We start from the raw sequence: 57,671 nt of genomic DNA, 5'->3' as shown, positions 1-57,671 counted from the left end.
TATCTAGAACGCTATGGAATTTTTGGCCCAACCAAAGTTATGTGGGGTGTGGACGACAGCATTCGTGCCGCTATTAAGGAGGCAAAGAGTCTGCTCACCGAATATAACGGAGATCGTGAACAGATTGGGAAGGCACTTGCCCATATCATGAGCGAAGTGAATGAAATGATATTCAAAGAAGAAAATATTTTGCTACCGATGGCACTCAGTAAGCTGACAGAGGATGAGTGGCTGAAAATAGCCCGGGAAAGCGAAGAAATCGGGTTCTGCTTGACCGCTCCCGAACGTGAATGGATACCTGAACGGGCAGAGGAACCGGCAGAAGCCCTTGAGCAAACGGAAGGCACATCTGGAACACCTCAGGGCTTCGTGCGATTCGAGACGGGGATTATATCTGTACAACAATTGGAACTACTGTTGAATCATCTACCCGTTGACCTGACTTTTATTGATGAAAATGATGTTGTTCGCTATTTTTCCCATGGTAAGGAACGAATCTTCGCGCGCACGAAAGCCGTCATTGGTCGTACCGTACAGAATTGCCACCCACCCCAAAGCGTGCATGTCGTTGAGAAGCTGCTGGAAGATTTTAAGGCAGGTCGCAAGGATGTTGAAGATTTTTGGATTCCAATCAAGGACAAATTTGTCTATATCCGTTATTTTGCCATCCGTGATGCAGAGGGCCGCTATCTGGGAACGTTGGAATTTACGCAAAATATCGCACCGATTCGTGCTTTGGAAGGACAAAAGCGTATTCTATCCGAATAGTATCCAACCGTAAGCCACCATGTTCAGATTTTTGCCACCCATATTTATAATATGTTGTTCTACTATAAGTTTGGCCCCCAGCCTTTCATAAAAAGTACATGCTGGATTATCTGCTAGCACCCATACGATTACAGAGTGAATATCCATACTATTAAAATGTTGAAGCAGACGTAAAAATAGTCTCTTCCCCAAGCCTAAACTATGGTATTCACTCAAAACGTAAATAGCCGTTATTTCTCCCCCATACGGGGGATATTCACTTGACTTTTCCGGCCCCCCACTCACAAATCCGATAATTTCCCCCTTCTCATTTTCAGCAACATATACCCGATGACCGTCTTCACTGGATAGATTCGCATTCCACAGTTCTGTTCTTTGCTCATAGGAAAGCTGTTCCAGAACCTGGGCAGGCATTATATCTTTGTACGTCGTCTTCCAGCAATCTACGTGCACCTTGGCGATGCCCTCGGCATCTGATATCGTTGCTTCCCTGATGTTCATGTAAGTTCCACTCCTAGTTTCCAATATTATGCACTCTATTATATCGACGATCCAAATCTTGATCTATAATAAGGATATTCATTGTTTAGTGAAGTTGGATAGGATAACCCGTTCACTACACTACTCGTTTACTGGGGGATTCGACTTGAATAAAATTGTTTCATTTTATGTGCCGCTTGGCATTTCGTCATTAATTGCTGCACTAACGCATGTCATCGTCAATGCCGTGCTTGCTCGTTCGGAACATCCTTCGTTTACATTAAGCAGCTATGCGGTCGCCGTCAGCTTGTGCCTACTGTTGGAAACTCCGTTAACCGCTGTACGGCAAATGACCACGAAATTTGGTTATGATCGCAAGTCCGTTCATTCTATCGGTATTTTATGTACGTTTGTGGCTGTGGCTGTATTGATCATCGGCTGGAGCATCGGGTTGACGCCCGTAGGCAATCTGGTCTTTCAATATGTATTTGGTGTGTCCCCAGTATTGATCGAACCCACCAAGAACGTATTTCAGGTTCTTACTTTACTATACATATTGGTAGCTGTCCGTAACATATATCAGGGACTTATTATTAACAAGCACCGAACGGCATGGATGACATTCAGCTCGTCCATACGTATTATCGTGATGCTAATTGCTTCCTGGTTTTTGATCCGTGCTGGCTGGACGAATGACGGACGAGTCGGTGCCGCCATTTTTATTGCAGGTATTCTCATAGAGCTGGTCGTTACTTTTTTAGAAGGCCGGGTTCTCAAAAGAAAGCTGCCTCCTGACAACGGGGAGCAAACCATCCATCACGCGAAGCATCTCCTACCTTTTTACCTTCCTTTGCTATATTCGGCGCTGGTGCTGGTTATCCTGAATCCTTCCATCCAAGCAGCGCTGAACAATACAACTGATCCACTGTTGGCCGTGGCATCCTTTTCTGTAGCACTGCAAATCCTGAATCTATTTGTCTGGTTTTGCAGCTCTTTGCATCAAATTGTGATTCAATTTTATACGACTAAGCGCAGGGAAGTGCTGATATTTTTAGGCTTATTGTCTATCCTGTCGCCAATGCTACTCCTGTTACTCTCCTTCGGATTTGCTGGTGATCCTGTGTTACGGAATGTATTGGGATTGGAAGGAGAACTGTTGCTAGAAACCAGAGGACTGCTTCGCATACTGGCTGTCTATGTTGCATTTTATCCTTGGGTGGAATATTTTATAGGACGGTCGATATTAATCGGTAATACTAAACCTATCTTTATTGGTAGGCTGTTTTCTGTGAGCTTTGCGATTCTCGCGCTTATTCTGTGTATCTGCTTTTTTCCAGGACTGGACGGCAAAGTGGCAGGAATTGTGATGGCTGTTTCCTCGCCTGTCGAGCTGGGGATTTATCTGTTGCTTTATCGAAAAATCTCTACAAGCACGATGAATGTGTCATCCTGAAAAAACTTACCTAGAGAGCCTTATGCTAACGCCCCGCACATTGACTCCCTATGGCACATCTCTCTTTTACGAGGTCAAAATATAAGGACCGTTCTTTGTAATCGCAATCGTGTGCTCGTATTGAGCTCCCCAACTGCCGTCTGCTGTGCTGATGGTCCAGCCATCGTCCCCCCAGAGCACCGCGCCCTCGGTTCCGAGGGTAAATACCGGCTCAATGGTTATCACCATCCCTTCGCGCAGCGGTAATCCCGTTTTGGGACGACCATAGTGCAGAACCTCTGGCGGCTCATGCATTTGGCGGCCAATGCCATGCCCGATCAGAGGCTTGACGTTGCCGAACCGCCGCCAGCCTGCCGCTTTTTCCACAGCATGCCCGATATCCCCCAACGTCTTCCCCGGGCGGGCAACCTCGATACCGCGCATCAGTGCCTTATGGGTCTGCCGCAACAGTCGTGCTACCGGGCGGCTAATGTTACCTACCGCATAGGTCCATCCTCGGTCAGCCAGCCAACCGTCCTTGTTAACCACAATGTCGATGGTCACAATATCCCCATCATGAAGCACCCGCTCCGAGGGAAAACCATGACATACCACCTCGTTGACCGAAGCGCAGGTGGCATAAGGGAAACCTTTATAGCCCTTTTGTTCAGGCGTAGCTCCGCGCTTGCTTAAAAACTGCTCTACCCAAGCATCGATTTCAAGCGTTGTGATTCCCGGAAGAATACGACTTTCCAGCGCACGATGGCAATCTGCCAAAATACGTCCGGCCTCCCTCATGTAGCCGATTTCCTCCGGTGTTCGTATTGCTATCTCTATTGGAATCCGCCTCCTTTGAGCATACAAATTCACTAAACCTATCCCATTGTATGCAAGGCGGACACAAAAAAACCGTCTCCTCTGTGGATAGACGGTTTATAAAAGTCGTATTTCTAGTTTTTCGGGTAATCGAACCCTTTAAGATACTGAAGAATTTATGCGACCGAGTTCGTTTTCCACCACCATGGTCAACTCTTCCTCATACCCTCCTGTAATCCGGTATTTTCGCACATATTCCTTTACAAATTTTTTGGGATCCTTAGGCCGGAAAATTCGAGTCATTTCCCGCAGACTTTCCTTAACTTCATTGTGACCTTTCGTTGCCATGTAACTCCCTCCCAAAACGTTGAAAATAAGTGCTCCGTTGAAGAGAATGCCGAAAAGTATTGATGTCCTTATGCAGTGAAGTAGTATGTCTAATTGCAGCTTAGGTCGGGAACACCTTATACAAGGCATGTACCTGACACTATTATTAACCGATTTTCTTTTGGCTGAATCACTACCCCATTATAACATATTCAGATACAGCTTTCAGCTTTCCAGTAAATTTACATTGATTTTACCTATCTTTTACCCATCATGTCATTTGGGGTACTCAATCAGCTGTTGCACAGGGGGTATACCTTATTTATCGGTTTTTGGAGTGTATGTGTTTGGGGTAAAATAAATAAACATAACAAGGAGGGAAAAGGATGAGCCGCTTTGCTCCGCTGTTCACTGCACCTGTTGCCCGTATGTCTGCCCTGAACTTAGGAACTTGTGAAGAGGAGGGCGTCAATGTCTCCCTACTTGATCAGGCAGACCGTGAAATCCAAGCCAAGTTTCCTAAAATGCACAGCTTCCTGCTACTACGCCACGGCAAACTGATCTGGGAACGCTATTATAACGGGCATGAAGTAAGCTCTCTGAACGATTTGCGATCAGCGACCAAAAGCTTCACTTCCACGCTCATCGGCATAGCTATGGCTCGAGGTGATATGCCCGGGCCAGAGACGGCTGTGCATAAGCTGTTGCCTGAGTATTTACCTAGGCGGAAGGAAACACTGCTAGAGCAGATTACGATTCGCCATCTGTTGACCATGACATCCGGCTTGTATTGGCAGACGGGTAAAAAGCTCGGAGAAGCTTTTATCCACCGTTTTCATCGCAGCAAAAGCTGGCCGTCCTTTGCCCTGCGCTTACCTGTACAGGAGGATCAACTCGGTGTATTCCAATATCGTAGTGTTGATTCGCACCTGTTGTCCGTGCTGCTGACTCATTGTTGTGGGATTGACGCCTATACGTACGCTCTCCAGTATCTGTTCGAACCCTTAGGCTTCGGAAGAAGTGGTTGGGCACAAGATCCAGAGGGCTACACCATGGGACACATCGGGCTATATCTGACATCACGTGACATGGCTAAATTCGGCGATTGCTGCCTTCATCAAGGTAACTGGAACGGAACAGAATTGATTCCGGCCGATTGGCTGCATCAGGCGACACAGCGACAGGTTGAAGGGTATCCAGAATTCGGAGATTACGGATTCCAATGGTGGACAGGACGACTCCACGGCATCAACTATGCGTGTGCGCACGGACATGGAGGACAGCAAATTTATCTAGTGCCAGAAGCAAACGCAGTCGCAGTATTTACAGCAGATAGCAAGGTGAGCCGTTGGAAAAATCCGCGAACACTGCTGGAGCGCTACGTTTTGCCAGCCGTATCCTCCCTCAACTTGGAACGTTCCTGAAATGAGCTTTAATGTGCTTATGAATATAGGAGGCTAAACAATCATGGAATTCTCAGCACCAAAAATTCTAATATTGTACGCCAGTTACGGGGAAGGCCATGTGCAGGCCGCTCGGGCGATTATGGACAGTTTGCGAAGACTCGGACGCTGCGAGGTACAACTTCTCGACCTGATGGCTGAATCTCATCCCTGGTTGAACGGTCTGACCAAATTTGTATATATGCAAAGCTTCAAAACCATTCCTCAGCTTTACGGCTGGGTCTATAACATCACGCGCGGTATGCAGGCTAAATCGGCCTTTGGCCATGTGCTGCATTCATTCGGAATGCGTCAACTTACGCTCACACTGAAAAAGGAGTTGCCGGATCTCGTGATACATACGTTCCCGCAGCTCGCGCTCCCGGCGTTACGCCGCAAAATGGGAATGAATTTGCCTATTGTCAACGTGGTTACAGATTTCGATCTGCATGGGCGCTGGCTGCATCCTGATATTGACCGCTACTATGTAGCCACTGAGGATATCCAGCAGGAAGCCGCCCAGCGGGGGATACCTATCGAACGTATTATCGCTACGGGTATTCCGATTCACGCTTCTTTTTATAACATGTCTGCCAACGAAATTCCTGTTCAGGAACAGGTAATTCCATCACCACAGTCTGAGACTACTACGCTACTCATTATGGCAGGCGCCTATGGTGTGCTATCCGGCATACTGGATATCTGTCAGCAATTAAGCCAGCTTCCTCAGTTGCGGCTACTCATCGTCTGCGGACGAAACCAGCAACTGAAAGCAGAATTGGATGCGCTATATGCAGACCACCCGGACATTTACACCTATGGATTCGTGGACTTTGTTCCAGCACTTATGCGTGCGAGCAATCTGGTGATTACAAAGCCCGGCGGCATTACACTCTCGGAAAGCATTGCATCCGGTTTGCCTATTCTTGTGTTCAAGCCCGTGCCCGGTCAGGAGCTAAATAATGCTCTGTATTTGCAGCAAAAAGGAGCTGCCCGTATTGCGCGCACGACGGAGGAGCTGATTCAGCATTGTCTCGACCTGATTTCCATCCCCTCTCTTGCCGAAGAGATGACGCAGGCGATTGAGTTGCTTCGCAAGCCTCATCCCGCAGACCAGATTGCCGAGGATATTTTGCATCAGCTTGTGGATAAAAGACCTTCCGTACGGACAAATTAACGAAGAATAAGCAGACGGAGGGGATACCAATGGAACGTAAAGGAAAGGATTTACTCCCGCTAACGGGTGAAAAGGTAGAAGTGGACGGTGTTTATATTGATGAGGATGGACATGAGCAGCATTTGCACAGAGGCCAGCATTTTCCCGCTGATGTTGTTCTGGGTACTTCCGAGTGGAAAATGACCGAATATGCCTTTGATAATCATCACGAAGGACGTACCGATGAACGACTTATCCCCAAAGAGGATGACAAGAATAAAATGGGTAAAATCACACACCCACGCCGCCATTTAAAAACTGGTGACCGATAATTATGGAAGTATATCCACAATTACACCAAATATGTTGATAGTTTGTGGACAAACTGTGTGCAAAGTATGAATCATCGTAATATTATCTACAGATTGTGCACATTTTGTGTATAAACCATGTTATTTCTGTGGATAAACATTAATATGCGGTGGATAAAGTGTATACAACATGTGCAAAACATGTGCATAACCGTTTAAAAGGCTGAACGAATCCTTTTCGTTCAGCCTTTTTCGTATTTTTATACACATTCTCTAATTCATTTTTTTACCGAGATCGGGTATGTTTGAACGAGAACATCGCTCCCAGAACGATGAGTTGCCCAAAAAGGACTCTATCCCATTAACGGAGACTAATCGAAAATTCGCAAATAGCGCATAGAGGAGTGTAAAATGGAAACGGGGACGAACAGAGTCAAAAGAGGAATTACCGAAATGTAAAAAGGCGTAGTCATCATAGAAATTCTCGCTTCAGTCGGGCGAACATATGCAGGAACGCGGTATATAGAAGCATCTAGCAAAACTCGTTGACCAAAATTTGGAGTAGGGGTGACCCGAATGGCATCTATTAAAATCCTTTCACTTAATGTCGGCATGCCCAAACAGATCCAGTTTAATCAGAAGGACGTTTCTACGGGGATATTCAAGTCGGCCACAGATGAATATTTGTATTTATCTTATCTAAACTTCGAAGGGGATGGGCAGGGCGATCTAGTTCATCACGGGGGTAAAGAGAAAGCTGTATGCGTATATCCCTACGAGCACTATCCGTTCTGGGAAAATGAATTGCGGAGACCGCTCGATTACGGCGCGTTCGGGGAAAATTTAACGATAAAGGGTTTGCTAGAATCCGACGTTTGCATTGGAGACGTCTTTAAGCTTGGCAAAGCTATCGTTCAAGTTAGCCAGCCGAGACAGCCTTGCTACAAGTTGTCCATCAAGTACGGCGTACCGGACATGCCCTTGAAGGTACAGCAAACAGGCCACACGGGATTCTACTTCCGCGTTCTGGAAGAGGGAGTTGCCTCTAAAGCCGACGGACTATCCCTCCTTCATCGCCATCCGAAAGCAATTACGGTTTCATTTGCCAATCGAATTATGCATCAAGAGAAGAATCATATCGAGGGTATTAAGCAAATTCTCGAAGTGGAAGAATTGTCCTTAAACTGGAGAAATACGTTACTAAAACGTTTGGCGGGAACCGAAACGGATTCTCGGGAAAGACTATCAGGCAATTCGTAAGGTGGAAGTGGTTCAATGAATTTGCAAGCTCGTCTGGCTGCAGTCGAACATCGAATCTGCGAAGCTTGTGGGCGATGCGACAGAAGCGCAGTCCAAATGGGAGGCCTTTCAACCACGGAAGGTGGCACTTTATCGGTCATTTGCAAACCAATAAATTAAAAAAAGGTTATCGCCAAATTCGAGTATATCCATTCGCTTGACCGCTTATCCTTTGTGTAGAGTCAACTTTTTTACCGAGATCGGGCATATCCTTCAATCCTGTCCTCATAGTTTGTATAGTACGGAGACTTAGCTTGAATCTTTTATAAAGGAGGATATGCCTGACATGTCAGTCTATAAGTCTTCCACAGGATTGGATGAAAATATAGCAGCTGTCCTGTGCTATTTGTTCGCCTTTATTGGCGCGCTGGCCTTTGTCATGCTGGAAAAGAAAAGCCGATTCGTATTATTTCACGCACTGCAATCCATACTTCTTTTTGTAGCCCTTATGATCGGACATGTGCTGGTCGGATTCATTCCGCTACTCGGTCCTTTCCTCGCTTCCCTGCTAACGCTGGCAAGCCTTGCCTTGTGGATTATCTTGTTAATTCGTGCGGGACAAGGAAAGTGGCTCAAGCTTCCCTGGATAGGCGATCTGGCTCTTCATCAAGCCCGGCAGTTGTGAAAACAACAAAAAAACCTTGATCCTTAGCAGGATTCAAGGTTTTTGCTGTTTCGATGATTACTTTTTATCGCATGTTTGCTTCTTCTGTCCTATATGAATGTATCCCAACTTATCTGGATTAACCATTAAATAAAAATTCTGAATATGCTCCCCGTCCGGTGTCAGTATGAGGCATAAGGTTTCTCTCACTTCACCGTCTTTCAAAAATGCCAGCTGGACCTCGCCATTGATGACGGTGTGGAACACATCTCTTTCTCTTAAAACGGTTAATACCCGACGAGAAGTCAACAGGGCAAGAACACCTTTGCGTACAACCATCGGTCTCATCACCGTATGCACATTACCTCCGCCATCTGACACGAATACAGGTTGTTCAGCCAATAGTTCCAGCATAGCAGTCACATCGTAGGCAAGAAAGGCGGTTGTAAAACGTTCTAGTAGTTTTATTCGGGAAGAGTTATTCACATTGCGACTGGACTGAGCCTCAAGAGCAGATTCTCCCGAAGATAAAATACGACGGGAGCGACTGAACAACTGACGACAGTTGCTCTCGGTCTTCCCCAGTAATTCCGCAATATCTTTATAATCATATTGAAAAGCTTCCCTCAGCACAAAAACAGCCCGCTCTATCGGCTTTAGCTGCTCCAGTAACACCAGAAAAGCGTAAGATATCATGTCTTTACGCTCTAACCAATCCGCAGGGAGATCTGCGCTTTCACCCAACGGCTCCGGCAGCCACTGTCCTACATATGTCTCTCTTTGCTTGCGCGCAGAGTTCAACAGATTCAGACACCGATTCATCGTCATTTTGGCTACATAGGCTTTGGGATTCTGTATTTCATTCAGGGGCTTATTCTCCAGCTCGACAAAGCAGTCTTGAACGACATCCTCGGCATCCGTAACCGTTCCAAGCATGCGATAAGCAATGGCAAAAGAATATTTGCGATATCTTTGATACAGCTCCTCCAGATTTAAATCCACCGATTGTTGTTCAATTCTATGTTCTTTGCCAGACAAAGCATAGCCCCCTGTTCATTAAAGAATGCCCGGATACATCCCCGTTGCAATCGCAATCCGGTTCCAACTGTTAATCACGTTAACCGCGGTTATCAAGTCTACGTATTCTTCCTCTGTAAACTGTTCTCTGACCCTATTGTACAAATCCGTAGGTACCCCTTGTTCAGAGATACGGGTGACCGATTCAGCTAATTCAAGCATAACACGTTCTTTTTCCGTGAACAAAGGAACCTCCCGCCATAAGGCTAGCTGCAAAATGTGGTCAGCATAATCCCCCAGCTTGAGCAAATCCTTCGCATGCATATCCAGACAATAGGAACATCCATTGATTTGGGATACTCTAATTTTCAGTAGTTCATACAATACTTTGTCTGTAAAACGACCGGAAATATATTTTTCCATCTCCATCATTGCCTTGAACGTGCTAGGACTCACTGCTCTGTGATTGAATCTTAAACTCACGATACATCGCCTCCATTATTGGTTTACATATAGAAGACAAATGAACATGTGATTTTGTGACAAAGTGCAATACATCAATTTGGAATTGCCCTCAAGTGGCATAGCATGTATTATAGATAAATGATTTTATGTAAAGAAGGTGAGCACTCACATGAGCGGAAAAGGTATTATAAAAGAATTTAAAGAATTCGCTGTACGGGGTAACGTGATTGACCTCGCGGTCGGTGTTATCATCGGTGGAGCGTTTGGCAAGATTGTCACTTCTGTGGTAAACGATATTATCATGCCTCCGATTGGTAAACTTCTGGGCGGCGTTGATTTTGCTGATTTGTATTATGCTATAGGCGCGAATCCATATAACGGAGATAACACTCGCATGACTCTGGCACAGGCCAAGGAAGCCGGCATTGCGGTTATGGCGTTCGGGCAATTTTTCAACGTCCTGCTGGACTTCCTGATCGTGGCCTTCTGTGTGTTCCTGATGGTCAAAGGGATTAACATGCTGAAACGCAAAGAGGAAGAAAAACCTCCTCAGGAAAAAACGATTAAGGAATGTCCACATTGCCTATCCGAAATTCCTGTAGCCGCAACCCGTTGCGCACATTGCACTTCCAAGCTGGAAGGGTACGTCGAAGCACGCTGACTCAACCACACCTATATGACTACAACAAAACGGCTTAAGACGGTATACCGTCTTAAGCCGTTTTGGTATGGTGTAGGAGATCTGATTAGTTGAAATTGGTGATAATGCCACGGGGTCTGACGGGCAAGCCCTCAGCGTACAGATGGGAAACATCACCGAAGCCGATGCAACGGGGAACTGCCCATTCCTGGGAGCGCTCATCAAACAAGATCGTGGTTACGGAACTAGGCGGCATCCAAAAACCGGACCAGACCAAGGCCAATGGCAGCTCCAACAGATGAGCAAGCCAGGTCAGCCCGAAGCCGCCATGACAAAATACGGCCACCTGATCTTCGGTGTGCTTCAGAATCCGGTACCTGCCCTCCACCCGCTCAAAGCCTTGCCGTTTCAGGAATTCATCAGAATGAAGCTTCAGCTGTTCGAAGATTTCGGGACTCTTCGTTCCCTGATAATAGGAAATCTCCTGCCAAGAGTCATGAGTCGGCAGGGGTAACTCGGAACGGATCACTTCACCAGGCAAATCCCAATGGGAAAGACGGCCGTATGGAGTTTCCTCCAGCTTTAGGGCCAGCTCCTGCGTCCAGTGTTCCACTTCATGAGTCATACCCAAAGACTCGGCAGTATAGCACATCGTATCCAAAGCCCGCCCCAAAGGAGAGGCATAAATTCGATCCAGTCCGTGACTGGAAAGCCGTTTGGCCAATGCCTGGGCTTCCAAATGCCCCTCCGGCGTGATGGTGTTGTTGGGGTAATCGGGGTCTGCGTGTCGGATAATATACAATCTCATCATTGGTTCTCCGTTCCTATGAATGGCGACAGGATCGCTTTATCTCATTCCATCGATTAGTTCTCCTGATCTTTAACGTTTAATGTTTATTCAGCAAATTTTCCAAAATCGCGCGCAAATCCCTGTCTTCCTGGTAGACTTCCTCACCCGTATCCAGCTCAATAACCCGGATATATGTATAATTGGCTCTGACATCGACTGGTTTAAAAATCAATTCCTCCGGATTGTCTGGACGGACATCATAGCCCATATTTTTGAACATATCCGTGATTTGATCAATCCCCGGCTTGCCCCCACTTTCCAGCATAATTAACCCACGAAGTTCCTTAGGTTCCTCTGGATGCATGACTCGAAAATGTACTATACATTCCATGTAAAATCGCTCCTTTCAATCGTAAACCTGTGTGATGTTGCAAATCCTCATGTTCCCAGCATACCCCAAATGCCACTCCACATTCCACACCCGCCTTCATATCGTCAGGAAGGAAAACACGTTATACTGTAAAGTAGACCTTTGATTTCTGCTTACTATAGGAGGAACCACAATGACTAGCGAGCTTCTAGATATCTACGATGATGAAGACAACTCTCTTGGCACAGCTTCTCGACAAGACGCACATGCCAAGGGATATTGGCACCATACCTTTCACTGCTGGCTAGCACGAGACACTTCGACAGGCCGTCGCTTACTGTTCCAACAGCGTCAGGATACGAAGGACACCTTCCCCGGATGCTACGATATTACAGCAGCCGGTCACTTGACGGCAGGCGAAGATATGTCTCAGGCGGCTCGTGAGCTGGAGGAAGAACTGGGTATTCATGTGCCCTTTGCCTCATTAACACCGCTGATGACCGTTCGGTATGAAAGCAAAGGTACCGCACAGGGTACCTCTTTTTGGGACCGGGAGGTTAGCTCGGTGTTTGGACTGCTATCGAACCAGCCATTGGAAGCTTATCACCTCCAGCAAGAAGAAGTAGCCGGACTGTACGAAGCAGATCTTAACCAAGCACTGGCCCTTTTTGAAGGTCATATTCCCTTTATCGAAGCCCAAGGCATTACGTCAGGGCCGAACCCAGAAAAAACTCGCCGCCTGATTACATCGGATCAATTCGTGCCTCATAAGGCGGGCTATATTACATCTATATGCCGGGCACTGATGGAACTTCCTACCCGGTAATCTTTAGCTATTCTCCAGCTGACATATATTTGCCGATAATGCCTTCATACCGCCAGCCATACCGGGTCGACAGCTCTCTGCCCATATCATGCTCCAGCTCATACAGAATAAGATCCTGAGCAAAATGATTAAGCAGCAGACCTGTCATTACCGGATGCTCGGTAATAAGCGCCTGTGTCGGGCAATTCTCTCCCCGCATACCCAGCATGCACCAACGCCGATCAATAACAAAAGAAAACTTGCGCCCTGCTGGTTCCTGTCCTTCTGTACCAGACCTAAGCGGTAACCACGGTCCCATCATGCTTTCTCCGTTATCGCAGGACCAGAGCAGACGCACACCTCGACTCTCAGCTTTCTCCAACTCTGTCCGCAGCAGTTCGGCTTCCTCACGCCACAAATCCAACACAATCTCATGCTCTGCCCGTTCCAACTCACGCGTCAGACTTTCCAGTACCTTCCGGTCACCTTCCGCGTTATAAAAGGTCGGCTTGGTTGGTTCTGTTCGTGGCATTTCCTTCTCCACCGCACGCAGGGACTCCTGCATCTGCCCTTCGATCATCCGGGTCAATTCACCCGGTGGCAGCATGCTGTAACGAACAGGCTCTCCAGCACTGGTTCTGAGGTATCCCTGCCCGGCCAAACGCTGTAAAGCCGCGTACACGTTGGAGCGCGATGCGCCCAGACGTTTAGCCACTTCATAGCCGGAAGCCGCATTTTGCCTCGAAAGCTCGACCATAACCTTGGCTTCCATTTCCGTAAAACCCAGATTCCGCAGATGATGCAGCAAACGCTCCATGTATTCTGTTCCCCCTATGCTGCCCGGCGTTATGTCTGTGTCCTGCAGCAGCCTGTTCGGCTGCATCAAATCTGTTCAGCTCCGCAGCGCGGGCACCACTTGGACCCTTTGGGTAGTTCTGCAGTACAGATTTGGCATTTTACATTTTCACGTACTTGTGCAGACGGCATTGCTGGCTTCTCGGCCCCGGAGTTGTTGGCCTTCCAATATCGAATCCGCTCGTCCAGCTCCTCCTGACGCTCCCGCTCGCGTTCCAGTTCTTCAAGGCGACGGTGTTCTTTCTCCAGCTCTTCCTGACGGCGGCGCTCCCACTCTTCGTCGAATGCCGCTTTTTCTTCTGGTGTAAAATCAGCCACTGTGTAATTGCGGTCTAATCCCGCTGGTTCGTGCGTTTCATATGGTTCATCCTGCTCCTGTTCATGCCGATCCACTACTTCATGTTCTGCATACTCCGTGTAAACAGGAGCGGGCTCCTTCGCTTCCTCTGGCTTGCGCAGATCAAAAGAATAGGCGTTCGTTGGCACCTCTTCACGCACAGCAGCCACCTGCTTGGAGGCAGCCTGCCCTTCATTCAGCTTGCGTCCGCATTTGGGGCAAAAGTTGGCATCCAGTGGCACAACTGCTCCACAGGTGCATAAATGAGCGTTTTTTAATTCTGCAATTCTACTGCGCAGCTCGTCAATTTCATCCTGAAGCTCATCACATGCGGTGGATAGCTGTGTCATCTCGGTTTCTGCCACCGACATGTCGGATGCGCGGTAACCTTCGTAAAAGATCTGACCCATTCGCAAGAAATGAACATCCATTTCCTGCTGAATCGTTGTAATTTGTGAATTGATCTTACTAATCTCGACAGCATGCTGCGCCTTTTCTGTTGCGCGATTAGCGCCTTCCTTTATACGTTGAATCAGCTTCATCGTTATTTCCTCCCCATATCCAGCCGGATTTCACTGTACCGTCCGTATATCCCAAAGTTTTTTTCTGTTGGCAAACCTCGAACTCCTGTATAATGGAATGCGGTCATATCGCCTGTTTGAAGGCTATAGGCATTAGCGTCAACGTATTAACGTTCTGTCGCTCCGGCAAGATCCGCATGAATTTCAGCATTATTTTTAGTCCATCGCCTTGTTCTTATCGTCAGCTAAAGCTGACTAGAACTCTATCATACCAAAAACTACCCCCATTTGTGAAAATGGAAGATTTTAAGAACGAAAGGGGTTTCAGGATTATGGACCCAAATCCTTCTTTTTACCCCCGACCCATCGGGGTTCCTTACTCAACGTCGAGCCCTCAGGCACGTCGTGCTTCCATGGATACCAGTATGACGCTGGTGCCTGACACCGATCAAGACTCGGCCTATTTTCGTGCTTTAGAGAACGCCGGCATTCACCTGAACCGCCCGCAGATCCAGGCCGTCCGACACGGCAAAGGCCCCCTTCTGACCCTTGCAGGGGCGGGCTGCGGCAAAACCACAGTGCTGGCTGCCCGCGCAGGCTACCTCATGGCGATGCGGGATGTCCCTGCATCGTCCATTCTGCTGGTGACCTTCACCAGCAAGGCAGCTGCCGAAATGAAACTGCGCATCGCGGGATTACCCGGTGTGCGCCCTGCCGCTGCACGTGCAGTTCAGGCTCGCACGTTTCACTCATTCGCTTTGGCGATGCTACGTCATCGCGGCGTGCAAGATGAAGTGTTCGGTGAAACGCAGGCCCAGCATACCGTCATGAAAATGATGCTGCGTCAGCTTGGGCTCAGCGAGGCTTTCCAGCCGGAAAGCCTGCTGTCTGCCCTCTCCGCCTGGAAAGCGGAAGGCCGCAGCGCGGACGAGCTGCCGGAAACCGTACGCGAGGAATCGGATGCAAAGCGTGCCATGCTCGCTTATGAAGCGTGGAAACAGGAACGCAATAAAATGGATTTTGACGATATTCTGCTGCGTGCCTCAGCACTGCTGCGTGACCCGGATGTACTTCAGCCGCTTCAGCGACGTTTTTCACATATCATGGTCGATGAATTTCAGGATACGAATGCCCTGCAATATGAGATGGTGCAGCGATTGGCTGCCCGACATCGCAATCTGATGGTCGTCGGAGATGATGATCAGACGATCTATACCTTTAATGGGGCACGCCAGGAATCCATTCTGGAGTTTGACAAAGTCTATAAGGATGCAAAGGTCATTACCCTGGATATTAATTATCGCAGCGATGCGCGGATTTTGGGGCTGGGCTCTAACATTGTCGCCAAAAATGTCCATCGACGCTCCAAACGTCTTTCGGCTGCCGGGCGTGAAGGCTTGCCGCCGCAGTTTGCCACCCCATCCGGACCCGAGGAGGAAGCGGGGCATATTGTTACTCATTTACTCGGGCAGGTAGAGGAAGGTCGGCTGCGCTACCGGGATATAGCCATTTTGCACCGGACAGCCAGCGGAAGCCGATCTATTTTTGAGCAATTAATTATGCGGGATGTCCCATTTATTCAGTACGGAGCAGGGGCTGTATTTTATGATCAGTCCCTGATTCGTCCCTTAATGGATCACCTGCGCTTGTCGCTAAATCCCCGGCGTATGGAATCCATTCCGAGCACCCTCGGGCCGCTGTACGTATCCCGTGAGGCGGGGATGGAATGGATTATGCGCGAGGAGAAACAGCAGGCTAAAAAATACCCGCTGATTCATCTCAGCCGCTGGGATCGACTACGTGATTTTCAGCGTGAGCAGGTGAAAGAGCGTATTCGTCTGATTCGCAGTCTCACTACAATGAAACCTGCCTATGCCATTCAAGAAATGCGGCGCGTCTTTTATGACAAATATTTGGAAAGCGGAGATACGGGCGCGTGGACTCATTATAAGGAAACGATGCAAGAAAGTCTGGAGGAGCTCGAAACGGCAGCCAAGCGCTTTGACACCGTGGAGGCGTTCGTCAGCTTTGCGGACGAGCTTTCCGAGCGTCACCGCCAAATGGAATCGCTGCGCAGAGAAGAAGACAGCGATGCTGTTCGGCTCATGACGATCCACCGCGCCAAAGGGCTGGAATTCCCTTGCGTATATTGGATCGGAGCCAGCGAAGGCATTCTGCCGCACAGCTCGGCGCTGCACAGCGAGCTGCCGGAGGATCGGCGGGCAGGCGCCGCCCCGACTACGGCTGTGGATAACGATGCAGCGCTTGAAGAAGAGCGCCGCCTCGCTTACGTGGCCGTCACCCGGGCGAAGGAGTTGCTGTACATCACCTCTCCCGCCTCTAATCATGGCAAGCCTGCCGCCGTGTCACGCTTCCTGCTGGAAGCCTATGGGGTCACCCCTGAGGCTTCCAGGCCGGAAGCACGCCGCAGCAGCTTCGGCCAACCGAAGGGTGCTTCCGGGTATAGCAACCGTGCTGGTGCTGGATCGCCAGCGTCTGGCACAGCGACCCGCGTGAGCAGCAGGCCGGGACCAGGCAGCGCTATGGTACGGACGACCTCGTCGGTGGCAGGGTCTCCGGCGGAGCCACGCATCAACGTGCCTGTGTGGAAATGCACCGACGGTGCCTGTAAAGCGTGGATGCGTCGCGACACAACAAGCGGACGCCGTACAAGCGCGGCTAGCACAGGCACGCCGCCGGTGTGCCCGCTCTGCGCCTCCCCGATGACAGAGGGGACACGCAGCATCCCAGCCAGATAAGTGCGAGGCGCGTATACGGAGCTGTACTTCGACTGCACTCGTTATTTCCGGTCTGACTTGTGCAGACCTGTAATGAATCAAAAAAAGCACTGTCGTTCATTTTCACGGCACCCTGCGAAAATAGGTTTTGGACAGATCTAATAAAAGAAAAAGCGGCCAGACGAGGATGTGAAAACAAAGCCCTAGTCTGCCGCTTTCTATATAATCTTTACTGTTTAATTGAAGTATGGAAAGTGATCGCGCATAAAATGAGTTAACGTATCCTCCAAATTTCTATGCTGTTTCATATATTGGAACAAGATGGCCGAGATGAGCACGATTTCAGAGTCCTCGATACTAATAATCCAAGACGGTGGCTCCTCAGGATTATAACTAAATTCGCTAACGATGCCGTATGCTACACCTAGCTTATCAATTCTCTTGTGTAAAATTTGATGGATCTCGCCAGTCAGTTGATGAATATTAATATCATTCTGTTCCAGAGCCTTTCTCCTCCTCCAAGTCGAGTGATTTCATTCGAGGCGCCTTCAGAAGCGATATCTTTTCCCTGATAATCCCGTTCTACGAAATAACAGGTGATCTCCTGTCTGGCAGTTGCGTGATACCGCTCTAATGCCAACAAGCACCCATATTCTGTTATACTTCACAATCAACGCGCAAAATCCGGTCTAGTTCGTCAACCAATAGATAGTTTAAAATCAACAATAGATTAAACTTTACCAAGGAGTATTTTACTTGGTCGCCGGGTGATGCGGCTTTAAAACAGCGGCAGAAGCGTCTAGAGCCATTTCTAGCGAAAGGGCTGGACAAGCAAGCGGGACTGGAGACACATGGTTTGCAGACTAAATCCACGTTTCATCAAAACAGAGATTAAAAATATTGAGGAAAAAGGCGAGAACCGCGCCTATGTAACGCTCAAGGTATATCAGAAAGTGGAAGTGCCGCAGCAAGTTCCAAACCAAAAAGCCGGCGGTCAAGGGGATAAGCACACAAAAAGTTTTCCTTCCGCTCTTGCCTTTTCCATTCGGAAGGAAAATCTTTTGTTGCCCCTTGACCGCCTGACCGCCTACTTAGTGTCCGGCAGGGTGAGGGGCGCAGCCGGAGGCTCGGCCTGCCGGACGCTTAGTAGGCTTTGGCCGGGTTACCATGCGGAAGGCAAAAGGGAAAAAAATGCTTTCAATAAAAAAGAACCGGCGGCTGCCGGTTCTCTCCTACTTCTTCGACTCCACTTCCATAGCACGATGATGGAGCGCAGCGGAATCATGGTGCTGCTCTGTGCAGGCATACATGATGATTAGCGCAGCGCCAGCGTAGCGGCTCATGATGGGTGCCTGCCATCTTTGGTTTGACCCACAGCTCTTACGCTCCGTGGGCAGCGTAAAACGAACGACAGGAACGTAGAGCGCCTTGGCCGGGTGCTTTCTCCCGGCGTAGGCGCTTCTAGTTATCGTCGAGAGTAGCGGCCCAGCGGTGCGTACTGGCTCTTTGGCGGGCGCTCTTGCCGCCTTAGAGCCAGTAGCACGAGCCACCCTCCCCACTCTTGTCCTGCTCGCTCCCTTACTTGCCGATCGGGAATCCCGCCACTTTCTACAGGTATCTAGGCTGGTTCAAACCAGCCTTTAGGGTTTCAACCGGCTCATTAAAAAAAGGCGCTCCTGGATTCCTCCAGAAACACCCTTTCTAAACAATGACCTTTTCCGAAATTACTTTCCTTTACGAATTATGCTTATTTTAGTAAACTTACACACAAACATTGTATAATAATTGTATAACTGTAAATTCGGTGAAGGGAAAGAACGATGCTAAAAAATCCTTATTATTTAACTTTTGTTCTTTTGGTATGGCTCATAGCTAGTCTAGTTTTGCGAATTTCATATAATTATCCGAATACTCTTTATAACTGGTTGTTAGCATCATTAATAATCCGTTTAATTGTACGTGCTATTCATGCAACATATCAGAAAAATGAGAAGACCAGTAGGATAACTGATTGGGTTGTAGAATTATTTATGCTTCTCATTTCATTCGGAGTTATCATATCCATATTTTCAACTAAAGACTTTTCATGGTCAGATCAATTAATTTTTCTGCTTGCGGAGCTATATTTACTTATTGGTGTGTGCGTTAATATTTTTGAAATCAGAAGAAAAGGGCAGAATTAGATCATATGTTTATATATAGTTGAACAAATGGAAGAAGAAGGTGATACCAATGACTTTTGCTCTTGTATTATTTATTGCAGCTGTGATTCAATTTGTTCTGGATAAAATTATCAGCAAAACAGATGAGAAGATATCAGACACGGATGGTTTTATCCCATACAGGTGGTTCGTTGTGATTGGGGGTATTGGTATATTTTTGTCACTTTTATTTGTTAATGAACCCCCTTATAAATATGTTTGGATTGGCGTATTACTTATTATAGTGTTCGGTGTTCGATCTATCTTCCAATGGAAATATATTCGAAGTTCACAAAAACATATTACTTCACTATTGATGATGGCCATATCTGTAGTTAGTACAATTGTTTACGTTTTAATTTAACAAAAAAACGGTACATTTGTGCGGTTATGAGCCAGCTTCCCCACTCTTGTCCTGTTCGCTCCCTTACTTGCCGATCAGCGAGCCTATTTGCTACAGATACCTCGGCTGGTTAAAACCAGCCTTTAGGGTTTCAACCGGCTCATAAAAAAAGACGCTTCCGGTTTCCCAGAAACGTCTTTAATAATCTTCAATCCACAATGATACGTATATAAATAGTACGTAAGCTAAAAGGAAGAACCCAATCACACTAAAAAGGATAATCCAGATAAAACGTTTTTTTAATGGAGATAGGATTTTCCCCCATCGTCTTAGGGTTTTCTGACGGGTAGGCAACAACTCATTTTCCAATTTCTTTAACATATGTTCTGCTTTTTCCTCATTTTTATTTAAAAGTTCATTCCAAATTTGTTTATATTGCTCTCGAATTGCTTCTTTAGTAGAACTATCTTTTAGTAAAACCATTTGCAACCTCCCTAAGAAACAAAGTAGCAAGAAGACCTGAAGCTTTGCTCTTCAGGTCTTCTTGCATTTAGACACTCTTCTTTTCTATAAAAGACTTTTTAAATAATAAAGGAGACAAGATAAGCAAAATCCCTAACAACAAAAAAATGGACCCGTACAAATATAGATAAAAATCTTGGGCAGGGATTAACATACCCATTTTGTAAATTGCTTCACCACGTCCACGAGTCGTAAGAATATCAATCGCCTGCTCGGTTACAATTAGACCAGCGATTAACATAATAAAAAATACTACCGCTCTTTTCAAATTCCACTTTACTTTAGAGTTAGTTGATACTCTCTTTTCTCTGGTCATAAAAAACTTTCTGAATAGTAAAGGAGAAAAGATAAGCAAGACCCCTATCAACAAAAAAATGGACCCGTACAAATATAGATAAAAATCTTGGGCAGGGATTAACATACCCATCTTGTAAATTGCTTCGCCACGTCCACGAGTCGTAAGAATATCAACCGCCTGCTCGGTTACAATTAGACCAGCAATTAACATAACAAAAAATACTATTGCTTTTTTCAAATTTCACTCACCTCCCTCTACAAGATAGTATAGCTGTAAAAGCTAGTAAAAAAAAGAAAAAAACAGGTTCCTTTTTACTGGAACCTGTTTTTTTTATTCAACTTTTAATTCACGTAAACATTCCCTGCGCCGCTTGCACCGTAACCGTCTGGTGTGGTCAGTCCAGTAATTCTGATATGATATCCACTACCTGTTGGGATACCATCAAAAGATTTACTGTACCAGCTACTAGAATCTTTTTCAGAACTGTTTCCAGATACTTTCTGTGGAACACTCCATTCTTTCCATCCATTCCATACATCTTGCACAATCTCATATCTATTAACAGCTTTTACGTCACTAATACCTGTGTCTTGCCATCCTTTGATTGTGGCCGAATGGGATGAACCAACAGAAAAGGCGTCGCCCCCAATTAGTACAGTTCCATATTGAACCCCACTAAGTCTATAATAGTCTACAGCCGCATTTGTAGAAATTTCAGATGGATTCAGTGCTTTAACGGTTGCAGGATTCCCATCACCAAGAACTAACTTCCACTCTTCACCATCTTTGATTACTTTCAAATTTTGTTTTTCCCCATCCTCTTTGATTACAACTGCTACACTCGAATTGGACTCTTTTTGGGCACCGACAACTTCAATTTTGTCAAAATCAGTTCTATTACTGTATTCCTCATACTTCTGAATTTGTTTTTCTTCACTTAGATACCGCGAATCTTTGACCAGACTTACTGCATCCGAAAAATTCTTTTCGTGCATAGCAGTTAAGTATTTTGTGACAACTTTTTGAGCCTCTTGCTCGGATTGGTCGACAGCAACTTCGGATGTAGCTTGATCTTTTGTTAAAGCTTCAGAAGCAGAAACCGAAACTGAAGTATCAGCCGACGGAACAACAGGTGCAGCGGATACAGAAGTACCTAATGCAGCCACCATTGTAAGTGTAGCAAGTAGCGTAAACCATTTTTTCTTCATTCAAAATTCCCTCTTCCCATTATTTTTTTGATCTATGTAAGTAAAATCTTTTGATGTACATTTACCAAATTCGACTTGGAATCAAGTCCTAATTTTTTATAATATTTGGTAGACTCACATCTATTATAGTGATAATTCATTAAATATTCTAGCGCTTTCAATCATTTTATAGTAAATAACTATTAATTGATTACATAATACTATTTTTGTTACTACGGCAATAAAATGACCACATTCCTTTATCCCAAGGAAAGGATATTGTTCGAGTTCGCTCCTCGTAAAAAATTTCATGCCCCCATTTTGTAATAAATCCACTATATCTGAAAAATCATTTTCCTTAACTAACTCAGCCAGGTTTGAATTGAGCAATTTCGATTGATCCATATGCTTCATTGTTAAGAAACGTTGTGGATTACCCGTTATGAGACCATGAGACTGAAAAAGTTGTAAGTCACGATTACAGAGGATTGTACCACAAACGGTATTTCTGTTAAGTTGAATGGTTTCCTTAGTAAAAGCAATAAGAGTCGGAAAGTTAAGTTTCTCTCGATTAATGCAGTGGAAAGAAAATGCAGGGAAGGGAAGCCCCCAAAAGTATGCCAAGACCGCCGTCAGCTTGTCGTCTACATATTGACCGACAAATTTAGCCTGCTCCTTACGTTGAGTTAAATAGCTATAGAATAACAAGTGTTGGTCCCTATTAATCTGGTCCGTTAATTGAATAATTGTTTCGTAGGTAAGCAATCGATGAGAAATCATGTATTAGTCCCTTTCATTCCCATGTGGGTAGTATTCCTATTGGCATGATACCACAAATTGAAACTATCCTTCCCGCTTATCCCATATAGCCTTAAAATCTTGGGTTATACCTTTCAAAAGAAATGAAGATTGTTTGCCACCGGAGTATAAAAATCCATAATTTAAGGATGATTTTTCCCGAAATTCATTGTATGGTTCCTGCCTCGCCTCTAACTTATGATGAAATTAAAGAGAGGTGAGGTGCTAAAAAATTAATAACAAAAATTGAAAACGCATACAACTGAAGAAGGAATGTTTATAAGTGCAAGATGATCCGTAACCACCTGTCATCAATTACTTCAAAGTACTTAGTCTGTACTTATGAAAGCGATTTCTTCAAGCTGCGCCGCAGGACAATTAAGACGGTAACATCTAAATTCAAGGAGTGAGTCATATGCCAGATCCGTGGAAAAGAAGATTTTTCGGTATTCTTAGTTTTGTTCTCTTATCTTTTTTGTTGGTATCTCTCGATTTAATTCCAAGCTTAGCAAAAGCAGAATCAACTAACTTGGTCACCCATGTTGAAGACGAAACGACGATGGGTGCAAGTCAAGATTTATCCACTAATGGCAAATCTCCTTCTACAGTCGTCAGCTCCAAGGATGCAATTATTCAAGGTTACGGCGTAGAAAAACGGGATACTCCCTATACCGGCGATACACTTTATAAAGGCGACGGTTATGTATCCTTCTTTTATGATTATGACCCAAATTCGGGCAAGTCTGACGGGACGGCTACGTTTAAAGTGAATGTGCCGACAGCAGGTCTATATAAGCTGAGCCTCGGTTACTATATTCCGGCGAACACCGGCTCCAAGGATACCAGCTTCGAGGTCAATGGTACAATGGCTGAAAGCATAACGCTGGTTCCCCCTCCGGAAGGTGCGGTTGTAAACGAGAAGTTGGTAAGCAAAATCATGTTGAAAGCCGGTACAAACGAGGTTACTTTTTCAAGAGGCTGGGGATATTACGGGATCGAATACGTGAAGGTTGAATTCGCCAGTTTGCCTGCTACAAACAGCAAAATTGAAGCCGAAGACGGAGTCATTACTGGTGAGGTCAGCACCGAAACCGCCAGCACGGGCTATTCTGGTACCGGTTACGCAGCCTTTAAAGGCACAGGGTCGTTAACCCTTGCCTATAACGCAGCTTCAAGTGGCTTTTACAATATTGCAATCGGTTACAGTAATCCAAATAGTGACAAAAAGACCCATATGGTGGTCAACGGTCAGACAAGCGAAATATCCCTTCCGACAACAGCAAGCTATTCCGAGGTATCCGGCGGTAAAATCATGCTGAATTCGGGAAACAACACAATACAGTTCAATGTCGACTTGGGCCAGTATCATATCGACTACATCAAGCTGTCAGCAGTGCTCCCCCCGAAACTGCATCAGATTGGGAAAAAGCCGGTAAACCCGAATGCGACTGTGGAAACCAAGGCACTCATGGGTTATCTCGTGGATGTTTACGGGGACAAAATTCTTTCCGGTCAGCATACTCTTGAGGATGCCCAGTGGATTAAAGACCAGACTGGAAAGTATCCTGCAATGTTGTCAACGGACATGATGGATTACTCCCCCTCTCGCGTCGAGCATGGTGCCACCTCAACTGAGGTGGACAAGGCGATCCAATGGGCCAAAGAAGGTGGAATTGTCACGTTTGTATGGCACTGGAATGCCCCTAAGGGTCTACATGACATTCCAGGAAAAGAATGGTACCTCGGATTTTACACCGAGGCGACTACATTCGACATTCAATATGCGCTTAATCATCCCGAGTCGGAAGAATATCAGCTAATCCTGCGGGACATTGATGCCATTGCCGCTCAGTTGAAACGCTTCCAAGACGCTCACGTTCCGGTGCTATGGAGACCACTGCACGAGGCGGAAGGCAAATGGTTTTGGTGGGGCGCCCAAGGGCCAGACTCCGCCAAGCAGCTGTACCGTATCATGTACGACCGTCTAACACACTACCATCACCTGAACAATCTGATCTGGGTATGGAACTCCGAGAGCCCCGAATGGTATCCGGGGGACGATGTCGTCGATATTGTAAGTGTGGATATCTACAACCCGGCGGCTAATTATCACCCAAGTATCGGCAAGTACGACAGCTTGGTAAATCTCGTGCAAGGCAAGAAGCTGGTTGGTCTGTCCGAAAACGGCCCGATTGGCGATCCCGAATTGCTTCAAGCATATTCAGCGCATTGGCTCTTTTTCACCACATGGACGGGCGATTTCGTCCGCAACGGACAATATAACTCCCTGGATCATCTCATAAAAGTGTTCAACAGCGATTACGTGATCACGAGGGATGAGCTTCCTCAAGACCTATTTACTTCCTCCAAGAATGAAGCGGAGTAAGGCGCTCTTACGGGGCTCACCGTACCACGGAAGGTAGCAGATACTTCGGACGATGGGTATGTGGCTGGATTCTGATAACAACGTCGACAAATTGGTAATTACTTTGAACGTGCCTGTAATTTTACCGTCCCACCCAGCACCATGAAGTAACGCATAAGCCTGCCCCTAACCAACAGCGGCCACCTCAGAAAATAACCGAGGCGGCCGCTGTTGGTTTGTAACTTGAACAATATAGTCTATGATAAAACCATTATAAAAAAGGGCCGTCTTCTCTCCGGCAGGAAAGTCGAAACGGCCCCGTTCTTTTTGCAAAACGAATTAGTTAGTAGACCATAGCTTAATCCGGTTTTGAATATGTTTGGTAAAGGATTGTTCCATTTCTTGTACTCCGGCTTTCTCCAGCTCTGCCATATAGGCATCCCAAACCTTATCGAAGTTTTCCGGCTTGGTCATGACAGCTTCCGGAATTCGTTTCCATGTAATATCCTTCATCTTGGCTCCGAGAATAACAGCCGGATCGTCATTGGGTAGAGACATCGTGTAGGCTGCTCCGTATGCTCTCGGTTGGAATTCTTCTTCTTTTGGGAATAGATCTTTCCAATGATCAATCTTATAGGCCTTTAGGACTTCCTTCTCCGACTTGTTATAAGTTGCTGTCAGCATCTCCGGATAACTACGAGTAAAGTAGTTGCCGGTGGAGTCCTTGATGCCATCACCATAATGGACCGACAAGTTCCAATATAGACCGATTCCAGATTCTTTTTGGAAAGCTGCATTGTCATTGTTCATCCGTTCCAGCACAGCCGGAATAATCGTCCGTTTGCCGTCTTTAACCGTGTAATGCTTTCCTTCAATCCCCCAATTATTCAGGATTTGCCCCTCTTCCGATGCCAGAAAGTCGAGAAACTGGATAGCGCGTACCGGGTCCTTGCACTTGCTAGAGATCGAGATTCCATATCCCCCATCAAAGCCAGGAAGCCAAAAGTTGGTGTCCTTATATTCCTTGCTCATGGTGACTGGATAATGACCGTATGTTTGGTCGAATTTGCCCTCCGCTTTTAGCGCATTTTGCCCGTCGCCATAGTCCCATTCTGGATCGGCCAAGCCCAGTACGCGGCCTGAAGCCACCTTCGCCTTAAACTGATCGGTCTTCTGCACGAAGCTTTCCGGATCAAGCAATCCAATGGAGTTCATGTGATTCAACCAGCGGAAATATTCCTTTTCTTCCGGTCGGCGGAAATGATAAGTGGCTTGGTGTGTTTTTTGATCAATGTAGTATTCGCCGTCGTCTGGTCCCCCGGTCGTTTGAAATCCTGAGTTTGTTACCTGGTACATATGCCAATCGTCGGCATTAAGGGACAATCCGATATTTTTATTGCCATTTTCGTCCGTCGGATGCTTGGTGATATAGCCCTTAATGACTTTTTCAAAATCCTGTACCGTACGAATGTCCGGGTATCCCGCTTCCTTGACGACACGATGCTGGAGTTTAAACCCTACGTCGGGTTTAATTTTTTTCTCCTCGACAGCGGACCAGGTCGGAATCACATAGATCGATGGGTCGTCCAAACTGTACTTTGTCCGAACAAGCTTGTCTCCCAGCATTTTTTTGATGTTCGGTGCGTGCTTGTCGATCAAATCCGTCAGATCAATGATTGCACCAGCATCGACAAGTTTGCCGACATCCGCCTTAGCAGCGATCAAATCAGGATAGTTTCCTGTGGCTGCAATCAACGAAATCTTTTGGACCGGGTCTCCGACAGCGAATTCAGCATCTAGAGTTACTCCGGTTTTTTCAGCGATGACCTTACCGACTTCATCCTTCATGCTATTCCAATTTGTGCTGGAGTCTTCCGAAAAATAAGTAAGTGTGATGTCTCCTGTTGTTACGGCCTTGGTAGCCTCAGAAGGATTATTACCGCTGCACCCTGCAAGGGTCGCGACTAAAGTCAGTGACATTACGAAAGATACGACCACTCTATTTTTTCTTGGCTTCATGGAGCGAAACCTCCCATTATAATGAATGTTTGCTTCGTTTAGCTCTTTACCGCTCCGAGCGTCATACCCTTAACAAAATATTTTTGTAAAAAAGGATAGACGATAAGAATCGGCACTGTAACAATGATGGTGATTGCCATTTTGACGGATTCCGGTGAAACCTGTGCCATACGCTCGGCCATATTGGCAGCGTCCTGGGAATTGGTTGCGCTTGTTGTCGTACTTTGCAGAATTTTCATCAATTCATATTGCAGGGTCGTCAACGATTCGTTGGACCCATTAAACAGGTAAGTATCGAACCAAGAGTTCCATTGCCCAACTGCCAAGAAGAGCGCTACGGTCGCTAATGCCGGTTTGCAAAGAGGAAGAATAACGCGCCAGTAGATCGTGAAATCGTTGGCACCATCCAGCTTGGCTGATTCCTGTAACGCATAAGGCAGACCATCAATGAAGGAACGAATAATGAAGACATTAAACGCACTTACAAGACCTGGCAAAATATAGACGGCAAATGTATCAATTAAATGCAATTCCTTCATCAGGATAAAACCTGGAATCAACCCTCCAGAAACATACATGGTGACGGCCAGAAAGATGGAGATGAACCTTCTAGCTTGAAAATCACTTCGTGCAAGCGTATAGGCAAGCATCGAGCCGCTGACCAAGCCCGCTACGGTGCCAATGACGGTTCGCAGAAAGGAGATCTTGAATCCAGTGATTAACCCCTCATAGGTGAAAATCAAGTCGTAATTCTTCAACGTAAATTGCCTTGGCCAGATGGTGATCCCACCTCTAATGGTGTCTACCGAATCGTTAAAAGAGATAGCTAGCACATTTAAGAACGGGTAGATCGTCAGAACGGTGACCACAATCATGAAAACATAAACAACTATCCCCAGGATTCGGTCTTGTGGTGATTTCGCCTGAAGCTTGTTGTTTAATCCGCCGACCGGCGTAGTGCTTTTGACAGCCTCCATGTCCATTCTCCTCCTTACATAATGCTCTCGTTGGTATAGCGCTTAAAGATTCCATTAGCCGCAAACAATAGGATCAGGCTTATCACCGAATTAAAAATATTAATGGCCGTTCCGAAAGAGTAACGTCCCATCGCCAGACCATAATTAAGCGCATACAAATCAAGTACTTCAGAGTAATCAATGACCAGGTGATTGCCCAGCAGAAATTGTTTCTCGAATCCTGTACCGAGCAGATGACCAATAGACATAATCAGGAGAATGATAATAGTCGGCCGGATCCCCGGCAGCGTGATATGCCACATTTGCTGTAATCGGCTAGCGCCGTCCACCCGCGCAGCCTCGTATAATTCAGGACCAATACCGGCGATGGCAGCCAGATAAATAATGGCGTTCCACCCCGTTTCCTTCCAGATGTCTCCGAAAGTTACAACCCACCAAAATAATTTACCTTGGGCCATAAACTGGACTGGCTGATCGATGATGCCTAGACCCATGAGCATATCGTTTACGACACCGCCATCCGCTGAAAGCATTTTGGTGACAATGCCTGCAGCAACCACCCATGAAACAAAGTGCGGCAGATAAGATACGGTCTGAACAAATCGTTTTACCACTTGTATGCGGACCTCGTTGAGCAATAGAGCAAAGACAACGGGTACAATAAAGCCAGCGACCAGTCCCATAAGGCTCATAGCCAGCGTGTTCCGCAATACTTGGTAGAAATGATCATCTTGGAACAATGTACGAAAATGCTCCAAGCCCACCCACTTCTGTTCAAAAAAACTCAAACCAGGTCTGTATTTCTGAAATGCCATTGTCCAGCCCCATAGCGGCAAATACTGAAAGATAAAGACCCAGATAACAAACGGAATGGACATATAATAAAGATACCTCTGGCTTTTAAATACCTTCCAAGCATTCCGCTTCGTTTTTTTGTATACGTTTTCCGAATTTGCTGTTACCGCTTTCATTTTTTTCATCCCCTCTCTTAAAACCAATCATAAAACAGAGGAGAGTCAGAACCCATACAACGGATTTCGGAAAAAATCATCCACAAATTATGGATTTCTATATTCCGACGGTGAACGGCCTTCGTATCTTTTGAATTTGCTGTAAAAGTAGTTGACGCTTGTATAGCCGACGCTTTCGGCGACTTCGTATACTTTCATTCCCTGACCCAGCAGCTCCTTGGCCTTTTGAATACGGACTCGGTCCAGATAGGTATTAAAGTACTCCCCCGTCTTGTTCTTGAAAAGCTGACCCAAATAGGCGGTACTATAGTTTAGTAGTCCGGCTAACGCTTCCAGCCTCAGGTTGTCTGCATAATGCTTGTGAATGAAGTCGATCATTTTTTTGAATTCCAGCTCCTTTCCACGGTGTTCAGAGTCTTGCGCCAATGTTAGCAGGAAACGGTGGGTCTCTTCCAAAAGATCATATAGATGATCATGCTGGTATATCCCATTTAAAAAACGGGAAACTTCCTCCGTCTCTTTCAACTCGATACAGAAACCCGCGGTCAGCTTATGAATGATTGCATTGGACAGAAAAAAGAAGGACTCTTTGATCGACTTCTCATCTTGCCCCTGTTTGAGTAAAAATGCAGCCGCCTCGTTCAATAATGGCAGTATTGCGGTTTGGTTTCCTACCTCCAGACTGTAATACAGGCGGAAGATGAATTCCTCCATCGTTTCCTCAGCTTTATCAGCAGACAATCGGGGAGAATCCAGCGAAGAAGAAAAGAAAGGATACGGACCTAGCAGTCGGTTCTTCTCGCTGAAAAAGGATTGTTTTACCGCTTCCTGGGCCTTTAAAAAAGATTTACAAATATCTTCAGGAGCAGATACTACCCCTCCGGTTGCAGCGGCGAACCGGACATTATCCGCAACATTACGAATCTCATTGTGCAGAATTTCACGCCGTTCTCTTCCGCGCAGCGGCGCGTTGAGCAACAGGACTGTATACGGGGGGATTACTGTGACAAGTCCCATCATCTGCCCCTCTATCTTTGCCTTCAATCCATTCGAAAGCTGGTATGCGACATCAGAACGGTCCACTTCAGAAACACGCGGGTAGACGACCACGACTTCGTAGTTGCTCCACAACAAATCTGCTTCTTTTGCCTTACTTCTCAACTTGGCCGGATCTTCAGTTCTCTCTTGAGAGACAAGCAAGCTATGCAGGTATAAATCTCGATTTATAACCTCTCTCTTACGCCACTCCCCTTGAAGACGCTCCTCTTCGATCCGCTCGCGTATCCGTTTTAAACTGGACGACATTTCATCAATGTCGACCGGTTTAACGAGATAGCCGAACACCCCGTATTTGATCGCTTGTTTGGCATACTCAAAGTCGGCATATCCACTGAGGATCATAAAGTGCAAATGATGACCGTCGGTTGTCAAGCGCTCAATCAACTGTAAACCATCCATAACCGGCATGCGGATATCGACGATTACAACATCAGGAGCTTTTTCCTCGATGACTCCCAGTGCTTCCTTTCCATTGGCTGCCGTAGCTGTAACGATAAATCCGAGGCTTTCCCATGGGATCAGCGTTTGAAGCCCTTGACGAAGCTTCGGCTCATCGTCAACGATGACTACCTTAATCATTTGGATTCACCCCCAGGTATAAAAAACTGAATACAAGTGCCTTTCCCAGGCTCGCTCTCAATATGTAAAGCACTAGAGGTCCCATACAGTAAGACGAGACGATCATTTACGTTTCGTAGTCCAATTCGCTGGACCTCCTGTTCATGTACGGATGCAGCAAGCTCTGCTTGTACTAGGGCGAGACGATCGGCCGTGAAACCAGCGCCGTTGTCACATACCATAACTCGAACCCCCTCCGGGATTTCCTTAACTTTCACTTCAATGACAGCTCCTTCTGCTTGATTATCCAGACCGTGTACAATAGAATTTTCCACCAATGGTTGGATAATCAGAGGTGGAACCAACATTTCCTCCAAATTTGGATCAACGGTTAAGCGATACTCCAAACGGTCTTCATACCGAAACTTTTGAAGATCGAGATAACAGCACACTTGTTCAAGCTCTTTACGCAGTGGAATCTTGTCGTTACCAGCCTCCAGACTGCTGCGCAACAACGCGCTCAACTGCCAGACTGCTTTAGCGATATCGTCCTGTTGGCGAATGTGGGCCTCCATTCTGATAGACTCCAAAGAATTGAAGAGAAAATGCGGATTGATCTGGCTTGCCAGCATTTTGAACTTGATCTCGTTTTGTCTTTGCTCCACGAGTCTTTTCTGGCGATTCGTCTCTTGGACCTCCTGGACCAAATGGTTTACGCTGCTGACGAGCGCGTTAAATTCCCTCGATAATAGACCCACTTCATCTTTCCCATCAATATGGAGATAGGTTTCCCATGAGCCTGCCCCTACTTGGGTCATATGCTTGCTCAAGCGAAGAAGCCTTCTGGATAATAGCGAAGCAGAAGCATAGATAAGCAAGGCTGCAAATATCAGGCTGGCTGTGATCGCGATTCCGCCGAGCCATATCACTTGATTAGCATCTCGGGTAATCTCAGAAACGGAAAAAATGGAAATAATGCGAAGTCCATTCCAGCTATTCTGTGGAGCTAGATTAGCTATAACCACCTTCGACGCTTTTCCATCGATGAGCATGTTGTAACTTCCTTCCTGATGGAAAAGTATATTTTCGTCGGCATGAATTTCAGAAAGATTCTTCCCGAACAACTCTGCTTCATTGGACGCGACAATCTGATTCCGGTTATCCACGATCAAGGTAGGGAACGATTCCTGATTCAGGATTGAATTTAATTGGCGCTGGTTAACATTTATGACCAGAACCCCTTTTCGTCCTGGTGAATCCACTGAAAATGATCGAATCAGGCTGAGATAATCGGCATCGTCCCTCTCATCCTTGATTAAATTCCAGCCGGCCAATCCTTTCTGCGCGATGGCCTCCTTGTACCAATCTGCGGTTGTGATCCTATCATCCGGTTGGATAAATTCCCAATTATTAAGTGCTCCAGGATTAGAGACATAGACACGGATGCCGGATATCTCTTTGTACAACTGGAGGTAGTCACGAATACCTGTATACTCCCGGTATGCCTGAATGACTTCGATATAGCTGTCATACTTCTGGCTGGCTACCATTTTCATCCGATTGTCATTGGTCAGCCGGTACGAGATGTCCAGCGGCACTTTGATCAATTCTTCTGTACGATTTCGGACCCGCTCGACATTGTTGGACACTTGCATAAAGGCGTCTTTAATAACGGCCTCTCGAAGCTTCCCCGTCAGAAACAGGCCACACAACAGCAAGGGAAGAACAGCTACCGAAATGAATGTAAGCGTCATCTTCTTTCTCAGTTTCATGTCATTCATCATTCGTATAAAAAACATGGTTTGCCCCTCCCCAATCAGTACGCTGATGCGCGCAAAATGCCCCTTTTCATATAAAAAGGGGCATAACTCCATCGATTGTTTTCTCTCTTTCGGCAATTATACTGTTGTACTGATCCTTAAGCCTTACCAGGCTTTATTGCCCGAAGCCTGAACCATCCACTTTCATAGTCTTTCTGTCTGTAGAGAAGAGGGAGGCCCAACTTCATAAGCCGATCCCCCCCATGGATAGACTTTTGCCCGCTATTTCCTGACTTAACTTCATATTCGAGCTCTGGATTTAGTCCGTCAAGGCGCAGGGCTCGCCAAGGCGCGTTCGGGACAGCCATCACTTGGAAATAGTAGACGATGGCATCCTCTTGGTCTTCAGAAACAAACATCCAAGCCGATTCGTTATCTTCAAACGGGTTGTTTAAGCGATACAAGTCACCTTTTTGTACTAAGCCACGTATCTGCTTGTATACTGCGATTTGGCGTTTGACCGTCTCTTTTTCCTCATCGGTGAATTTCGTGAGATCAAGCTCATATCCAAAATTTCCGGACATGGCCACATCACCTCGAAAATCAAGGGGTGTTATGCGTCCAACTTGATGGTTCGGAACTGCCGACACATGCGCTCCGATGGCGCTTACAGGATAGACAAGGCTAGTTCCATATTGAATCTTCAGACGTTCCACCGCATCGGTATTATCACTAGTCCATACTTGAGGCATGTAGTAAAGCATGCCTGGGTCAAAACGTCCTCCGCCACTTGAACAGCTCTCGAAAAGAATATGCGGAAATTCGGTGGTGACGCGCTCCAGCAGCTCATACAATCCAAGAACATAGCGATGGGCAGTCTCAGATTGGCGCTCTGGCGGCAGAGCTGCGGAACCGATTTCCGTCAGGCAGCGATTCATATCCCATTTCACGTAAGAAACTGGGGCGCTGGAGAAAATGGCAGCCAGCGAATCGTAGATGTAATCGCGTACTTCCTTGCGAGTATAGTCCAGCACCAACTGCCATCTGGCTTCACTGCGTCGCCGTCCTGGAACGTGAAGGCACCAATCTGGATGCTCCCGGTACAACTCGCTGTCTGGAGAGATCATCTCCGGCTCAAACCAGAGTCCGAATTTAAGCCCCAATTGATTGATGCGTTTCGCGACATCGGCAAGTCCGTCTGGCAGCTTCCGACGATCCTCGTACCAATCGCCGAGAGACGAATTGTCAGAATCCCGTTTTCCGAACCAACCGTCATCTAAGACAAAAAGTTCGATGCCTAGCTCTGCCCCCTCCTTCGCTATCGATACCAGCTTATCTGCATTGAAGTCAAAATAGGTAGCTTCCCAGTTATTGACCAGAATAGGGCGTTCTTCATCCCGATATTTCCCTCGGCAAAGACGAGTCCGATACAAGCGATGATATGTACGCGACATTTCTCCCAGCCCTTGACCAGAGTAAACCATAACGGCTTCTGGCGTTTGGAAGCTCTCACCTGGGCTCAGTAACCACGAAAAATCAAAGGAGTTCACGCCGATGCTAAACCGTGTAGAGCCGAATGAATCTATTTCTGCTCCCGCCTCAAAGCCCCCGCTGTACACGAGGCTAAAGCCGAATACCTCACCATAGCTTTCCGTTGTTCCCCCAGTGACCAATGCAGCAAAAGGGTTGAGTTGATGGCTGCTCATGCCCCTTTTACTATCAATTCGGGTTTCACCTTGAAGAATCGGTTTGCGGGTAATATTCCCCTCCCGAGCCCATGCTCCCGAAAGATACATGAACTCTAGATCGCTTTTACCTGAAAAATCGACACTGGCACTTAGAGCACGGAGAAGCCGAAGATTCTTGGCTCCCGCATTACTCAAACGAGCCGAACGAGCGATTACGTTTCGATCTGCGAAGACGGTATAAAGAAGAACAACTTTAAGGCCTGAAAAGTCATCTTGTAACTCCAGTTCCAGCGTATCCGCTTCGTCTTCATTTTCGGTATATACGGCCGGAAGCCCGGTTAATGATGGCTTTCCCTTAGTGATCCGGTAGCCAATATACTTTAACTCCGTGATACGAGTTCCATCCTCAAGCTCTACTTGATACGCCGGGTTACGGAAGTCCCCGCTCCCATACTGCGGATATTCTTGCGGCAACCGATCCAATCCAGCCTTCGCGGGAGTGTGAAGCAATAGGTCAGCCATGGGTTCGCGGTGCTTCAACCTGTCTCCCCAGTATACATGGACAGGAAATCCATCCACAATCTGAATAATATAACTCATGCCCGACGACTGCAAATGAAACAGCCCTGTTTGCTCTTGAACAATGATACCCATTGGGAAAATAACCCCTCTCTTAGATAATAATCATCGGAGTTCCACACCAAAAAGACACTCAGAAGAAGCATTTTGTAACAGCCATCAACTATGTTCATATGGTGTAAAGCTTGATAAGATTCAACAATATAGCAGTAGGTTCTACAGAAATCATATATTAATTTTAGATATGAAGTACATGGCATGGTGCTCACTATTTATGTTATAATACTTGATAATTTACATAAGGAGATTTAGCGTGATAGAATATTTGCCGCGTAGTAAACAGCATTCTGAATTGTATCTAACTCAGTTTGGCATAGAGGAATGCATACCGAGTCACTTTTTTGGACCTGCGATAAGAGATCACTATCTGCTTCATTATATTTTGGACGGAGAAGGTACCTTCGAGGTCGGTGGGTTCAGTTATCGCTTGCGGAAAGGACAGTGGTTTCTAATCTGCCCCCAGGTCATTACTTATTATCAAGCCGATGTAGTGAATCCTTGGTCTTATTGCTGGTTTGGATTTGACGGGGCACTGGCAGAAACACTCCTCAAGCAAGCAGGTCTAACGATGACGCGTCCAATCCTCAACTTTGAAGGAGACCATTTGATTCATCAGTATTTGCAGCGAATGAACGAATCAAGTGAATGCCATAAAGCTCGGGAAACCAGACTGACCGGTCTGCTTTGCTTAATGATATCGGAGCTTATAGAATTCGGTCCGGTAACACCTCCCGAACAAAAGGAAAGCCGGTCGGAAATTTACGTGGAAAAAGTGAAGGATTTTATCGAAATGAATTATGCTCAGAAAATTACCATTGAGCACATTGCAAATTTTATCGGACTCAATCGAAGCTATTTATGTTCGTTATTCAAACAACAAGTGAACACAAGTATTCAGGATTATTTGGTTCGCTATAGGATCAACAGAGCATGTGAAATGATGGGAAACGCTGAACTTTCGATCGGTGATATTTCCCGTTCAGTCGGCTATAACGACCCTTTACTCTTCTCGAAAATTTTTAAAAAGGTAAAGGGACTCTCCCCCAAACATTATCGAATCGAAACCCATACTCAAACTCAAGCCGATTACTAAAAATACAATCGCTGACTCATGTGGAAGATGGGAGACATCAACTCAACGTTCGTCACATATTCGGCGTGGACTCTAAGAGCAGAGATGACTTCTACCCGGCTACCGATACGAGGCCTCTTACGAACAAAAGAGGTCAACCAGAGCAACTGGCTGACCTCATAAGTTTATTTTGCAGTTTGTCCTTCCAAATAAGAAACCGGCTCTTTAACCTCTACTTTGGTGCCGCCAAATTCATCTTTAATGTATTTTTGAGTATCCTCGTTATGATAGAGATCCGCTAACTTTTGCAGCCCTTTGTCATTCGCCTTATCAGATGAAGTAACCAGGACGTTAATATTATTTTTGGTTGCCTGACTGATCTCCTCATGGAACAAGGAATCTTTCAGTACATTCAGACCCCCTTCTAAAGCAATCGTATTCCCAATCAGCACCAAGCCTACATCTTGAATCACTCGTGGTCCTGTTTTATCATCAATTAGTTCAAATTTCAGGTTTTTAGGATTGCTAGTAATATCATTGACTGTACCCAAGGCATCATTAAAGTCAGCCTTAAGCTTAATCAAACCGGATGCTTCCAATAACTTTAAACCTCTTGCCGTATTGGCTGGGTTATCTGCCAAAGCTACCAGAGCCCCGTCGGTCACTTCATCGATGCTTTTGAATTTTTGCGAATAAATCCCCATGGGCTCCAGGTAGGTTGTGGCTATAGCCTTCAAATCAGCTTTGCTCTCTTTGTTATAGCTAACCAGGTACGCCCACGATTGGAATGCATTCACGTCTACTTCGCCTTCTTTGGTCGCATTGTTCGTTTCGATTCCGCCGTTAATTTCTTTCACTTCAATGTCCAACTTGGCATCCTTGGCGGCCTGGGACTGGGCAATATGCTTCCAGATCTGGGCGTCAGAGCCCATGGAGCCGATGACTACTTTTTGCGTTTCCGAACCGGAAGCGGCGCTAGAGCCATTGCTGTCTGAACTTTTATTACCGCATCCTGCGGCAACCAATAATAAACTAATCCCTAATAGTAAAACGAACGATTTCTTCATGTTGTTTTCCCCCAGATCATGTATGCTAGTGCATCGTCATTCCACCTGTAACATTAATCGCTTGTCCTGTCATATATGCTGAGAGCGGACTGGCCAGAAACAGCACCACATTGGCGACATCCTCCACCTCGGCCGTTCTCCCCAAAGGTACCTGTGAACAATCTTCTTCGTATATTTCTTGAGCGGTCATTCCGCGAATGACGCCCCCTTCAATCCGTTCACGATGTTTCATCGGCGTTTCTACGATACCTGGACAAACCGCATTCACCAAAATTTGATGCGGAGCAAGCTCAATGGCCATCACCTTGGTCAAGCCGAGAACCGCATGTTTGGATGCACAATATCCGCCCATGGCCCGATATCCATTTTTTCCAGCCTGCGAAGCAATTTGGATAATTCGTCCTGGTTTGCGCGCATCCACCATTTCCTTGGCAAACCGTTTGGACGCTACATACAGCCCAGTTGAATTGATCGAAAATACTTTCTCCCAATCAGCTAACTCACTATCAATGACATAATCCATCGTAGAAGTACCCGCGCAGTTCACCAATATATCAGGAGCTCCCGTTTCGCTAATTAGTAGATCGCACCATCTTTCGATATCACCCGGTTTCGATATGTCCAATTGCGTTTCAACCAACTGTGGATTGACCACTCTATACGGCTCTTCATAAGAAATATCAGCAGAAATCACTTTAGCTCCGCTTTGAATGAAAAGCTCTACAATTCCCTTGCCTATGCCTGACTTGCCGCCTGTCACTACCGCTGTCTGATGAGATAGGTCAATCGAAATCATAGATTTTAAAGTACTCTTTCGAAAGGATCGCGGCTAATACCAGCTTCCAATACAATCTTCACAAATTCCTGCGCGGAAAAAAGAGAGTGGTCCTTGTAGTTCCCGCATTCCAAAGCAGTAACAGCCGGAACCTCTGTCGTTTCCAGAATTCTTTTCAAGGTTTTTTCCAAAGCGAGTGCAATTTCCTCAGGCTCGTGTTCATTCCACAAAATCAAGTAGAACCCCGTTCTACATCCCATAGGAGAGATATCAATAATTCCTTTGATTTCATCTCTCAGATACGTCGCTAATAAGTGCTCCAACGTATGTACAGCAGCTGTAGGAAGTGCATCTTCATTGGGTTGCAAAAATCTCAAGTCATACTTTTGTACTATGCTTCCTTTTTCGTCATGCTCTACTCCCGCTGCTCTTACATAAGGAGCCTTTACAATCGTGTGATCTAATTGAAAACTTTCTACTTTTGCCATTTTTCTTTTCCTCTTTTCTGTAATTTATATTTTTAATCTAATGATGGATACTCTACATTTGTGATTTTTTCAAAAGAATTAAATGCTCCAAATCAGCATTTTTGTAATTATACATCGGATTACTCGGTTTTACCACTATAATTCTTGTCGTATTTCTTTTTTTCTTTGACCGTCTCTCCTTTGCCTGTAGGTTTTGACATAGTGTACAATGTATACGATAATGCATTTTTACGAAAAAGATCGAGGACATCATAAGCCTCATTTAGGAGAATGCTCTGTGAATGAACCGGATTGGAAGCACCTGAATGCTGTCCCATTACCCCTGCAGGAATTTCAGCTACAGCTGGATCAAAACAGTGTCGACGCCAAGCAACTAGAGGAGTGGAGAAAGATTCCCGTCCTTTATCAGCTCGCTCTGGAGGAGTTAAAGAATAAAATTAAGCTGATTCAGACGGAATGGAAGCTGTTAGACGGTTTTAGCCCGATTGAGCATATTAAAACCCGGATCAAAGAGCCCCACAGCATCGTGGAAAAGGTTCGGCGCAAAGGGCATGAAGTGACCTTGGACAATATATTGCGTGAAATTCATGATATCGCTGGAATGCGCGTGGTATGCGCTTTTGTGAAAGATATTTATCGTCTGATGGATCATCTTCACACACGGGAAGACATTCGTATTCTGGAGGTCAAGGACTATATAGCCCATCCTAAGCCCAACGGCTACCAGAGCCTACATGTCATTGTGGAAATTCCGCTGATCCTGTTTGAGGGCACACGCTGGATCAAGGTTGAAATTCAATTGCGCACATTGGCTATGGATTTCTGGGCCAGTATGGAGCATATTTTGTACTATAAGTTCGATAAGAAAGTGCCTGAACATGTCGTTAATGGATTGACCGAAGCTGCACGTGCAACCTACGAACTGGATCAGAAAATGCTGAAGTTGCGCGGCGAAATTTTATCGCTTAGCGAGGAACAGGATGCGGAAGAATCCCCGGCCAAACAATCCGAAGAGATGTCCTTGAAGACACTCTCCCTCCCTGCAGATCACGCCACTTCACGGCCACAAACCTGCTAAGTATTTGTGTACAAGATAATTTGAGAATTCAGTTGAGTCTGCAACAACTATGGTTCAGTCTTACGCTGGACTCTTATGTATTGGGTACAAAAAAGAGCCATCAAAACCACGTTCATCATGGTTTTGATGGCTCTTTTACACATTTTCCGATCAAATATTACTGTTTCTCGCGAATCTCTGTGCTGATTTTCTCAACGATATCCGCAATGCTGAGTGATCCCAGATCGCCTTCGCCACGTTTACGAACCGCTACAGTACCGGTTGTTTTTTCATTTTCCCCGATAACGAACATATATGGAACCTTCTCCAATTGCGCCTCGCGGATTTTATAACCAAGCTTCTCATTGCGAGTATCCACTTCGACGCGCAGACCTGCTTTCAGCAACGCATCCTGTATCTCATTAGCAGTCTCGATATAGTTCTCGGATACTGGCAACAGCTTCGCATGAACAGGAGCCAACCACAATGGGAATGCACCTGTAAAATGCTCAGTCAGGATGCCCATGAAGCGGTCAATCGAACCGTAGATGGCACGGTGAATAACGACTGGACGGTGCTTCTGGTTGTCCTCGCCCACATAAGTAAGGTCGAATTTTTCAGGCATTTGGAAGTCCAATTGGATCGTTCCGCACTGCCAGCTGCGTTTGAGCGCATCGAGAATGTGGAAGTCAATTTTCGGACCGTAGAATGCTCCATCTCCCGCATTAATACGGTAGTTGATGCCCAGGTGATCCAGCACGTTTTGCAGAGCTTGTTCCGCTTGATCCCAGAGTGCTGGCTCGCCCATAAAGTCATCTGGACGTGTGGACAATTCCACTGTGAAGTCAAAGCCAAACACACTATACATTTCGTTAATCAGCTTAATTACGTCTGTAATTTCTTGTTCAATCTGACCTGGTGTGACGAAAATATGCGCATCATCCTGACAGAATGTACGAACACGCATCATACCGTTCAACGCGCCGGACAGCTCATGGCGATGCACTTGTCCAAATTCGGCTATACGAATTGGCAGATCGCGGTAAGAGTGAAGCTCATTTTTAAACACAAGCATATGTCCTGGGCAGTTCATCGGTTTCAGAGCAAATGTAGTTTCATCCACTTCGGAGAAGTACATGTTTTCCTTGTAATGCTCATAGTGTCCCGATTGTTCCCACAGACGGTTGTTCATCATCAGCGGTGTACGTACTTCCTCATAGCCATGCAGACGTTGAATGTCACGGGAGTAATCTTCCAATGCAGTGCGGACAACCATACCTTTAGGCAGGTAGAACGGCATGCCCGGTGCTTCTTCGGAGAACATGAACAGTTCCAGCTCTTTACCCAGCTTGCGATGGTCGCGTTTTTTCGCTTCCTCCAGCAAATGCAGGTGCTCATCCAGTTGTGCTTTTTTCGGGAATGCTGTTCCGTAGATACGTTGCAGCATCTTGTTGTTGGAATCGCCTCTCCAGTATGCGCCCGCTACACTCAACAGTTTAAAAGCTTTGATGCGGCCAGTTGATGGCAAATGTGGGCCACGACACAGGTCAAAAAATTCGCCTTGATCATAGATTGTAATTTCCGCTTCTTCCGGCAAATCACGAATCAGTTCCAGCTTCAGTGGATCTTCCAACTCTCCAAAAATACGAGTGGCTTCCTCACGGCTGACCACACGACGTGTAATCGGCAGATTTTCCTGTGCGATCTTCGTCATTTCCTTCTCGATCTTGGCCAAGTCGTCAACAGACAATGGATTTTCGATATCAATGTCATAGTAGAAGCCGCTGTCGATGACCGGACCGATACCCAGTTTCACGTTTTTCTCACCGTAAATGCGTTTGAGCGCCTGAGCGAGCAAATGCGCTGTACTGTGGCGATAAATTTCCAGACCGTCTGCACCGTCCAGCGTAATGATTTCAAGGTCAACGTTCTGATCCAAAACGGTGTTCAGATCTACAGCCTTCCCGTTCACTTTACCTGCTACGGCGTTCTTTTTCAGCCCGGAGCTGATCGAACCCGCCACGTCGGCAATTGTTACGCCCTGCTCGTACTCGCGTACGGCTCCATCTGGCAATTTCACTTGAATACTCACGATTAAAGCCTCCATTTCAAATTGTGTTCTATATCAAAATTGAACGCAAAAAAACGCCTCTCTCCCTCAAGGGACGAGTGCGTTCAGCTCGTGGTTCCACCCTAGTTCGGCCCGCTCCTGTGCGTACATTTATGTTCATCGGAACATGCTCATGCACGACATGCGTGACCCTCCATTGGTATCCGTTAACGGGGATAAAGCGGTAGGCGCTTACTGATGTTACTGCCAGATTGCACAGCTACATGTTCAACGTCACGGCTACAAAGGGGTAACTTCACATGCGGTTGCCGGAAAAGCTCTCAGCCTCGTCTTTTCTCTCTGAACGGCCCTTCAAGGAAATCATGTCTTTGGTCAATGCCTTGAATATCACTATATGCTACAGCATTATAGATCAAATTCGCAGGTATTTCAAGTGGGCGTTTATGTAAGTTCATGCCTCCTATGCATCAGCTGGCTAAGGAAGCTCATGTGCCCATATTTACACAGCTCTAGAAACACTGTTATATAGGAGATTTCAAATGGGTAGGGTTCTTCAAGAGAAAAAAAGGAACTGTTTTTGCAAAGTGGGACACTGTGCTCTACTCGCCCCTTTGTTTTCTCTTGGGAACAGCCATTTTAATTATTATGTTTTTGAGTACGGCATAGCTTAAAGCTGACCTCTATCAGGTGGTTTGTTTCTTTCGCACGTCTCCACTCGTTTCTTTCTCAGTGAAAAAGTACAGCAAAGCCAGCACAGGCAGGACGACTCCAATCAGAGAACTAAAATTCCAACCTCCTAACGCATACGACCAACCGCCTAATGATGATCCAATCGCTCCGCCTATGAAAAAAATAGACATGAATAATCCGTTCAGACGCCCCCTCGCCTCACTTCCCAAGGAGTAAATCACACGCTGTCCAAGTACAAGGTTTCCCGATACAGCCATATCCAGTGTAATCGCTGAAATAAAGAGAAGTACGAGCGCAACCGTCGAATGACTTTGAAAAAGATAGATGAGCAAAAAAGACAAGGCTGCAATGATCATAGCTAACCCGGTTAAACCTTTGCTCCAGCCTTTATCAGCCAATCTCCCGGCAATCGGAGCAGCTACTGCACCGCCTACGCCTACTAAAGCAAACAATGCAATCCCTTGTTGAGACATTCCGAAATCATCCGCCAAACGTAGAGGAACAACAGTCCAAAATAGGCTGAAGGCACCAAATAGGCAGGCTTGATACAGGGCACGGCGGCGCAGTGCAGGCGTTTGTTTTAAAAGAGTGCCTAGCGAGAAAATTAGTTTACTGTAAGATACCGTAGGCACAGGCTTGCGCTCTGGAAGAGCTCGCGAGAGCAGAATCGTCAACAGCGTCAAGACAATGGCTGACAAAATAAATACGGCTTGCCATCCCCAGATGCTGGTAATAAAGCTTGCTACTGGCCGTGCGAACATAATGCCTAGCAGGAGTCCGCTCATGACATTCCCAACAACGCGGCCGCGCTGCTCCTCGGATGCTAAATAGGTGGCGTACGGCACCAGTATTTGGGCTACCACAGATCCAATTCCAATGAATAAGGATGCGGTCAGGAACAACGGGGCATTGGTGGCAAAAGCGGCAACAACCAATGCACAGACTGTGATGATTAGCGATATGACCATAAGCCGTCGATTTTCAATAATGTCGCTGAGCGGTACGATAAATAGCAAACCTACCACATAACCGATTTGAGTTAAGGTGACAATGAAGCCCGCTGCTGTAGAAGAAAGACCCATAGCAACGTGAATAGGTCCTACAAGGGTTTGAGCATAGTACAGGTTGGCAACAATAAGGCCGCATGCGGCTGCCAACAAAAACATCATCCAATTTGAGATACGGTTACTTTTTAAGGCTTGTTGTTCTCTTTGCATAATAATCCTCCTCATTAATTTAAATACTAAACGTATAGTTCATTAATTAGATAATCAAATAATATACTGAACGTTTCGTTTTGTAAATAGGCAAAATCAACTTTTTTATTTTACATGATATTTGATATACTGAACGTATAGTTTATTTTTCGTATTTACTTATATCTGTTAAGAAGGTGAGCATTCCAATGCAGAGTAAAAGAGGACGTCCACGTAATATGGAAACGCAAAAATCTATCCTTAACGCTTCCTATGATCTACTGTTGGAACAAGGCTTTGGAGCGGTTACGGTAGAAAAAATTGCTGAGCGAGCGAAAGTTAGCAAAGCCACCATTTATAAATGGTGGCCTAACAAAGCTGCCGTAGTGATGGATGGTTTCCTGTCAGCCACCATAGCAAGATTGCCCGTGCCCGACACGGGTTGTGTATTAGATGACATTCTCATTCATGCCACGAATTTAGTGCGGTTCTTAATAAGCCGAGAGGGTAAAATCATTACGGAGTTAATAGGCGAAGGGCAACTTGATTCAGGATTGTCAGAGGCATACCGGACCCGATATTTCCACCCTCGGCGACTTGAGGCCAGGCTTCTTATTGAGCGCGGAATAGAGCGCGGAGAATTGAAGGAAAATCTCGATATTGAATTATGTATCGATCTCATTTATGGGCCTGTTTTTTATCGATTGCTGGTAACTGGTTATCCATTAGACGATTCCTATGTGCGACAATTAGTCATGAATGCGTTCAAAGGAATTGGCTTGGACTGAATGAGTGGCATCAAGCAGTTCTCACAGAGTATCCTCTGTGAGAACTGCTTTTTCTTTTACCTGCCAGGATCCTTTGGCTAACTCCTTATTTGTTTAGTTGTTTATTCGTCAGGGTCTATACTAATCTTTTGCAGTAAGTCGATAAGAAGATCCTCTTCCTCTTCGGATAGTTTATGGACAAGGCTGACATTGAGCTCGTCCAATATTCCTTGTAAGACAGGAGCAAACTCTAACGCCTTGGCCGTGGGAGATACAAGATAGGAACGGCGGTCATTTGGGTCCGTTTTCCGTTCAATGTAGCCTGATTCCTCCAATTGTTTCACAGAGCGTGCCGTGGTTGCCTTGTCAAATTTAAGTTCATTCGTCAATTGCTCTTGTGTAATGCCCGGCCGCTGCAAAATGAGCTTTAAAAAGCTGTGTTGTCCTCCACTGCCGATTCCGTAAGGGGCCAGTTTTTTGGAAAGTATTTTTTGATTTCGACGGTACAAGTGGGAAATTAGCTTTCCAATCGGTTTTTTTCTCATCAAATACACCTCATTGGCTTGAAAATGACAAATCCCCAGTTGGGACCAAAGCAAAGTTTACAACAATATTGTTGCGCACGCAACTAATTTGCTGTACACTAGAACCGTTCATTTAGTTGCGCGTGCAACTAAATAGAAATTGTTAACGATAACGAGGTGTAATGATGAGTTCAACTGCTACAACGGCTACAACCTATCAAGAGAATATCGAAGTCCAGAAGAAACGTTGGCTGATTTTAATTGTTTTGAATCTGTTTACATTTATGTCCACATTGGATGGAAGCATCGTCAATATCGCTCTTCCTGTGTTGTCTCGCACGTTACATTTACCCGTGGCACAGATCGAATGGGTGACAACCGCCTATTTAATGGCGATATGTACCGCTATCTTATTTTTTGGCAAGCTTGGAGATATTGTCGGTAAAATCAAAATATTCAAAATCGGCACAATCGTATTCATTCTTGGCTCCCTAATGTGCGGTCTTAGCTCTTCGCTTTCTATGCTGCTGATTTCCCGTATTATTCAAGCATTTGGAGCGTCTATGACCATGGCGAACAGCCAGGGGATCGTGACAGATATCTTCCCGTCCAATGAACGGGGCAAAGCACTTGGCCTCATTGGAACCTTCGTTTCTCTGGGCAGTATCGCCGGGCCAAGCTTGGGCGGTATTATTGTCTCGTCGCTGGGCTGGCAGTACATTTTCTGGGTCAATGTACCGGTAGGGCTGGTCGCTGTCTTTCTTGGCTGGAAGCTTCTGCCGAAGGATTTGATCAAGGTGAAAGATAAAATTGACGTTCCCGGTAGCTTGGTATTTGCTATTTTTATTCTCACTTTGTTCGTCGGATTGTTGCTGGGACAGCAGGTCGGGTATGGCGACAAACGTATCGTTGCTTCGCTGGTGGTGGCTGTAGTTGCTTTTGCCATGTTCATTAGGTTGGAACTTCGTCGTCCTGGGCCGCTCTTACAGCTCGCGCTATTCAAAAATCCGTTATTTTCGCTCAGTATTTTGTGTGCTTTTCTGGTGTTCGTCGCTAACTTTTGCTTTAACATCATTTCGCCCTTTTATGCGCAGAATATGCTGAACTTGTCGCCTTTTCATGCCGGGTTCCTGCTGATGCTGCTCCCCATCTCGATGGTTATTGTGGCCCCTCTCAGCGGTGCGCTTTCCGATAAAATCGGATCTGAACTGCTTACATTCGCCGGGCTGGTCGTTATGGTTATTGCCCAAATTGGGTTGGCCCAATTGCACGCAGGCAGCTCTATCCCGCTCGTGGGTCTGTGGATTGCCATGCTGGGCATTGGCAGTGGTTTATTCCAATCGCCGAACAACTCGCTGATTATGTCTACAGTACCCCGCACACAGCTCGGCTCAGCCGGGAGTGTCAATTCGCTGGTTCGCAACGTCGGTATGGTTGTGGGGATCACTTTGGCCACATCGATCCTCTTTTATATTATGAGTAAAGAGGCTGGTTATCGGGTCACCGGCTTGGTCACCGGTCATCCAGAAATTTTTCTGGCAGGCATGCATGTAGTCTTTATGACGTCCGCGTCCATCTGTCTTGTGGCGGCATTGTTAACAGGCTGGCGGCTGATCGGGGCTAGACGGGCAAGAACGCAGCAAGAAAAGGGATAAAGACCAAGCGAAGAAATAAAGCGTCCGTAGACAGAACAATGATCGTAGAATTAAGATGATGAGTATTGCAGTACAAACACGGCATTAAAAGCAACATTTACAATTTTAAAAATGGGATACAAGGGTGGAGCTTACATGAAATATTGCTATGAATGCGGAACAAAATTGATGGTGAAGGAGTGTGAAGGCGAAGGCCCTATCCCCTTTTGTCATACATGCCAGGTCTTTCGTTTCCCGATATTCAGCACTGCGATCAGTACCGCTGTATTGAATAGTCGGAGAGATAAGGTGCTGCTCATACAGCAGTACAATATTCAAGGCTTCATTTTATTGGCAGGTTATGTGAACAAGGGTGAATCCGCCGAGCAGACATTGGTGCGTGAAGTTAAGGAAGAAGTAGGATTACAAGTCGATGAGTATCAATATATGCGCAGCGAGTATTTTGAACGAAGCAATACACTGATGCTGAATTTTGTATCCATTGTGAATGACGATCAGTTGGATGTTCTTAGTACGGAGGTAGATCAAGCATGTTGGTTTACACTGGAGGAAGCCAAGCAAGCTATTTTGAAAAACAGCTTAGCTGAATCCTTCTTGCTGACCATTATTGAAAAGATTGAGGCAGGATTGATTTGAAGTGATATAAGCGTGGCGATGCGAAAATGATGAAAAAGATGTCTTTACAGATATTGAATTGCTAAACCGCAAGATGGCTGCTCTTTCCAAGGAACCCTCTTGCGGGTCACAGCATGTTTATACTCTTTGTCATTGCTGGAATTTCAGCGACTCCCCTCACATCCCTACATTTCTACTAAACGTCCATTCTCTTTCCAGGATTGCAGTATTTTTTCAAGTACCCACTGGTTTTTGTAGCCGTCCTCGAATAAGGGAGCACGATCCACAGACTTTCCCCTTGCCAGCTCAACAAAATCTTCATAGGCCGTATGATTATAGATTGCAGGGACAGCCCAACTCTCGTATTCGGCACCCGGGTGTTCCAGGTCACGCAGCACAATGCGGATACTTTCCGGGTTATTGAGGCTGGCGTGCAGCGTACCAAGTTCCCCATAGATATCGACTTCGATATCGTGCCGTATGCCGATGGCATTTTTATGAGTGATAAAGGTTCCCACGGTATTGTCGCCTACGATGCCATGAAAGGCAGCGAGATCTTCCACATCCACTTTTACAGGCAGACCCGTGATCGGATCGAACCGCTCGGGTGTAATGGTATGTAGCAGCGCTGCGACACTTTTAAATTCACCCACCAGAAAACGGGCCAGATCAATGATATGTGAGGCTGTATCCCCCACTACTCCAGAACCAGCCTTGGCCAAATTGTGACGCCATGTATACGGATGCTGACGATACGGCGCAAATGCATCCATTAGATAACGAAATTGAATGTTATAGATTTTGCCCAGCTTTTGCTCATCCAGCAGTTGCTTGGTATATTGGAAGGCCGCGCCATAGCGATGCTTATAGTGAACCAGCAAAGGCACCGGATTCGCTGTATATAGCTTTTTCAACTGATCCGCTTCCTCCCATGTGAGAGTCAATGGTTTTTCTGCCAGTACAGCTTTGTGTTCTTCCAGCGCAATACGAATAATGTCAAAATGCACATCATTGGGTGTCAGCGACAGAATCGCATCTACCTCTGGGTCACGGATTAATGCTTCATAATGGGCGTATCGCTTGGAAGCAGGCAGTTGCAATTGTTCTCCGATGGCTTGAAGGCGATTGGGATTCACATCACTAACGGCCACAATAGATACCCCCGAGATGGTGTGCAGTGATCTTATGTGATATTCAGCGATAAGACCCAGTCCAATGATACCCATCCGAATTTGTTTGGTTGGGGAGGTGGAGGTACTCATATGTTCAGAATTCCCTTCTCTTCTATTTGGTTTGAACTCTGTAGCAAATTCCTTTTGCTATGCAGTATCACCCGTTGCTTTATAGAATAGTCCCCACAGGAAGTGATCGTTGCAACCTTCAATTCAACAGTCTGATGCCGGGCAGTGAATGCAATGTTCCATAAAAAAAGGATCTGCAGCTCCGTTATCCGGTATTGCAGATCCTTGGTATTCCTTCTCTATGTCGACTACATCAAAAATGTACCTACCACAAAAGACACCCCGACGATGATCGAGCGCAGCAGCTGTGCCAGAGCCACATTGCCTTTGGCAATTTCCTCGCACACCTTGGTACGTGGCGTCACCAAATCAAAAATCACATAGACCAAACACAGCACTACAATGCCCACAGCCGACCAGGTCAGCATATCTAGCCATGAATGACTGCTGTATGACACCATCCCCACGATGATACACAGACCTAGCAGCTTTGCACCCATATAGATGCCTGCCGCCTCATTGCCGCGTGCGATTTCTTGATTATCGTTATAACGTGTCAGCAAGCTGAACACAAAATAACCTACGATTAAGATGGCAAACAGGATAAGCAGGCCGATACCTACATTGCCCAATGCGTTGCCCAAACTGATATAAGAGTCCAATTTTCTTCCTCCTTATGATACTTCAGGATTTTTGCAAAATCCTCACTTATGAAATGAACAGATATGTTCGAATATTGTACATTTTTTAATTCAGCTTATATAACGTGCGGATTAGGAGGTGCGGTAGCAACGGCGGCGGCGCAATAGTAGGCCATATCACCTGTTACCTTTTCACCGATTCGCGGCAGGACACCCGCAAAACGCCCCCCGATCACGAATATACCTGTTAACACATAGCCATGAAATAATCCTTCGTCGGTCTGTACCTCTGCACTCTGCATCGGCCACAGCCGCTGATAAATCTTAGGCTGTCCCTCGTAATAAGCGGCAATATGTGCGGCTTCCTCCTGCTCAGGCGTTCGTGGAGCGTCAGCTTGGTGAAGCAGATCAGGGTTGTCAATCTCCGCAGGTTCAACCTCTCCCAAGGCGCCTTTCAGCATCTCCTCGGATTGAGGATGTTCAATCAAGTGCGTCCCTTTACCCTCCCGTCCCCATATACCTTTGGCCACATAAGGCTCTTTATTTTGCATAAACACCGAGGGCTCAAAATACGTAGGCAGCAGGTAGGTTCGTATCACCTCCAGCTCGCGATCGTCAAACAAACGAAAGCCACAGAACTCTGGTGTCTGCTCATTGCGCTCATACAGTGACCACACGGTTGCGGTGAACCCTTTGCTTTGGGTAATGATATGCTGTGGCGGGTTGATTAATCCTATTTTCCCGTCTGCCACGATATCCATTAGCGCCTGCCCCACCTCAAGCCCCGTATTCTCTTCCCGGTCATCAATTAGATATTCCAGCGGATACAGGCGATAGAGAATGTGGATCTGCTCTCCCCGGTGATACAATCCTTCATTCGGGATAATCTCCAGTTCTTCCAAAGGAGCATAAACGACTTCGAATCCGGCTTGTTCACATAAATGCATAATATATTTGGTGTTGGTCTGATCCTCGATGTGCCAGTCATAGCAAGCAAAATACACCTTTGTCCCTAATCCCTTGCGACTATAAAAATGAATGAGCTCCGTCAAGGCAGACTGAATCGCCTCGTCCATTCCAGATGAGGGTCCATGTAGTGCATTGTCATCCTCCGACATTCCATCCCTACTCAGCATCTCCAGCAGCTTTCCTTCGAGATAAGCCACCTCGGGAATCCCGGTTGGGGTATCGGTGTTATTCTCAATGCACTTGATACCCGCTTCCCCCACAATCCAGTCCTGGCGGGTTATCCCATCCGGCTCGGCCTCCATACGTGCAGCACGCAGCAAGCCCGGATGAATCCCCAACCGTTCCACCAGGTATTCATCCGGCATATAGCGCTGAACGAATTGCTGAACCTTGCGATAAATACGATGTACCGCCTCAGAAGCAACCTGAAGCTCTGCCAGCTCGCTTTCCCGATATACCGTTAAGGCCGGCACGCAATAGGATTTGCCATACATGCGGTGATACGGGATGATACGGCTGATTTCACCCTTAAAAAGCTCATCATGTTCATAAGGCAATTGCCGAATCGTACGCATGCTCATCTTAACCCCCAGAGAAAAAGCCGCTGCGTGAGCCGCTGCTGCCAAAACCGCTGTGTGAGCTGGAAGATGAGGATGAGCTTTTGCGGTATGAGCTGGAAGATGAACGACTGCTATGGTATGAGGAGCCTCCACTATAATAAGTCGATCCGCCATAGTAATACCCGCTGCTGCCTGAATCCCGACACGCCGTTTGTTCCGATACAGGAAGCTCATCGCAGTCATAATACTCGTCGTCACCGCACCCCGTCAGAGCAGCTGGGACAGCCAACATCAGGGCAAAAGCCGCCATCCGTGTACGAGAGCCGGGCTTAGATTTCATCTTTTCCCAAGAATGCTCCATCACAGATCGACCTCCTTCACAAACAGATGTACCTTTTTCAGCTGAGGGTCCAGTACCGAATATATAAATTCATATGTTTTGCCACCCAGTACTGTATAGTGATCTAATAGCCGTTGGGCCAACTCCAAAGTAAATACCGAACCTTCCCGCTGATCCATACTACGGAATGCAGGTTCATGCCATATCCAGTACATTGCACTGTATGTGGAAGTGTAACCTCCCTCACTGGCAAGCACGAGGTCTGTGATGGACGCACCGTAAGGCTTTGCACGTTCCCCTGTAAATTCAGTCACATAGACGGAATGATCCGTATGTTCCTCACTTTCATTCGATATATGCGACCATAGTTTGTCATGGAGACGCGTAGCGTCTACAAGCTTGCGTAGAAACAGCTCATCTCCCGATACGGATTCCCGTGTCAGGCTGCGCAGTTCCGTTTGAGTGTCTTCCGACCATTCGCGATACGTTAATGAATAATAAATGATGATTCCCTTCCCTTCCTGTACGCTTCTGTCATGAGGTTTGCAACAAATCAAAGCGCTTATGTCGTCGTTCACTATACGAGATTCTACCTTGAAAAGGTTCAATTTGGAAGAAAAATACGACAAAAAGCCGCAATCCCTAGGATTACGGCTTGGTTTTCACTGCTACAGCTTGATATTGTTCTCGTCGAAATATTCCTCCAGCGTCATCCCCTGCTTGGCTACATCCTCCGCAATGTCTATTCCCACATAACGGATATGCCAAGGCTCGTACACATAGCCGGTCACATCTTCCTTACCCTTCATATAACGAATAATAAATCCGTATTCCGGTGCATGTTTTTCCAGCCATTCGCCTTCCTTGGAAGCTCCGAAGGACTGCTCCAGCACATTACCCACGCTTGGACTGGATACATCAATGGACAAACCTGTCTGATGCTCACTCGTACCTGGTACAGCGCTAACTTTAGAGGCATATTCCTGCCCCTTTGTCTTTACATTGTTGTTGAAAATAGATACCTGACGCTTATAGGAACGGTATCCCGATACCGCACGCAGCTCAATACCGTCTTTTTCCGCACCGTCGAACAGCTTTTCCAGTGCCTCTGCCGCTTCCTTACGCAAATGCCGCTTTTCATGCGGTCCCTCGAAGGAAAAAGGCACCTGCGGCTCCACCAGGTCATCGGGGACATAGCCTACAGGCAAGCTACGCTTTTTGTTCACAACGACTGTATCAGAAGTCGCATTGGTGACAATCGCAGTTCCATCCTCTTCCTTAACCGTGGCTTGCAGCGCACTCTGGCTTCGCAACGCCATCACAGGGTCGGCCTGTCCACTTCCTGTACCCGCAGAGGCTTGTCCAGCGCTAGTGCTGCCATTGCCCGCATCCGGCTGGGCGGAAGGCTGTACATTCTCCTGTACCGCTGTAGATGACTTCAACGGCTCGCTTTCCTGTCCACCTGATCCTCCCTGCTGGCAGGCTGCCAGTAATAGCCCTGGCAGGATCAGCCCCGGAATGAGCGCTTTGGTCCATCTCTTAGATGCTCGCGTCTGTTGTATATGTCGTTTCATGCTGGTATCTCCTCCAATATTGCATTTGATGCATGACTTGCTGTGACTTTTTCGTTTCCCCATTGTAACTGAACTTTTGGCACTCTTCGAAGCCATTATCCCGTTCGATGAAGGCGAATAGACTCGAAAAAGGAAGTATATACCCGAATTGTTACGGAGTATGACGTTTTTGCGGGATTGCAGCTCGGGCCCGCTCGGCTACCCGTTCACGTATGAGTTTCAATGCCTCTTCCGCACGGGGTAAACCCGGCAGCAAAGCTGTAATATCCGCTTCCTTCTTAGGAGCAAGCTTCTGCGGCAGACGAATCTCAATTGCATGAAAGCCCGCACCGGGACGATGCAATGCTCCTTCTGCGGCAGACTCCGCAATCCATTCGCTAATCGCTGCCGATCCGCTGCGTCCGCCCTCTGGCCGCGAGGTAGACTCAAGCGCAGGGGATGTCCCCTGCACATGGGATAACTCCCCGGCCCAAGCACTGAATACGTACTCCAATAGCTCTTCCCGTGTCATTCCAATCAGTTCTAGACAGGTCTGCGGCTCGCTTTCCAGACCGGTTTGAAGAGCTTTCTTCACCTCGTCGACTACACCCACGCCATCCTCCGTGCTAGAAGTGGCTGTCTCAGCTGCTAGCTGAACGATCTCATCCAGCGATAGACAGTTTTTCCCTTGCAAAAAACGGTAGATGTCCAAAGGATCTGCTTTTAGCTGCTCCAGCCATGCTTTTCGCTGTTCGGGGTTCAGTACAGGCGCTGGGCCAGTCCATTGGACAGCATGTGTGGAAGGTACCCCCGTTGATTCGCCTTCCAATCCATGTCCGTCTAATTCCGCTATCCATTGACCGTCAGTTACTTTTAGCTTCACTCGCGGCCTCGTCATCGCCTTCATCCTTTCTCTGCTCACTCAATCCATACATCATTTTGCAACGCAATCAGACCGCGCAATTCATCATCAGACATTTCGGTGAGCCAATGTTCACCGGAGCCGACAACCTGCTCGGAAAGTGCCTTTTTGCTCTCGATCAGCTCGTCGATCCGCTCCTCCAGTGTACCTTGGCAAATCAGCTTGTGCACTTGTACATTGCGGCTTTGACCAATACGGAATACACGGTCCGTCGCCTGATTTTCCACTGCTGGATTCCACCAGCGGTCATAGTGAATGACATGGCTGGCACGTGTCAGGTTCAGACCCACACCACCTGCACGCAGGGAAAGTACGAATATATTCGGGCCTGCTCCCTGCTGGAAGTTGTGAACAATTTCATCTCGTCTGGTTTTCGCTAGTCCTCCATGCAGAAAATACGGCTCTTCCCCGAAGATTTTGGCCAAACGAGAGACCAGCAATTCTCCCATCGACACATATTGGGTGAATATCAGCGCCGATTCGCCGTTCTCGCGAATCGTCTCTACCAATTCCAGCAGTCGCTCCATTTTGCCCGAGTTTTCCGTTTTACCACTATCAGCCCGACCCGGAATGATCAGACCCGGATGGTCACAAATCTGCTTCAACTTGGTCAGTGAAGACAGAACAAGTCCTTTGCGAGCCATACCGATCTGCCCATCCAGTGTTCCCAATAATTGATCCACCACGCCCCGATACAATCCGGCCTGCTCTGGTGTCAGTACACAGTAGGATTTCAACTCCAGCTTCTCTGGCAAATCCTTGCGTATATCTGGGTCGCTTTTGAGTCGACGCAGCATGAACGGGGAGACGAGCCGATGAAGCTCGCGCAACGCGGACCCCCGCTCTTCTCCCGCCAAACTGTAACGCTGGCGGAACGAAGACGCCGTACCGAGGTAACCTGGATTCAGGAATTGAAAAATAGACCACAGCTCGCTCAGCCGATTTTCTACCGGAGTACCTGTCATGGCAATCCGGTGTGGAGCAGACAGCTTCATGACGCTTTGTGCTTGCTTTGTTCGTGCATTTTTTATATATTGCGCCTCATCCAACACGATGGAGGACCAGTATACCGCAGATAAATCGCTGCCGTCCCGGCCCGCTAAATGATAGGTAGTGAGGACGATATCATACTCACGTACACTTTCCTGAAACAGCTCGCCGTGGAGTCGCTGGTTGCCATGGTGAATATACAGCGACAAATCCGGTGAAAAACGCTTCAACTCGCGCTGCCAGTTGCCGAGCAAGGACGTCGGACAGATGATCAACGCCGGACGTTGATCATCTGCGCCGATGCCACCGTCGAGCAGGCAGGTGATGACCTGAATCGTTTTACCAAGCCCCATGTCGTCCGCAAGGCAGACGCCAAAGCCCAATCCACGCATCGCAGCCAGCCATTGAAAGCCGCGCTCTTGATAGGGCCGTAATGCGCCGTGCAGTGTCTCCGGCACAGGCCGCGGCTCTACCGAACGGAGTACGCCGCCCTCAGCCAAAGACGCAAGCAATCCGGCGGATTCCGCGCCAAAGATGGACAAGCCTTTCCATGAGGCCTCGCCTGCACTTTCATTTTCTGCAGCCAGATGCATCCATTCGGACAAGCTCATCTCACCGTTTTCCCCGCGCTTGATAAAGCGCAGCACCTGACGGATTTCCTTGGGATCGACCTCGATCCATTCCCCTCCGAGACGTACATACGGCAAATTGGCCGCGACGATGCTTTCCAGTTCCTCCATCGTCAAAGTCGTATCACCCAGCACAGCCTCGGCATCAAACGAGATCATGCGGTTAATGCCGACAGACGATGTATCGGCAATCACACCATCTGGCTTGGCACCCTGCTCTGTCGAACGCATTTTGAGCCGCAAGCCTGCACGTCTTCGGCCCTCCCGGCTCCAGCGTGAAGGCATTTGCACGGTGATACCGTTCTTTTGTAATGCAGGAACGGCTTCCGTCAGGAAGCGGAAGAACAACTCTGGCTCCAGTGTCAGCCCCTCGGGATAAGGACGATTCAACGCTTCTTGCAATATAGGTGCTGCTTCAGCCGCCTGTCCGAGCCTCATTAGCAGTTGCACCTGCACTTGACGATATACAATTCCGCCTCGAACCAGATCACGCTCAGGATGAGCCCACAGTGCCAGAACAGGCAGTCGCAACCCCGGCTCAGCATCGCTTTCTGCCCAAAAGGTAATGCGCCAATCCTTGACACTCTCTTCCAGGGAAGGCTCCAAACGAAGGCACAACCGCAGTTGCCCTTCTATCGGCTCCTTGTCTTCCCGTTCCGTGACAGGCATTGCGCTTCCCTCAACAGAGGACGCTTGAAGCACCAGCTCCTCCATCTCCGCTGGCGTTCCCTGAATCGCCACCGGGCGGGAACCTGTCAGCAGACTGTTCCACCACAGCTCTGCCAGCGGCGATCCTCCGCGCCGATACTCTGCGCGATATCGACCCAGCTCACGGTCTGATGCTGCCAGCACCGCGGTCGTTTCCGCATGGATGACCGCACACAAGAAGGAGTACAGCACGATTCCGGCTGCATCCTCGCGTGTTTCAGGCTCCTTACCCGCAAAAACGGCCGGAGCCGCCATACAAACAGCTGGCATCGCAGCAGCCAGCTCATGAAAGCGGCGTATGTCCTCCTCTTGACACAGTCGAGGAATCCACACCCCGACAGCCGCTTCCGGACCACGACGACGCGGTCCCGATGGACGCGCCTCTGTAAGCGATGGCGCAATTTCGCCCCGTTGCATCAGCTCTAGCGCAAAATAAGCGGCTTTTTGCCAATATTGCATTTCCTCGCCCAGCGTAATGCCCGATGCCGCACAGCCCTTCTCGTCCATGCGGGTCAGCAGTGCCATCGTCTCGCGCGGTTCCAGCGCCAAACCCTCCAATGTACGCCCCAGCATGGAACGTCTTTTGCCACCTCTGCCCGCGGTTTCCACACGAGCAGTGTTCGGTATCCGTACCTCAGCAAGACGCAACGCAGCCTGCCGAAACGGCCGAAGGTCTCCCTTTAGCGTCAGCCTGCGGATTACACTGCTCCACGCATCGATACGTGGTTCCGACGTCTCACCAGAAAAGCAAAAAAACACATCTCCGAGCCATATTCCATAAAGCGGTTGATTCATATCTGTCTCCCGTCCAGCCTTTTGAATTATTACTCTTCATCATATACGAAAACGGGCTCTTTTCAAAACTTTATCACAAAAATAAATGGAAAGTCATAAGTTAATAACCTTAAATATTCATGTGGTTAACTATAAAAAGGGGGAGTCCGAAAAGCCATGGAAATGGCTATGGATACTCTCTCCTATTCGTCATCCTCCTTCAGATAAGGATGCAGGCTGTCTTGCAGCAATTCCTTGACCCTCATCCGCAGCTCTTTCGGATATATGACCTCGGCCTCTGGCCCGTATTTTAGCAAAAGTCGGGACACATATCTAAACTCTTCGACCGGAATATATCCCTGCCATTCCTGATCCTGTCCTTCTTGATGGGAAACATTTTGGAAGAGGGCATCTGATCCAGCCAGCCTGGCACCCAATGCGGTAAATTTTATTTTGGACGGAATTCCTATACGGGAATCCTCCGAAGCCAACCATTCCTGAAGTGTGGGAAGGCTGTCCAAGGTTTCGTCCAGCATCGTTATTGTAATCACCCGATCTGAACGGTACAGAATGATGCGGTCTCTGCTATGCGCTGGCATGTACCAATATCCGTGATCAAAATACAGTCCAATCGGATATACTTCAGTCCACTTTTCACCGGAAGCGGAGCGGTAATGCATGTTCACCCGGCGCTTATTCAACGCAGCCTCCAAAATGATTGAGGTGTAGGGTGACTCTGCGTGAGTGGGTAGCATACGAAAAGAAATGTACTCCTTTAATTGATCAATACTGTCCTGCACATCCTGTGGAAGCTCGGCATAATAGTGCTCGGATAAATGTCCACGAACCGAGCCAAAAGGGATATCTGGAATGTTCTCCAACAGTTGCAGCATGAGGAAAAGACCCAGAGCCTCGTCGCGAGCAAGATGAAGGGGAGGAAGAAGCCGATTGGGGAGTGCCCGATACCCGCCATGAGGACCCATTTCGGTATAAAGGGGTAACCCGGTCTGCTGCAAATAGTCGAGATCTCTTTGTATCGTCCTGACGGAGACACCAAAACGTTCAGCCAGCTCACGCGCCGTATATTTTTTTCGGGAATCCAGTATCCTCATAAGAGCAATTCTGCGTTCATTCATAAGGTACCCCTCGAATCAAAAATTAATTTTAAATGACCGTTTTAACTACGACATACTATGTCATAAATACATTGTAACATTAGGAAATAGAAAGGAGTGAATGAACTATGGAAGATTTGAAATCAAACGCAGTTGTGCTGTATATTGCCATGAGTCTCGATGGGTATATAGCTTTGCCGGACGGTTCGGTGGACTGGCTGTATGATGTTAAAGGGGATGGCGGGGACAATGGATATGCCGACTTTTACGACACCGTAGGTACAGTGCTGATGGGCAGGCTGACGTATGAGGAAGTGTTGAAGCTCTCAGATGATTTCCCTTATGCTGGCAAGCCATGCTATGTGCTCACACGAGCATTAACGAAACAACAGCAAGCGCCACATGTTACATTTACGGACGAAGCTCTGACTGAACTGGTTCCACGTCTACAAGAACAATCGGAAGGTGCGGTATGGCTAGTCGGTGGAGGCCAGTTAGTTCAGGCCTTCTTACAAGCTGGACTGCTGGAGAAGGCTATCATTGCGATCATTCCCAAAGTGCTTGGACAAGGAATACCGTTATTTCCAGAAGGAACGCTACCAAGTACATTTAAGCTCAAAGAAATAGAACGCCGCGGGGATATCGCTCTGCTCTATTACCATTTATAATTTTGTTTACAGAAAAGCCTTCATAC

At 46.9% G+C, this 57,671-nt stretch carries 55 protein-coding genes (1 of these 55 running past the window's edge); 20 read left to right on the top strand and 35 right to left on the bottom strand.

All coding sequences use genetic code 11. The annotated features are described in order from the left end of the window. A protein-coding gene (locus tag NLX73_RS18720) for a DUF438 domain-containing protein (protein WP_061831089.1) crosses the window boundary here: on the top strand, positions 1-768 show its 3' portion. It extends 492 nt beyond the left edge of the window; the window shows 768 of its 1,260 coding nt (coding positions 493-1,260); the start codon falls outside the window, past its left edge; it ends in the stop codon at positions 766-768. On the opposite strand, the gene NLX73_RS18715 is transcribed toward NLX73_RS18720, so the two are convergent. Then, on the bottom strand, positions 757-1,269 hold the full coding sequence (locus NLX73_RS18715) for a GNAT family N-acetyltransferase (RefSeq protein ID WP_254326977.1): 513 nt from the start codon (positions 1,267-1,269) through the stop codon (positions 757-759). The two genes, NLX73_RS18720 and NLX73_RS18715, sit on opposite strands and share 12 nt — an antisense overlap. A 145-nt stretch (positions 1,270-1,414) precedes the next feature. On the opposite strand from NLX73_RS18715, the gene NLX73_RS18710 reads away from it, so the two are divergent. Next, positions 1,415-2,701 carry a hypothetical protein gene (locus NLX73_RS18710; RefSeq protein ID WP_254326976.1) on the top strand — a complete coding sequence of 429 codons (1,287 nt, stop codon included), beginning with the start codon at positions 1,415-1,417 and terminating at the stop codon, positions 2,699-2,701. 66 nt (positions 2,702-2,767) lie between these two features. On the opposite strand, the gene map is transcribed toward NLX73_RS18710, so the two are convergent. Next, positions 2,768-3,550: a type I methionyl aminopeptidase gene (map, locus tag NLX73_RS18705; RefSeq protein ID WP_235307130.1), complete on the bottom strand. Its 783-nt coding sequence runs from the start codon at positions 3,548-3,550 to the stop codon at positions 2,768-2,770. Between the two features lie 105 nt (positions 3,551-3,655). Next, a complete protein-coding gene (locus tag NLX73_RS18700; RefSeq protein WP_007428354.1) occupies positions 3,656-3,844 on the bottom strand; it encodes a hypothetical protein in 189 nt (62 codons plus the stop codon). Positions 3,845-4,209: 365 nt separating this feature from the next. Between NLX73_RS18700 and NLX73_RS18695 the strand changes: the two genes are divergently transcribed. The 5 genes from NLX73_RS18695 (at position 4,210) to NLX73_RS18675 (ending at position 8,656) form a co-directional block, all read left to right on the top strand. Continuing rightward, complete coding sequence (locus NLX73_RS18695; RefSeq protein ID WP_254326975.1) at positions 4,210-5,247, top strand: serine hydrolase domain-containing protein; 1,038 nt, start codon at positions 4,210-4,212, stop codon at positions 5,245-5,247. Between the two features lie 43 nt (positions 5,248-5,290). Next, entirely contained in the window at positions 5,291-6,442 is a 1,152-nt protein-coding gene (locus NLX73_RS18690) for an MGDG synthase family glycosyltransferase (RefSeq protein WP_254326974.1), read from the top strand. A gap of 29 nt (positions 6,443-6,471) precedes the next feature. Next, a complete protein-coding gene (locus tag NLX73_RS18685) occupies positions 6,472-6,753 on the top strand; it encodes a transposase (protein WP_134904816.1) in 282 nt (93 codons plus the stop codon). 555 nt (positions 6,754-7,308) lie between these two features. After that, positions 7,309-7,992: an MOSC domain-containing protein gene (locus NLX73_RS18680; protein ID WP_254326973.1), complete on the top strand. Its 684-nt coding sequence runs from the start codon at positions 7,309-7,311 to the stop codon at positions 7,990-7,992. A gap of 325 nt (positions 7,993-8,317) precedes the next feature. After that, the gene (locus tag NLX73_RS18675; protein WP_040102217.1) at positions 8,318-8,656 is read left to right on the top strand and encodes a DUF4870 domain-containing protein; all 339 of its coding nucleotides are present in this window, start codon (positions 8,318-8,320) and stop codon (positions 8,654-8,656) included. 57 nt (positions 8,657-8,713) lie between these two features. Here the strand turns inward: NLX73_RS18675 and NLX73_RS18670 are convergent, their stop codons facing one another. Then, positions 8,714-9,673 (bottom strand): sigma-70 family RNA polymerase sigma factor, encoded by a 960-nt coding sequence (locus tag NLX73_RS18670; protein ID WP_254326972.1) that lies wholly within the window; start codon positions 9,671-9,673, stop codon positions 8,714-8,716. 18 nt (positions 9,674-9,691) lie between these two features. Next, a complete protein-coding gene (locus NLX73_RS18665) occupies positions 9,692-10,135 on the bottom strand; it encodes a carboxymuconolactone decarboxylase family protein (protein WP_254326971.1) in 444 nt (147 codons plus the stop codon). A gap of 151 nt (positions 10,136-10,286) precedes the next feature. On the opposite strand from NLX73_RS18665, the gene mscL reads away from it, so the two are divergent. Next, a complete protein-coding gene (mscL, locus tag NLX73_RS18660; protein ID WP_250267358.1) occupies positions 10,287-10,778 on the top strand; it encodes a large conductance mechanosensitive channel protein MscL in 492 nt (163 codons plus the stop codon). Positions 10,779-10,863: 85 nt separating this feature from the next. Here mscL and NLX73_RS18655 read toward each other — a convergent pair whose 3' ends face one another. Both NLX73_RS18655 and NLX73_RS18650 read right to left on the bottom strand, forming a co-directional pair. Next, positions 10,864-11,565 (bottom strand): histidine phosphatase family protein, encoded by a 702-nt coding sequence (locus NLX73_RS18655; protein ID WP_348622427.1) that lies wholly within the window; start codon positions 11,563-11,565, stop codon positions 10,864-10,866. Positions 11,566-11,644: 79 nt separating this feature from the next. Then, positions 11,645-11,938 carry a hypothetical protein gene (locus NLX73_RS18650; RefSeq protein WP_069291005.1) on the bottom strand — a complete coding sequence of 98 codons (294 nt, stop codon included), beginning with the start codon at positions 11,936-11,938 and terminating at the stop codon, positions 11,645-11,647. 172 nt (positions 11,939-12,110) lie between these two features. Between NLX73_RS18650 and NLX73_RS18645 the strand changes: the two genes are divergently transcribed. Next, on the top strand, positions 12,111-12,743 hold the full coding sequence (locus NLX73_RS18645; RefSeq protein ID WP_254326969.1) for an NUDIX hydrolase: 633 nt from the start codon (positions 12,111-12,113) through the stop codon (positions 12,741-12,743). Between the two features lie 7 nt (positions 12,744-12,750). On the opposite strand, the gene NLX73_RS18640 is transcribed toward NLX73_RS18645, so the two are convergent. Further along, a complete protein-coding gene (locus NLX73_RS18640; RefSeq protein ID WP_254326968.1) occupies positions 12,751-13,539 on the bottom strand; it encodes a TrmB family transcriptional regulator in 789 nt (262 codons plus the stop codon). Between the two features lie 65 nt (positions 13,540-13,604). Next, the gene (locus tag NLX73_RS18635; protein WP_254326967.1) at positions 13,605-14,456 is read right to left on the bottom strand and encodes a zinc ribbon domain-containing protein; all 852 of its coding nucleotides are present in this window, start codon (positions 14,454-14,456) and stop codon (positions 13,605-13,607) included. A gap of 311 nt (positions 14,457-14,767) precedes the next feature. On the opposite strand from NLX73_RS18635, the gene NLX73_RS18630 reads away from it, so the two are divergent. Both NLX73_RS18630 and NLX73_RS25170 read left to right on the top strand, forming a co-directional pair. After that, complete coding sequence (locus NLX73_RS18630; protein ID WP_254326966.1) at positions 14,768-17,194, top strand: UvrD-helicase domain-containing protein; 2,427 nt, start codon at positions 14,768-14,770, stop codon at positions 17,192-17,194. Between the two features lie 697 nt (positions 17,195-17,891). Continuing rightward, the gene (locus NLX73_RS25170) at positions 17,892-18,068 is read left to right on the top strand and encodes a conjugal transfer protein (RefSeq protein WP_367997115.1); all 177 of its coding nucleotides are present in this window, start codon (positions 17,892-17,894) and stop codon (positions 18,066-18,068) included. Positions 18,069-18,405: 337 nt separating this feature from the next. On the opposite strand, the gene NLX73_RS18625 is transcribed toward NLX73_RS25170, so the two are convergent. After that, entirely contained in the window at positions 18,406-18,723 is a 318-nt protein-coding gene (locus NLX73_RS18625) for a hypothetical protein (RefSeq protein ID WP_254326965.1), read from the bottom strand. A 682-nt stretch (positions 18,724-19,405) separates the two neighbouring features. On the opposite strand from NLX73_RS18625, the gene NLX73_RS18620 reads away from it, so the two are divergent. Beyond that, positions 19,406-19,738, top strand: coding sequence for a DUF4181 domain-containing protein (locus tag NLX73_RS18620; protein WP_254326964.1), 333 nt, complete (start codon positions 19,406-19,408; stop codon positions 19,736-19,738). 177 nt (positions 19,739-19,915) lie between these two features. Here NLX73_RS18620 and NLX73_RS18615 read toward each other — a convergent pair whose 3' ends face one another. The 4 genes from NLX73_RS18615 to NLX73_RS18600 all read right to left on the bottom strand — a co-directional run bounded on the left by NLX73_RS18615 (position 19,916) and on the right by NLX73_RS18600 (position 22,504). Beyond that, a complete protein-coding gene (locus NLX73_RS18615; RefSeq protein ID WP_254326963.1) occupies positions 19,916-20,200 on the bottom strand; it encodes a hypothetical protein in 285 nt (94 codons plus the stop codon). 67 nt (positions 20,201-20,267) lie between these two features. Then, positions 20,268-20,774, bottom strand: coding sequence for a hypothetical protein (locus NLX73_RS18610; protein WP_254326962.1), 507 nt, complete (start codon positions 20,772-20,774; stop codon positions 20,268-20,270). Between the two features lie 104 nt (positions 20,775-20,878). Beyond that, on the bottom strand, positions 20,879-21,745 hold the full coding sequence (locus NLX73_RS18605) for a hypothetical protein (RefSeq protein WP_254326961.1): 867 nt from the start codon (positions 21,743-21,745) through the stop codon (positions 20,879-20,881). 123 nt (positions 21,746-21,868) lie between these two features. Continuing rightward, positions 21,869-22,504 carry a hypothetical protein gene (locus NLX73_RS18600; protein WP_254326960.1) on the bottom strand — a complete coding sequence of 212 codons (636 nt, stop codon included), beginning with the start codon at positions 22,502-22,504 and terminating at the stop codon, positions 21,869-21,871. 433 nt (positions 22,505-22,937) lie between these two features. Between NLX73_RS18600 and NLX73_RS18595 the strand changes: the two genes are divergently transcribed. After that, positions 22,938-24,908, top strand: coding sequence for a glycosyl hydrolase (locus NLX73_RS18595; RefSeq protein ID WP_254326959.1), 1,971 nt, complete (start codon positions 22,938-22,940; stop codon positions 24,906-24,908). A gap of 318 nt (positions 24,909-25,226) precedes the next feature. Here NLX73_RS18595 and NLX73_RS18590 read toward each other — a convergent pair whose 3' ends face one another. The 6 genes from NLX73_RS18590 to NLX73_RS18565 form a co-directional block, all read right to left on the bottom strand. Continuing rightward, the gene (locus NLX73_RS18590; protein ID WP_254326958.1) at positions 25,227-26,906 is read right to left on the bottom strand and encodes an ABC transporter substrate-binding protein; all 1,680 of its coding nucleotides are present in this window, start codon (positions 26,904-26,906) and stop codon (positions 25,227-25,229) included. A gap of 38 nt (positions 26,907-26,944) precedes the next feature. Then, positions 26,945-27,883 (bottom strand): carbohydrate ABC transporter permease, encoded by a 939-nt coding sequence (locus NLX73_RS18585; protein ID WP_165178879.1) that lies wholly within the window; start codon positions 27,881-27,883, stop codon positions 26,945-26,947. A 14-nt stretch (positions 27,884-27,897) separates the two neighbouring features. After that, positions 27,898-28,854 (bottom strand): ABC transporter permease, encoded by a 957-nt coding sequence (locus NLX73_RS18580; protein ID WP_061829979.1) that lies wholly within the window; start codon positions 28,852-28,854, stop codon positions 27,898-27,900. Positions 28,855-28,941: 87 nt separating this feature from the next. Beyond that, entirely contained in the window at positions 28,942-30,492 is a 1,551-nt protein-coding gene (locus NLX73_RS18575) for a response regulator transcription factor (RefSeq protein WP_061829980.1), read from the bottom strand. After that, positions 30,489-32,270: a cache domain-containing sensor histidine kinase gene (locus NLX73_RS18570; protein ID WP_254326957.1), complete on the bottom strand. Its 1,782-nt coding sequence runs from the start codon at positions 32,268-32,270 to the stop codon at positions 30,489-30,491. The genes NLX73_RS18575 and NLX73_RS18570 overlap by 4 nt, the downstream gene beginning before the upstream one ends. Positions 32,271-32,389: 119 nt before the next feature. After that, on the bottom strand, positions 32,390-34,573 hold the full coding sequence (locus NLX73_RS18565) for an alpha-galactosidase (protein ID WP_254326956.1): 2,184 nt from the start codon (positions 34,571-34,573) through the stop codon (positions 32,390-32,392). A gap of 238 nt (positions 34,574-34,811) precedes the next feature. Here NLX73_RS18565 and NLX73_RS18560 point away from each other — a divergent pair, with 238 nt between their 5' ends. Beyond that, positions 34,812-35,651: an AraC family ligand binding domain-containing protein gene (locus NLX73_RS18560; RefSeq protein WP_254326955.1), complete on the top strand. Its 840-nt coding sequence runs from the start codon at positions 34,812-34,814 to the stop codon at positions 35,649-35,651. 164 nt (positions 35,652-35,815) lie between these two features. Here NLX73_RS18560 and NLX73_RS18555 read toward each other — a convergent pair whose 3' ends face one another. The 3 genes from NLX73_RS18555 to NLX73_RS18545 are packed head-to-tail and all read right to left on the bottom strand — an operon-like array spanning position 35,816 to position 37,960. Further along, on the bottom strand, positions 35,816-36,697 hold the full coding sequence (locus NLX73_RS18555; RefSeq protein WP_250259534.1) for a MetQ/NlpA family ABC transporter substrate-binding protein: 882 nt from the start codon (positions 36,695-36,697) through the stop codon (positions 35,816-35,818). Between the two features lie 25 nt (positions 36,698-36,722). Continuing rightward, on the bottom strand, positions 36,723-37,493 hold the full coding sequence (locus tag NLX73_RS18550) for an SDR family NAD(P)-dependent oxidoreductase (protein ID WP_254326954.1): 771 nt from the start codon (positions 37,491-37,493) through the stop codon (positions 36,723-36,725). Between the two features lie 5 nt (positions 37,494-37,498). Next, positions 37,499-37,960: an S-ribosylhomocysteine lyase gene (locus tag NLX73_RS18545; protein WP_254326953.1), complete on the bottom strand. Its 462-nt coding sequence runs from the start codon at positions 37,958-37,960 to the stop codon at positions 37,499-37,501. A 277-nt stretch (positions 37,961-38,237) separates the two neighbouring features. Between NLX73_RS18545 and NLX73_RS18540 the strand changes: the two genes are divergently transcribed. Next, positions 38,238-39,038, top strand: coding sequence for a GTP pyrophosphokinase (locus tag NLX73_RS18540; protein WP_254326952.1), 801 nt, complete (start codon positions 38,238-38,240; stop codon positions 39,036-39,038). 157 nt (positions 39,039-39,195) lie between these two features. On the opposite strand, the gene thrS is transcribed toward NLX73_RS18540, so the two are convergent. Next, complete coding sequence (thrS, locus tag NLX73_RS18535) at positions 39,196-41,109, bottom strand: threonine--tRNA ligase (RefSeq protein WP_013308583.1); 1,914 nt, start codon at positions 41,107-41,109, stop codon at positions 39,196-39,198. A 504-nt stretch (positions 41,110-41,613) separates the two neighbouring features. On the opposite strand from thrS, the gene NLX73_RS18530 reads away from it, so the two are divergent. Next, positions 41,614-41,754: a DUF3995 domain-containing protein gene (locus tag NLX73_RS18530; protein ID WP_432421699.1), complete on the top strand. Its 141-nt coding sequence runs from the start codon at positions 41,614-41,616 to the stop codon at positions 41,752-41,754. A gap of 17 nt (positions 41,755-41,771) precedes the next feature. Here NLX73_RS18530 and NLX73_RS18525 read toward each other — a convergent pair whose 3' ends face one another. Next, positions 41,772-42,995, bottom strand: coding sequence for an MFS transporter (locus NLX73_RS18525; protein ID WP_250267334.1), 1,224 nt, complete (start codon positions 42,993-42,995; stop codon positions 41,772-41,774). Between the two features lie 188 nt (positions 42,996-43,183). Here NLX73_RS18525 and NLX73_RS18520 point away from each other — a divergent pair, with 188 nt between their 5' ends. Beyond that, entirely contained in the window at positions 43,184-43,762 is a 579-nt protein-coding gene (locus NLX73_RS18520) for a TetR/AcrR family transcriptional regulator (protein WP_254326951.1), read from the top strand. A gap of 101 nt (positions 43,763-43,863) precedes the next feature. Here the strand turns inward: NLX73_RS18520 and NLX73_RS18515 are convergent, their stop codons facing one another. Beyond that, a complete protein-coding gene (locus tag NLX73_RS18515; RefSeq protein ID WP_069290990.1) occupies positions 43,864-44,286 on the bottom strand; it encodes a MarR family winged helix-turn-helix transcriptional regulator in 423 nt (140 codons plus the stop codon). A 164-nt stretch (positions 44,287-44,450) separates the two neighbouring features. On the opposite strand from NLX73_RS18515, the gene NLX73_RS18510 reads away from it, so the two are divergent. Both NLX73_RS18510 and NLX73_RS18505 read left to right on the top strand, forming a co-directional pair. Beyond that, positions 44,451-45,920 (top strand): MFS transporter, encoded by a 1,470-nt coding sequence (locus NLX73_RS18510; RefSeq protein ID WP_254327004.1) that lies wholly within the window; start codon positions 44,451-44,453, stop codon positions 45,918-45,920. A 135-nt stretch (positions 45,921-46,055) separates the two neighbouring features. Further along, a complete protein-coding gene (locus NLX73_RS18505) occupies positions 46,056-46,556 on the top strand; it encodes an NAD(+) diphosphatase (RefSeq protein ID WP_254326950.1) in 501 nt (166 codons plus the stop codon). 164 nt (positions 46,557-46,720) lie between these two features. Here NLX73_RS18505 and NLX73_RS18500 read toward each other — a convergent pair whose 3' ends face one another. The 9 genes from NLX73_RS18500 to NLX73_RS18460 form a co-directional block, all read right to left on the bottom strand. Further along, entirely contained in the window at positions 46,721-47,797 is a 1,077-nt protein-coding gene (locus NLX73_RS18500) for a Gfo/Idh/MocA family protein (protein ID WP_254326949.1), read from the bottom strand. Between the two features lie 227 nt (positions 47,798-48,024). Further along, entirely contained in the window at positions 48,025-48,438 is a 414-nt protein-coding gene (locus NLX73_RS18495; RefSeq protein ID WP_254326948.1) for a DUF350 domain-containing protein, read from the bottom strand. Between the two features lie 95 nt (positions 48,439-48,533). Further along, positions 48,534-49,967, bottom strand: coding sequence for a glutathionylspermidine synthase family protein (locus NLX73_RS18490; RefSeq protein ID WP_254326947.1), 1,434 nt, complete (start codon positions 49,965-49,967; stop codon positions 48,534-48,536). 1 nt (position 49,968) lies between these two features. After that, positions 49,969-50,307 (bottom strand): hypothetical protein, encoded by a 339-nt coding sequence (locus NLX73_RS18485; protein ID WP_023986799.1) that lies wholly within the window; start codon positions 50,305-50,307, stop codon positions 49,969-49,971. After that, a complete protein-coding gene (locus NLX73_RS18480; RefSeq protein ID WP_254326946.1) occupies positions 50,307-50,864 on the bottom strand; it encodes a hypothetical protein in 558 nt (185 codons plus the stop codon). Before NLX73_RS18480 ends, NLX73_RS18485 begins: the two co-directional genes overlap by 1 nt. A 90-nt stretch (positions 50,865-50,954) precedes the next feature. Continuing rightward, positions 50,955-51,860 carry a M15 family metallopeptidase gene (locus NLX73_RS18475; protein ID WP_069290983.1) on the bottom strand — a complete coding sequence of 302 codons (906 nt, stop codon included), beginning with the start codon at positions 51,858-51,860 and terminating at the stop codon, positions 50,955-50,957. Between the two features lie 151 nt (positions 51,861-52,011). Further along, positions 52,012-52,737, bottom strand: coding sequence for a phosphoribosylglycinamide synthetase (locus NLX73_RS18470; RefSeq protein WP_254326945.1), 726 nt, complete (start codon positions 52,735-52,737; stop codon positions 52,012-52,014). Positions 52,738-52,757: 20 nt separating this feature from the next. Further along, positions 52,758-55,883 (bottom strand): DEAD/DEAH box helicase, encoded by a 3,126-nt coding sequence (locus NLX73_RS18465; RefSeq protein ID WP_254326944.1) that lies wholly within the window; start codon positions 55,881-55,883, stop codon positions 52,758-52,760. Between the two features lie 182 nt (positions 55,884-56,065). Beyond that, positions 56,066-56,998 (bottom strand): helix-turn-helix transcriptional regulator, encoded by a 933-nt coding sequence (locus tag NLX73_RS18460; RefSeq protein WP_254326943.1) that lies wholly within the window; start codon positions 56,996-56,998, stop codon positions 56,066-56,068. Positions 56,999-57,105: 107 nt separating this feature from the next. On the opposite strand from NLX73_RS18460, the gene NLX73_RS18455 reads away from it, so the two are divergent. Next, on the top strand, positions 57,106-57,645 hold the full coding sequence (locus tag NLX73_RS18455) for a dihydrofolate reductase family protein (RefSeq protein WP_254326942.1): 540 nt from the start codon (positions 57,106-57,108) through the stop codon (positions 57,643-57,645). The last annotated feature ends 26 nt before the right edge of the window (positions 57,646-57,671 follow it).

The organism is Paenibacillus sp. CH40 (assembly GCF_024213605.1).
Classification (GTDB): domain Bacteria; phylum Bacillota; class Bacilli; order Paenibacillales; family Paenibacillaceae; genus Paenibacillus; species Paenibacillus polymyxa_B.
This window is presented reverse-complemented; position numbering and strand designations above follow the sequence as displayed.

What these genes read in the sequence shown, in the direction of transcription:
- NLX73_RS18595 (WP_254326959.1), top strand. Translation starts at nt 22,938, where the DNA reads ATGCCAGATCCGTGGAAAAGAAGATTTTTCGGTATTCTTAGTTTTGTT.
- NLX73_RS18645 (WP_254326969.1), top strand. Translation starts at nt 12,111, where the DNA reads ATGACTAGCGAGCTTCTAGATATCTACGATGATGAAGACAACTCTCTT.
- NLX73_RS18700 (WP_007428354.1), bottom strand. Translation starts at nt 3,844, where the DNA reads ATGGCAACGAAAGGTCACAATGAAGTTAAGGAAAGTCTGCGGGAAATG.
- NLX73_RS18475 (WP_069290983.1), bottom strand. Translation starts at nt 51,860, where the DNA reads ATGAAACGACATATACAACAGACGCGAGCATCTAAGAGATGGACCAAA.
- NLX73_RS18515 (WP_069290990.1), bottom strand. Translation starts at nt 44,286, where the DNA reads ATGAGAAAAAAACCGATTGGAAAGCTAATTTCCCACTTGTACCGTCGA.
- NLX73_RS18680 (WP_254326973.1), top strand. Translation starts at nt 7,309, where the DNA reads ATGGCATCTATTAAAATCCTTTCACTTAATGTCGGCATGCCCAAACAG.
- NLX73_RS18600 (WP_254326960.1), bottom strand. Translation starts at nt 22,504, where the DNA reads ATGATTTCTCATCGATTGCTTACCTACGAAACAATTATTCAATTAACG.
- NLX73_RS18675 (WP_040102217.1), top strand. Translation starts at nt 8,318, where the DNA reads ATGTCAGTCTATAAGTCTTCCACAGGATTGGATGAAAATATAGCAGCT.
- NLX73_RS18615 (WP_254326963.1), bottom strand. Translation starts at nt 20,200, where the DNA reads ATGGTTTTACTAAAAGATAGTTCTACTAAAGAAGCAATTCGAGAGCAA.
- NLX73_RS18525 (WP_250267334.1), bottom strand. Translation starts at nt 42,995, where the DNA reads ATGCAAAGAGAACAACAAGCCTTAAAAAGTAACCGTATCTCAAATTGG.
- NLX73_RS18640 (WP_254326968.1), bottom strand. Translation starts at nt 13,539, where the DNA reads ATGGAGCGTTTGCTGCATCATCTGCGGAATCTGGGTTTTACGGAAATG.
- NLX73_RS18655 (WP_348622427.1), bottom strand. Translation starts at nt 11,565, where the DNA reads ATGAGATTGTATATTATCCGACACGCAGACCCCGATTACCCCAACAAC.
- NLX73_RS18545 (WP_254326953.1), bottom strand. Translation starts at nt 37,960, where the DNA reads ATGGCAAAAGTAGAAAGTTTTCAATTAGATCACACGATTGTAAAGGCT.
- NLX73_RS18585 (WP_165178879.1), bottom strand. Translation starts at nt 27,883, where the DNA reads ATGGAGGCTGTCAAAAGCACTACGCCGGTCGGCGGATTAAACAACAAG.
- NLX73_RS18620 (WP_254326964.1), top strand. Translation starts at nt 19,406, where the DNA reads ATGACTTTTGCTCTTGTATTATTTATTGCAGCTGTGATTCAATTTGTT.
- NLX73_RS18485 (WP_023986799.1), bottom strand. Translation starts at nt 50,307, where the DNA reads ATGGAGCATTCTTGGGAAAAGATGAAATCTAAGCCCGGCTCTCGTACA.
- NLX73_RS18715 (WP_254326977.1), bottom strand. Translation starts at nt 1,269, where the DNA reads ATGAACATCAGGGAAGCAACGATATCAGATGCCGAGGGCATCGCCAAG.
- NLX73_RS18500 (WP_254326949.1), bottom strand. Translation starts at nt 47,797, where the DNA reads ATGAGTACCTCCACCTCCCCAACCAAACAAATTCGGATGGGTATCATT.
- NLX73_RS18555 (WP_250259534.1), bottom strand. Translation starts at nt 36,697, where the DNA reads ATGAAGAAATCGTTCGTTTTACTATTAGGGATTAGTTTATTATTGGTT.
- NLX73_RS18550 (WP_254326954.1), bottom strand. Translation starts at nt 37,493, where the DNA reads ATGATTTCGATTGACCTATCTCATCAGACAGCGGTAGTGACAGGCGGC.
- NLX73_RS18465 (WP_254326944.1), bottom strand. Translation starts at nt 55,883, where the DNA reads ATGAATCAACCGCTTTATGGAATATGGCTCGGAGATGTGTTTTTTTGC.
- NLX73_RS18565 (WP_254326956.1), bottom strand. Translation starts at nt 34,573, where the DNA reads ATGGGTATCATTGTTCAAGAGCAAACAGGGCTGTTTCATTTGCAGTCG.
- NLX73_RS18630 (WP_254326966.1), top strand. Translation starts at nt 14,768, where the DNA reads ATGGACCCAAATCCTTCTTTTTACCCCCGACCCATCGGGGTTCCTTAC.
- NLX73_RS18520 (WP_254326951.1), top strand. Translation starts at nt 43,184, where the DNA reads ATGCAGAGTAAAAGAGGACGTCCACGTAATATGGAAACGCAAAAATCT.
- NLX73_RS18690 (WP_254326974.1), top strand. Translation starts at nt 5,291, where the DNA reads ATGGAATTCTCAGCACCAAAAATTCTAATATTGTACGCCAGTTACGGG.
- NLX73_RS18490 (WP_254326947.1), bottom strand. Translation starts at nt 49,967, where the DNA reads ATGAGCATGCGTACGATTCGGCAATTGCCTTATGAACATGATGAGCTT.
- NLX73_RS18580 (WP_061829979.1), bottom strand. Translation starts at nt 28,854, where the DNA reads ATGAAAGCGGTAACAGCAAATTCGGAAAACGTATACAAAAAAACGAAG.
- NLX73_RS18605 (WP_254326961.1), bottom strand. Translation starts at nt 21,745, where the DNA reads ATGAAGAAAAAATGGTTTACGCTACTTGCTACACTTACAATGGTGGCT.
- NLX73_RS18695 (WP_254326975.1), top strand. Translation starts at nt 4,210, where the DNA reads ATGAGCCGCTTTGCTCCGCTGTTCACTGCACCTGTTGCCCGTATGTCT.
- NLX73_RS18455 (WP_254326942.1), top strand. Translation starts at nt 57,106, where the DNA reads ATGGAAGATTTGAAATCAAACGCAGTTGTGCTGTATATTGCCATGAGT.
- NLX73_RS18685 (WP_134904816.1), top strand. Translation starts at nt 6,472, where the DNA reads ATGGAACGTAAAGGAAAGGATTTACTCCCGCTAACGGGTGAAAAGGTA.
- NLX73_RS18460 (WP_254326943.1), bottom strand. Translation starts at nt 56,998, where the DNA reads ATGAATGAACGCAGAATTGCTCTTATGAGGATACTGGATTCCCGAAAA.
- NLX73_RS18650 (WP_069291005.1), bottom strand. Translation starts at nt 11,938, where the DNA reads ATGGAATGTATAGTACATTTTCGAGTCATGCATCCAGAGGAACCTAAG.
- NLX73_RS18590 (WP_254326958.1), bottom strand. Translation starts at nt 26,906, where the DNA reads ATGAAGCCAAGAAAAAATAGAGTGGTCGTATCTTTCGTAATGTCACTG.
- NLX73_RS18505 (WP_254326950.1), top strand. Translation starts at nt 46,056, where the DNA reads ATGAAATATTGCTATGAATGCGGAACAAAATTGATGGTGAAGGAGTGT.
- NLX73_RS18470 (WP_254326945.1), bottom strand. Translation starts at nt 52,737, where the DNA reads ATGACGAGGCCGCGAGTGAAGCTAAAAGTAACTGACGGTCAATGGATA.
- NLX73_RS18510 (WP_254327004.1), top strand. Translation starts at nt 44,451, where the DNA reads ATGAGTTCAACTGCTACAACGGCTACAACCTATCAAGAGAATATCGAA.
- NLX73_RS18570 (WP_254326957.1), bottom strand. Translation starts at nt 32,270, where the DNA reads ATGTTTTTTATACGAATGATGAATGACATGAAACTGAGAAAGAAGATG.
- mscL (WP_250267358.1), top strand. Translation starts at nt 10,287, where the DNA reads ATGAGCGGAAAAGGTATTATAAAAGAATTTAAAGAATTCGCTGTACGG.
- NLX73_RS18575 (WP_061829980.1), bottom strand. Translation starts at nt 30,492, where the DNA reads ATGATTAAGGTAGTCATCGTTGACGATGAGCCGAAGCTTCGTCAAGGG.
- NLX73_RS18635 (WP_254326967.1), bottom strand. Translation starts at nt 14,456, where the DNA reads ATGAAGCTGATTCAACGTATAAAGGAAGGCGCTAATCGCGCAACAGAA.